This window comes from Actinomadura violacea, assembly GCF_017573465.1.
Taxonomy (GTDB): domain Bacteria; phylum Actinomycetota; class Actinomycetes; order Streptosporangiales; family Streptosporangiaceae; genus Spirillospora; species Spirillospora violacea.
The window spans coordinates 1-53,648 of the sequence record NZ_JAGEPF010000016.1 but is presented as its reverse complement, the minus strand read 5'-3'; the positions used below and the strand labels follow the sequence as shown (position 1 = coordinate 53,648).

The window sequence follows — 53,648 nt, the reverse complement described above, 5'->3', positions numbered from 1 at the left end:
CACCGCGCTGGTGTTCGGCCTGCTCGCGCTCGCGTTCCGGTGGCTGCTGCTGCGCGGATTCCCCGTCACCGCGGCGCTGACCGTCCCGGCGGGGTGGGCCTCGCTGGAGTACGCGCTGTCGCTGGCGGCGCCGCACGGCGCGTGGCTGAGCCTGGCCTACACGCAGGCCGACGTCCCGCCCGTCGTGCAGACCGCGTCGCTCACCGGCCCGTGGGGGATCACGTTCCTCGTCATGGCCGTCCCCGCCGCCGTCGCGGCGGCCGCCGCGCCCGGCGCCGCGGGCCGGTGGCGGGTGCTGCTCGCCGGCGCCCTGGTCCTCGCCCTCCCGCTGGCCTACGGCGGCTGGCGGCTCCGGCAGCCGCACGACCTCTCGCGGGCGACCGTGACGCTGCTCGACACCGACCGTCCGAACGACACGATCGACCTCGCCACGCCGCAGGGCCGCGACCTGCTGCGCCGCTACACCGCCGCGATCCGCGCGACGGCGCCCGCCGGGACGGTCGTCCTGCCGGAGAAGACGTTCGCCGCCGACGACCGGACGCTTCCCGCGCTCACCGGGCCGCTGGCGCGGCTCGCCGCCGAACGCCACGAGGACATCGTCGTCGGGCTCGTCCTGACCACGGGCGGGAAGGCGCGCAACACCGCGCTCGGGATCCGCGCGGACGGCGGCGCGCCCGTCCGGTACTACAAGCACCACATGATCCCCGGGCTCGAGGAGGACCTGGAGCCGGGCTCCGCGCTCGCGTTCCTCTCCCCCGGCCGCGGCCTCATCATCTGCAAGGACATGGACTTCCCGGGCCTCGTCCGCGACTACCGCGCCCGCGGCGCGAGCGTGCTCTACGCGCCGGCGTGGGACTTCACCGGCGACGGCCGGCTGCACGGCCGGATGGCGCTCGTCCGGGGCGTGGAGAGCGGCCTGACCGTCGCGCGCGCGGCCCGCGCGGGGACGCTCGTCGTCAGCGACCCCTATGGCCGGGTCCTCGCCGGGCGCTCCACCGGCGGCCCGGGGTTCACCTCCGTCACGGCGGCCGTCCCCGCGCACGGCGTCCGGACGGTCTACTCCCGCTTCGGCGACTGGTTCGCCTGGCTGTCCGCGCTGCTGCTCGTCGCCGGGCTGTCCGGGACGAGCCTCATATATCGCAGGTGCGCGGCGGACGCGGCGACGGCGACCGCCGAACCGATCACGGCGTAGCCCGCGAGCACGCCCAGGGCCTGCGCCGTCGCGTGGCCGGAGAAGTAGACGGTGTTGCGGACCGCGGTGGTCCCCGCGCCCGTCGGCAGCCAGTCCCCGATGGCCCGCCAGAACGCCGGCAGGAGGGTCATCGGGTAGGCGCCGCCCGCGCTCGGGTTGCCGAGGACGACGAACACCAGGATCGCCACCCCGATGCCGATCATCCCGAGCAGGATCTGGAACGCGACGGTCGTCGCGGCGGCGGCCATGACGACCAGCGCGCCGATCCCCCACAGCGCCCAGAAATGCCCGTTCAGGGCGCCGAGGATCGGCCCGGCGATGATCGCGCCGCCGAGCCCGGACACGATCGAGTACAGCGCGAGCGCGCCCAGCCGGATGAGCGTGCGGCGCAGGTTCGCCGGGCGCGCGCCGCCGGCGACGCCGAGGATCGCCGCCGCCAGGTAGCCGCCCACGATCCAGCCGATGACCAGGTAGAACGACGACAGGCCGCGGCCGTCCCCGGCGGCCGGCGGGCGGATGTCGACGGTCCGCACCTGCCGGTGCCGGGACTGTTCGATCCCGGCCGCGATCTGCTGGGTGGTGCTGGAGACGGCGGGGCCGCTCGCGGACGCCACCAGCAGGGTGTCGGTGCCGCCGGCGTCGACGATGATCGCCGCGTCGACCGTCCGGTCCAGGATCAGCCGCCGGGCGCGCTGCTCGCTCGGGGCCGTGCGGGCCTTGAGCGGCGCGCCCTTCAGCGCGTTCAGCTGCGCGGCGACGCCGCCCGCCGCCTGCCCGGGCGCGACGACCGCGACCGGGATGCGGTGCGGCGTCGGCGAGTGGAACGCGCCGATGTAGGACAGGATGAACGCCAGCTGCAGGATCAGCACGCCCGCGACCAGGGTGAAGGAGCGCAGCGTCACCGCGTCGCGCAGTTCACCGGCGAAGCCGCGGTCTGGCTCGGCGCCGGGCCGCCGGTTCGCGGGTGTGCTCATGCGGGTGACGTACCCGCTGAGCGGCCGCTACTCCCGGGGGAAGCGCGACGCGCCGCACCGCGCGCGGCTCTCCGATCTCGGCGGTCACCCTCCGCTTTGAGCGGACACGGGCGGGGGTAGCGTCGGAGAAATGACCAGTGCGCAATTGCTCACCGACGCCTTCGACCGGATCCAGGAGACCGTCCGGCAGGCCGTCGACGGCCTCACCCCGGACCAGCTCGCGCTCCGCCCCGACGCGGAGGCCAACTCGATCGCCTGGCTCGTCTGGCACCTCACCCGCGTGCAGGACGACCACGTCGCCGACGCCGCCGGCACCGGGCAGGTCTGGACGTCCGGCGGCTGGGCGGACCGGTTCGCGCTGCCGCTCGACCCGTCCGAGACCGGCTACGGGCACGACCCCAAGCAGGTCGCGGCCGTCCGCGTCGGCTCCGCGGACCTGCTCACCGGCTACCACGACGCGGTGCACGACCGGACCGTCGAGTACGTCGGCACGCTGACCGACAAGGACCTCGAACGGGTCGTCGACGCCGCCTGGGACCCGCCCGTCACGCTCGCGGTGCGGCTGGTCAGCGTGATCTCCGACGACCTCCAGCACGCCGGGCAGGCCTCCTACGTCCGCGGCCTGATCGAACGCGCCTGAAACGCGCGGGCGGCGCCCCCCGTGGAACGGGGAGCGCCGCCGCGGCGCGTTCGTCGGGGCGCCGTCAGCCCGTGGTGACGGTGCGGTCCAGGGCGCTGCCCTTGACCCACTTCTTCCAGGACATCTGGTAGAAGCCCCAGCCGTTCAGCGCCTCCAGCTTGCGGCTGGTGCCGGTGATGATCACCGGGTCGCCGCGGTAGGAGAAGTTGTAGAACCAGCGCGCGGCGGCGGGCGGGGAGTTGACGCAGCCGTGGCTGACGTTCTGGTGGCCCTGCGCCCACACCGTCGAGGCCATCGAGTGGATGTACTCGCCGCTGTTGGAGATCCGCACCGCGAACGGGATGACCTCCTTGTAGCCGCCCGGCTCGTCCGGCTTCACACCCATCCACTCCGACGTCATGATCGCCGGATTCTCCTTGCCCATGGTCAGGTGGATGCCGCTGGTGGTGGCGTAGGTGTCCACGCCGTTCACCACGCGGCCGCCGCGGCCGGCGCTGATCGGCCAGCTCTTGACCTTCCTGCCGTTCTTGGTGACGGTCAGGTGGTGGGTCTTGGTGCTCGCCTTGATGATGTGCGCGTCACCGACGCTGAACCTGCGGGTGAAGTCGCTCGTCCCGTAGGTCCGCTTGCCCGACTTCACGCCGGCGAGCTTGGCGGTGAAGGTGACCTTCTGGTTGGGCTCCCAGTAGTGCCCGTTCTCCGTGCGGAAGATCGCCTGGGTGTCACTGGCCCAGTACCAGGCGCCCGTGGCGGGCTTGGTCGACTTGACCTCCAGCGCCCGCTCCACGGCCTTCCGGTCGCCGACCGCGCGGTTGAAGGTGACGATGATCGGCATCCCGACGCCGACCTTCTCCCCCTTGGTCGGCGTGACGTCGCTGATCCCCAGCTCGCTGGCCGCCTTCAGCGTGGTGAAGGTCGAGTTCACCGTGGCCGACTTGCCCTTGGGGCTGACCGCGACCGCCGCCACCTGGTACTTCGCGCCCGGGACCAGCGTGCGCGACTTCCAGCTCTTCTTGTCGGCCGCCATCGCGCCGTCCACCCGCTTGCCCTTGCGGGTGACGGTGACCTGCTGTAGCGTGCCGCCCGCCGCCGTGACCGTGACGCCGTGCTCCGGCGCCGCCTTCCCGCTGCCGTTGCCGGGGTCGATCGTCACCTGCGGAAGGGCGGAGTCGCCCTTCTCGCCGACCGGGACGCCGTGCTCCTTCTCGCCTCCCGAGCAGGCGGTCGTGAGGAGCAGCACGGCCCCCGCCATCCCCGCACCGGCCCGGACACCCGCGGACACCCTCCGCTGCACCTAAACCTCCAGAACCCCGCCGTCTACCACAGCGACATTAGCGACAAATTCGGGTTACCACGCCATGACCCGGGGTTTTAACCGCAGTCCGAGATCAAAGCGTTGCAACCGGACACGGTCCGTAGCACATGCGCGATCCGCTCAGCCAAGCGCGCCGCCCTCCTTCCACTTGGCGAAGGGCAGCTGCCAGAAGCTCCAGCCGTTGTCCCATTCGACCTCGCGGGTCGAGCCGGTGAGCTTGAGCACGTCGCCGCGCTGGGCGATGCCGTAGAACCACGCGGCGTCGGACGGGCTCACGTTCAGGCAGCCGTGGCTGACGTTCGCCGACCCCTGCGAGCCGACCGACCACGGCGCCGAGTGGACGTACTCGCCGCTGTCGGAGAAGCGGACCGCGTAGTTGACGACCTGCTGGTAGTAGCCCGCGTCGCCCGGCCGCCGGCCCGGCGAGGTCATCGTCACGGGGTTGCCCTTGTCCATCAGCAGGTGGACGCCGCTGGTCGTGGTGAACTCGCGCGTCTCGCCGTTGCCCGCGCTGAACGGGACCGTCCGCAGCCTGCGGCCGTCCCGCGTCACCGTCATCCGGTGCGCGCCGATGTCGCCGGTGGTGACCTGCGCGGCGCCGATGCTGATCGTCTCGGCGACGTCCGCGGCCCCGTAGACGCCGCCTCCGGCGTTCACGCCCGCGAGGTCCGCCCGGAACTGGACGGTCTGGTGCGGCTGCCAGTAGGTCTTCGTCCGGTACACGACCTCCTGCGACCCGATCCAGCGCCAGGCGCCCTCGACCGGCTTGTCCGGGGTGACGTGCAGGACCTTCTCCACCGCGGCCTTGTCGGCGACCGGGCGGTCGAACCGCAGGATGATCGGCATGCCGACGCCGACCTCCTCCCCCCGCAGGTTCGGCGTGACGTCGCTGATCGACAGCGTCCGGGCCGGGGTCAGCGCGGTGAACGCGCTGGTGACGGTGCGGAGCTTGCCTCCGCTCTTCGCCTGTGCGGTCACGGTGTAGGACGCGCCGGGCGTCATCGTCCGGGTGGAGTGCCACGTCTTCTTGTCCCCGGCGAGCTCACCGGTGACGGCCGAGCCCTTGCTGCCCTGGACGGTGACCTTCGCCAGCTTCCCCCCGGACGCCTTCACCTTGATCACCGCGTCCGGCGCGACCCCGCGCGTCCCGGTCGCCGGCGTGATCGTCACCGTGGCGTCGGACTCGCCCGCCGACAGCACTCCCGTCCCGCCGATGCCGCATCCGGCCGCGAGCAGCGCCACCGCGCCCGCTCCCCCCGCCGCCGCGAGTGCCGGCCGCCCGTTGATCGCCACGAGTCTCCCCCCAGTGCCAAGACTCACCCGTCTGCGGTGAATGCCTGTGCAAAGAGAGATGACCCGCGAGCACGAAAAGTTCGCGCCGGTATCGGAGAATCGCAGCTCAGGGCGTGCGGCGGCCGGGCGGTGCGGCGGTCAGGCCGCGGCGGCCGGCTCGCGGTTCACGTGCCGGAGGAGCCGTTTGAAGCCCAGCACCGAGACGCCGACGCCCAGCGCGCCGAGCCCGGCGACCATGCTGGTGCGCAGCCACAGGTAGGTGCCGATCGACTCGTTGAACAGCATCCAGAGGCTGATGCCGACGTTGACGAACAGCACCATCGACCACAGCAGCGAGATGCGCAGGAAGAACTGGTGCACCTTGTCGTGGCGGAAGAACGCCTCCGGGATCGGCACCATGTCGCGGGCGAGCTTCATCGCCAGCGGCCGCCGGAGCGGGACGGAGGCCAGGAAGGCCATGCTGACCATCAGCGTGCCGAGCGTCGGCTGCAGGAAGTAGATGACGGCGCTGTGCGTGGCGGCGGCCAGGGCCGCCCGCACGGTCACCCCGACGGCGGCCAGCATCAGCATCCCGGAGACGGGGTGCCCGCGCAGGTAGCGGAAGACGATGCCGCCGTACACCCACGCGACGGCCGCGGCGAGCGCGCCGTTCAGCCCGAGTAGCGCCAGCGCGGCGTAGAAGACCGCCACGGGCGCGATCACCCCCTCGGCGAAGCGCGGCAGCGCGTGCAGCAGCAGCGCCCGGATCCGCGGCAGTTCGAAGTGGTGCCCGCCGCCCTCGGCGACGCCGGCCGCGGCCGTCGCGCCGGAGGGCCCGGCCGTCGCGACGGCCGGCGTTGTCGCTGGTGGTTCCATCGGGTGCTGCGCTCCCCGCTCGGTTCGCATGGACAGGTGCATGGATCGATGCATGGCCTGATGCACGGCCTGGGACGGCGTCACGAGTCGCACCACCGTACGTGATGATCCGCGCGCATCTTCCCGTTTTGACGAACCTGGGGGCGTCCGTGTTCCGACCGTCTGTCGGTTTGTTCCGTCATCATCGCCTTCCCCGAGCGGAGCGATCTATTGAGCCGATTTGTCCCTTAGTTCGGATTTCTTCCGTCTCGGGTGCGGGCGAAGGCCGGAAGCGGCCACCCGCAAGGGCCCCGGACGGTCTTGGGGGCTCGGCTGGGGCTCAGGAGTCCGGCGAGGCGGGCTGGACGTCGGCTGCGGCGGCATAGATCGCGCGCAGCGTCACCGCCACCGACGGCCGGCGCACGCTCGCCCGCCGCGTCACCGCGTACACCTCCCTGGCCAGCGTGCATTCGGGGATCCGGCGGACCGCCACGCCCTGGTCGCCGGCGGCGAGGGCCAGCGCGGGCACCGCGGTGATGCCGATGCCCCGCGCCACCAGGCTGAGGATGGTGTGCAGGCCCTCGAACTCCCACGGGACCGGGCGGGCGCCGCCGACGGTGTCCAGCAGCCGCTCGACGGCCTGCCGGGACGGCTCGCCGGGCGGCGCCGCCATCCACGGCTCCTCCCGCAACTGCTGCAGGTCCACGGGGCGGTCCGGGTCCGACATCGGGTGCCCGTCCGGCACCACCAGGACCAGCGGGTCGCGGCGCAGGTGGAAGAACTCCAGCACCGCCGGGGACTGGTCGGGGACCTTGCCGGTCCAGTCGTCGATCAGCGCGATGTCGACCTCGCCGTTCTGCACCAGGCGGACGCCGTCGCCGGGGCGGGTCTGGCGCAGCACGAACGTCAGGCCCGGATGGTCGCCGAGGCTGTTGGCCAGCGCGGGCGCGAAGGCGACGGCGGCGGTCGGGAAGGCCGTGACCACCACCCGGCCCATGGGGGTGTCGGCCTGCGCGGACAGCTCCGCCTCCGCGGTCTCGACCAGGCCGAGGATCTCCTCGGCGCGGGCGGCGAGGCGGCGCCCGGCGTCGGTCAGCTCCGCGCTGCGGGCCGTCCGGTCCAGCAGCGGGATGCGCGCCTCCCGCTCCAGCGCGGCCAGCTGCTGGGAGACGGCCGACGGCGTGTAGCCGAGGGCGGCGGCGGTCGCGGCGATGCTGCCGCGGCGGGCGAATTCGGCGAGCAGCCGCAGGCGGCGCAGCTCCAGCATCACTCCAGCTTACGGTCACCATCGCCGAGACTCGCTTGTGATGATGCTGAATGCGGGAAAGCATGAAGCGAACCCGGCCGGTTCGCTCAGGGGGATCCTCTCGTCACCCACCGTTATTTCGTCATGCCTTTTGGAGCGTCGATGCATGCCCAGAACCTGCCCGCGCACGATCGCCCGGCCGGCCGCCCCTCCCGTCCCTCTACTCCCTCTAACCCCTCCAGCCCTTCCAACTCCTCTGGCCTCTCAGCCTCCGCCGGCCCCTCCCGGCCGGTGTCGTTCGCGCCGCGCCGCGTCCCGCTGTCGCCGACGCTCGCGGTGAACGAGGCCCTCGCCCGCAAGCGCCGCGAGGGCGTGCGGGTCCTGCCGCTCGGTTTCGGCGAGGCCGGCATCCCGATCCATCCGGCGCTGACCCGCGAGCTCGCCGCCGCCGCGGGCCGCGGCGGGTACGGCCCGGTCGCCGGGTCGTCCGCCCTGCGCGCCGCGGCGGCCGGGTACTGGGCCCGGCGCGGGCTGCCCACCGACCCGTCCGCGGTGGTGTGCGGGCCGGGCAGCAAGCCGCTGCTGTTCGCGCTGCTGATGGCGATCGGCGGTGACGTGGCGGTCGCCGCGCCGAGCTGGGTGAGCTACGCCGCGCAGGCGCCGCTGGCCGGGGTGCGCCCGATCCGGGTGGCGACGCCGCCGGGCGAGGGCGGGGTGCCGAGCCCGGCGCTGCTCGCCGACGCGGTGGTGCGCGCGCGGGCCGCGGGACGCACCGTCCGCGCGGTGATCGTGACGCTGCCGGACAACCCGACCGGGACGCTCGCCTCCGAGGAGACCGTCCGCCGGCTCTGCGCGGCCGCCCGCGACCTCGACCTCGTGATCGTCTCCGACGAGATCTACCGCGACCTGGTGCACGACCGCGGCCGCGCGGTGCCGAGCCCCGCCCGGTACGCGCCGGAGCGGACGGTGGTGACGACCGCGCTGAGCAAGAGCCTGGCGGCCGGCGGCTGGCGGCTCGGGGTCGCGCGGCTGCCCGAGGGCCCGTTCGGCGCCGCGCTGCGCGCCGCCGTGCTCGGGATCGCCAGCGAGATCTGGTCCAGCGCGCCGGCGCCGATGCAGCACGCCGCCGCGTACGCCTTCGCCGAGCCGCCGGAGCTGGTCGAGCACGTCGACCGCAGCCGCCGGCTGCATGCGGCGGTCACCCGCGCGGTCGCGGACCGGTTCGCCCGCGCGGGCGCCCGGGTGCCGCGCCCGCAGGGCGCGTTCTACGTCTACCCGGACCTCGGCCCACTGCGGGACGTGCTGCGCCGCGGCCACGGGGTGCGGACGTCCGCGGACCTGTCCGGGCTCCTCCTGGACCGCTACGGGGTGGGGGTGCTGCCCGGCAGCTCGTTCGGCGAGCCGCCCGAGGCGCTGCGGCTGCGGGTCGCGCCGAGCCTGCTGTACGGGGAGACCGACGAGCAGCGGCTCGCGGCGCTCGCCTCCCCCGACCCGGCGTCGCTGCCCTGGATCGCCGGCGGCCTGGACCGCCTTTCCGAGGTGCTCGCCGATCTGCGGGAGAGCGCGCGGGCGGGGCAGGCGGCGCTCGCCTGACGCCGTCCGCGGCCGTCCCGAGGAAGGGACGGGCGCACAAAGGAGAGTGCGCGGCGGGCGGGATGGCCGAGCCTGGCCATCCCGCCCGCCGCTTTCCCGGTGAATGGCGGAGGGTAAGGGAGTCGAACCCCTTCGAGTTTCACCTCGACGTCAGTTTTCGAAACTGCTGCCTTACCGTTCGGCCAACCCTCCTCGCGCGGGCGGGGGAGCGCCCGGCGGCGGCCGGGACCGCGTGGACCGGCAGGGAGTCGAACCCTGGTCGCTTCCTTGCAAGAGAAGCGTGCTTCCGTTGCACCACAGGCCCATCGAACGTGCTCAGCAGGGGCGGTAGGAGTCGAACCCACTTTCCGCCGGTTTTGGAGACCGGCCGCCGAACCGGTGGCTCGCCCCTTCGCGTCCACTTCCGACGCGTTCGATGATGCGCCTTTTCGCGGCCCCGCGGCAAAGCATTTATCGGTGGGAGCGCGACCGCCCGGCGGCGATGCCTGCGGGCGCGGTAAGTGGCGGCCCGGGCACGGAGAGAAACGATCATTATGCGCCCGTACGGCACGTATAAGCGTGGTGTAAGGTCCAACGACGCACGGGGCGAACACCGCGAACCCGCCCGTTGGCGGCGGCAGGCACGTCGAGGACTTCCCTGCAGCGCGCACCCGTGGTGAAACCCAGGACAAGCGTGACGTCACGCATGTCATGAAAGAAGAAGGCGAGGGGGCCCGCCATGAGGCACGCACGGGACGGGGCTGCCGCCGCGATGAGCGCGGCCTCGAGGATTCTCGTCGCCCGGGGCAAGAACGAGCCCCAGGAGATGGAGAACCCGGACGTCGCCTGGGGGCAGCGCGCGCGTGACGGCGTATGGGTGCCGACCAAGGACGGGCAGCGGATCCACCTCGGCATCGACGTGGCGGCGGCCGACACGGTCGCCCAGGTGCTGCGGCCCAGCCTGCGGGTGTTCGTCGGCGTGGACGTCGACACCGACATCGTCGCGCAGACCACCGACAACGGTGTGCGGTTGCTCACGGTCGTGCACGGCCCGGACGCCCCCTCGGAGTTCCGCTTCCCGATCTCCCTCGCCGACGGCCTGGCGCTCGAGGCGATGCCGTCCGGCGGCTACGACGTCGTCCACCTGCGCTACGGCGCGACCGTGGGGCGGCTGTACAACCCGTGGGCCAGCGACTCGATGTTCCGCCAGGTGAAGGCGGACTACACGCTGGAGGGGTCGGCCGTCACCATGCGCGTGCAGCACACCGACGCCTACTACCCGGTCGTGGCCGACCCCCACTACGCCCGCTAGGAGCGGCTGCGCCGGATGACGACCGGATCCTCGAAGTCGAGTTCCCGGCTGATCTGGCGGAGCGTGCCCGCGCCGATCCTGCCCTTGCGGTAGAGGGCGGTCAGCTTCGCGCGCTGCGCCCTGACCAGCTCGGCGCGCACCTTGCGGCTGTTGGGCGGCGGGGCCTCGGTCTCGGCGTCCTCCTCGTCCAGGAAGTAGCGGACGCGCTCCAGCCGCAGTTCGAGCATCTGCCGGAACGCCTCGGCCGTCTGGTCGTCGACCTGCTCGTCCTCGGTGAGCTCGTCCAGCCGGGCCAGGGCGGCCTGCAGCCCGGCGCGGCGCGCCGTCATCACCTCCAGCCGGCGCTGGTCGGACTCGATCAGCCCGAGGCCGCGCAGCAGCGGCGGCAGCAGCGGCGCCTGCCCGACCAGGGTGATCAGCACCACGAGGGCGGTGAGCAGCACGAGCACGCCCCGGTCGGGGCCGACCGCGGTCGGCAGCGACAGCGCGATCGCCAGCGAGATCGCCCCGCGCATCCCGCCGAGGCCGATCACCAGCCGCTGCCGCCAGCCGAGGCCCTCCTGGCTGCGGCGGCCGCCGGGCAGCAGCCCGGCAAGCGGGCCGTTGCCGAGCTCCCAGGCGAGCCGGACGCCGATGACGACGGCCGACACCGCGAGCGTGGTCAGCAGCACCGCGTGCCAGGTGTGCCCGCCGGGCTGCCGGATGATCTCCCGGATCTCCAGGCCGAGCAGCACGAACAGCGTCGACTCGAGCAGGAACGTCAGGATCCGCCAGAACGCGTCGCCGGCCAGCCGGGACGCGGGCTGCAGCACGCCCTCGCCGTGGGTGCCGATCGAGAAGCCCGCCACGACCGTCGCGAGCACCCCGGACGCGCCGAAGTTCTCCGCGGGGATGAACGCCGCGTACGGGGTGACGAGCGACACGATCACCTGGCTGATGGGGTCCTGGATGCGGCGCCGGATCCGGCGGATCACGATGCCGAGCACCAGCCCGTAGGCGATGCCGCCGAGCACCACCTGGGCGAGCCGGACGGCGCCGTGCGCGGGCGCGAACCCGACGCCGATCGCCTCGATGGCGAGGCCGAAGATCGTCAGCGCGACGCCGTCGTTGATCAGGCTCTCGCCCTCCAGGATGGTGACGAGCCGGGCGGGCGCGCCGAGCCGCTGCATCACCGCGGTGGCGGCGACGGCGTCGGTGGGCGCGACCGCGGCGCCGAAGGCCAGCGCGGCGGCCCAGCCGAGGCCGGGCAGCAGCGCGTGCACGGTGGCGGCGACGGCCCCGGTGGTGACGGCGGTCAGCCCGAACGCCAGCGTGACGATCGGCACGGCGTCGGCGCGCGCCTCGCGCGGGGCGGTGAAGAACGCGGCGTGGTAGACCAGCGGCGGCAGGAACCCCATCAGCACCAGGTCGGGCGGCGCGACGACGGCGGGCAGGCCCGGTACGAACCCGGCCGCCATCCCGAGCAGCACCAGGAGGATCGCGTCCGGCAGCCGCAGCCGCCCGGCCAGCGCCCGGGCGGCGAGCACCACGACGGCGACGACCAGGAAGACGATGAACAGCCGGTCCCCCTCCACGCCGTGATCCTCTCCGGATCGCGGCGGGGTACGCGCGCGGCGGCCGCCCGGCGGCGGAGCCGGCCCGATTATGGAACGTTCCCGCAGGCAGCGGGGCCGGAACCGGCTGCGGCGCGGCGGCAGGGTCGGCGCGGACGGCGCCCTCCGGCGTCGTAGGGTGGGGGCTTGGGCCGCGTTCCGGCCCCGGCGGCGCGGCCGGGCGCACGGCCGTCCCGCCCTCGCCGGGACGGTCTGGGGGTTCGCCCTCCAGGAGCAGTACGACCCCGGTCCCCCGAGACTGGAGCGACAGTGATCTTCACCCATGACACCGAGCACGCGCTCGCCGTCGTCGTCGACCTGATCAACACCGGTGCCGCCGCGTCCGGCGGCGAGGAGCTCGGCGGGCTGCCGGGGCTGCGCGCGTTCGTCGGCCGCAGCGCGTTCAGCGACGTGGGCGAGCTGACCGAGGCCGACCTCGGGCGGGTGCTGGCGCTGCGCGACCGGTTCCACGCGGTGTTCCGGACCGGCGACGTGCCCACCGCGGTCCGGCTGATCAACGAGATCGTCGGCGAGGTCCGCGCCACCCCGCACCTGACCGACCACGACGGCTACGACTGGCACGTGCACTTCTTCGCGCCGGGCGCCCCGGTGGGCGAGCACCTCGCCGCCGACTGCGGGATGGCGCTGGCCTACGTCGTGGCGGCCGGCGAGCTGGACCGGCTGCGCACCTGCGAGGCGCCCGACTGCTCGCGCGTGCTGGTGGACCTGTCGCGCAACCGCTGCCGCCGCTACTGCGACAGCCGCACGTGCGGGAACCGCATGCACGTCGCCGCCTACCGCGCCCGCCAGCGCGAAGCCGCGCTGTAATCCCGCGATCCCGGCCCAAGTGCCTCGCCTGGCGGCTCGGGTCGCCGCTCCCCTGACCCGGCCTTACCCGGAGGCGAGGGTCGCGACGGCGTCCAGGGCGCGGCGGGCGGCGGCGACGTCGTGGACGCGGAAGACGCGGGCGCCGAGCAGCGCCGAGACGCCGAGCACCGCCATGGTGCCGACGCCGCGCTTGTCGACGGGCCGGCCGAGGGTCTCCCCGATGAAGTCCTTGTTGGACACCGCGACCAGTACCGGCCAGCCGGTGGCGGTGAGCTCGCCGAGCCGCCGGGTGATCTCCAGCGAGTGCCGGGTGCTCTTGCCGAAGTCGTGCGCGGGGTCGATCAGGATCGCCTCCCGCGCCACCCCGAGCGCGAGCGCCCGCTCGGCCTCGGCGGTGACGTGCCCGACCACGTCCGCGACCACGTCGCCGTAGCCGGTCCGGTGCGGCCGGGTGCGCGGGTCCAGGCCGCCCGCGTGCGCGCAGACCAGGCCGATGCCGTGCGCGGCGGCGACCTCCGCCAGCTCCGGGTCGGGGCCGCCCCAGGTGTCGTTCAGCAGGTCGGCGCCCGCCGCCGCGACGGCCTCGCCGACCTCCGCGCGCCAGGTGTCGACGCTGATCATCACGCCGGGATGCCGGTCCCGGACGGCGGCGACCAGGTCCACCACCCGGCGCAGCTCCTCGGCGACCCCGACGTCCTCGCCCGGGCCGGCCTTCACGCCGCCGATGTCGATGATGTCGGCGCCGTCCGCGACGGCGCGGTCCACCGCGTCCAGCGCCGCGCCGAAGCCGAAGGTGGCGCCCTTGTCGAAGAAGGAGTCGGGCGTGCGGTTCACCACGGCCATGATCGCGTGGCGGCCGAGGTCGCGCCCGTGCAGCCGCAGCGGCGCGGCGTCCGGAGAGGTCATGATGCCCACACCGTCGCACACGCGGGCGCTCGCCCGCCACGCGGCACGGCGCTCCGGCGGGCCCGGACGGGCGGCCGGCAGGGCGGGTGCGGCGAACCTGAAGCAAATTCGGTTCAAACGGCGCCCTCCCTCGTCAGCATCCCCGCGGGGTCGCTAACCTCATATTTCACGCTCGCCCGGGTTCGCCCCGCGGTGGGTCCCGCGTCGCACCGATCAGCCCATGGAGGATCCGCTGTCCAGGCGTCCTCTGTAAGGAACTCGCTGACCTGCGGTTTTACCCTCAACATGGTGTGCTTCGAGCCCCCAGGATGCCACAGGCGACGTCTGTTTCCCAGGTTTGTTGGGGAACCAATCGACTCCCCCGACGATCACGCTCCGTACTTCCCTGGGGAAGATCAAAAGCGATCGCTCAGCGCGTCTTCCGGACGTGGAACGTCCCGCACCTCATGCAGAAGACCGGCTCCATCTCGCCCGGCAGGATCTTGCCTTCGTCCTCCAGCCACTGGATGAGCTTCCAGGCGCTGGACTTGGTCGGGCGCTCCTTCAGCCCCGTGGGACAGCTCATGCCGCCACCGCCAGCTCGCTGGGCATCGGATGCTCAGCCAGGTGGAGCCCGACCCGGACGCGGACGAAGTCCCGGACGCCCTCAGGCGTGGTCAGGTCCGTCTTCACCAGGTGGGGGTATTCGGCGGCGTCCGCCCACAGGGCGGGGGCGGTCTGCCAGGCGTGGTCGTTGCGGTAGTAGCGGGCCCTGCGGATCTTGACGATGCGGCCCGCCGCCTCCAGCTCCAGCAGCGCCTCCGCGTACTGGGAGGCCGACATGGGCTTACGACCGTCCCTCAGGTGCCGGTTGACGTAGGAGACACCGTCGTACCGGCTCGGGCGGTCCTCGGGCTCCTCAGAGCCTCCCCAGGCCCTCTGACGGGCCAGGGAGGTCAGGTGCATGTGGGCCTTGAAGACGGTGTCCATGGTGTCCTCCTTGGCCCAGCGGGGGCCGACGTGGACGCACCGGTCAGGGTCGGCCCCGCCGAAGTTGCGCCTCACGACCTTGGTCCCGCACACGCAGACCTCGGCCTTGCTCTTCGGCAGGGGGCGGTCCCTCAGCACCTCATAGACGCCGTCCACCTCGGCCATCACCCACTCGGCGTTGGACAGGTACTCCCGGATCTCTCCCGTGGGGTCCTGGGCCTTCAGCCACTCGGCGTGCGGGCTGGTCGTGACGCCATCGGCCCGCAGGGACGCGATGCGCGTGAAGACGGCCTGTGCTCCCTCGGGGACGCCCTTCCTCCTCCAGTCCCTAGACCAGCGGTCGGGGTCGTTCTCACCCTTGATCTTCTTGGCGATGGCCTCGGCGTCGGCCAGGACTTCGCACCGGGGGATCAACAGACCCCGAGTGAGGGCATCCAGCCTGGTCAGGAGACTTTCCGACAGCCTTTCTCGGAGGACCACCGAGTCATCGGACTCGGAGATGTTGCTGTCGGAAACCGCTGTGACCTGCGAGGACTCGTACTTGCGGCGGGCTCCCCTCAGGTGGCGGCGGTAGTCGCCCTCCCGGAACGGCCAGGAGGGGGCCTCGATCTCGTCGGCCAGCTCCCGCCACAGGGTGAAGATCTCCCCGTCCTCCAGCCCCTGGAACACCCACCCGTAGACCGCGCGGGCCAGGGTGTCATCGTCCCCGTGGCCGTCCCCCCGGTACGCCCCGGGACGGGAGGAGCCGGTGCTCTCCCGCTTGGCCTCCAGGAGCGCCTCCACCTCCTGCTCGTTGGCCACCAGGACGGGCTTGCCCGTCCGCTCGTACCGGTCGCCGGAGTAGTGCAGGGACCCGGCGGCGGCCACGTAGCCCGCGCTCTTGATGTCCCCGCCCCGGATGGGTCCCTGGGTCGGCCACCGGTCCGTGGGGACGTGCCGCATGTCCAGGTAGATGTGGCCGCCCGCTCCCCGCCGGGTGTAGGCGTACTCCTCCAGCGGGAGCAGCTCCCCCAGGTCGGTCTCGGCGTACGCCTCGGGGTCGTCCACGTCGATGACGAGCAGGCCCGAGCGGGGCGAGCAGATGACGCCCACCTGGACGGCCTCCACGTCCGTGTCGGTCGGGTACCCGATGACCTCGTGACCCTGCGGGTCGTCCACGGTGTGGACCGAGCCGTACTCGTACTCGGTGAAGGCCCCCTTGATCGAGGGCTTCTTGGACCACTTCCCGGTCCCCCGCCGCAGGCCGTACTCCTCGTACCCGGGGAGCGGCTCGGTCTCTTCGACGTTCTGGAACGGGATGGTGGTGAAAGTCAGGGGCTGAGGGTTCGCCTTGAAAGCGTCGTTGGTCACCGCTAGCCTTTCTCGCAGGTGAATGTCTTTTCGGAGCCCCGTCGTGTCAGAGCGGCGGGGCTCCACCCTTTCTACAGGGCGCGTGATCACCTGTCATCCCAGGTCAGAGGTCACAGAATGGTCACGGAGACGCGTTCCCCAGTTAACTAATGAATGCCTTCCCCACTTATCTGGGGAACCGCGGGACAGGTGCATCTTCACTCTCTTGGGAATGCCCGAACGCGTGCTACAACGGCCCCATGGATGAATCGATGAACGGCGACTACTTCGAGTCGCAGCGAGTGAAGAGCGCCACCGCGCTGGCCGAACTCCGGATGGAGTCGGCCCGCCTGTCGCGTCAGCTCTCCCGGGTGCGCACCCTGGCCACCCCGGACACCCTGCGGGCCCTCCTGGACGTGCCGGAGGTGACCCGGTGAGGATCATCAAGGCCGACGTCCGGCCGGACGGCTACGTGGCCCTGTACGCCCAGCACCCGGACCACCCCTCGGTGGGCTACTGGGTGTACGCCTGCGCCGCCGACCGCACCTGGACCTTCACCTACGACAGCTTCGACGCCACCGCCTACGCCGAGGAGAAGTACCGGGGCTATCCCGGTATCCCCCGCCCCGAGGGCCTGGCCATCACCCCGGCGGCCCTGATCGTCCCCGGGGGTCAGTCCGCCGAGCCCTCGGGCTCCTGAGGGGCCACGAACGTCCCGCGCCCCTTGAAGCCCCGGACCAGGCCCTCCTCCTTCAGCAGGCGGAGGGCCTTCTGGACGGTCGTGTTGGTCAGCCCGCTCTCCTCGCACAGCTCGGCGATGGAGGGCAGCCGGGAGCCCGCCGGGTAGGTGCCGTCCTCGATGCGGGCGCGCAGGACGGCGGCCAACTGCTGGTGCAGGGGCTCGATGCCATCCAGTTCGATCATGTATCGAACGCTATCTGACCAGCACTAATGCCATCGATGTGCGTCTATCTATGGCTAGGTGTATCGAGGTGCGTCTAAGTTCGGAGCCATGGACACACCGATCGCCAAGGCCCAGGGCAGACTGGGCGCGCTCAAGATCCGGCTGGAGACCTACAACGGGCTGGACGTCCAGCTCCTGACCCACGGCGTCCGGGTCACCAACCCGTTCAGGGACGGATGCTGCGATGACGCCCCCGAGCCCTCGGACCTGGTCACCTGCAAGGCCCGCTCGGAGGACGGCGGGCGGCTCTGGTTCTTCCACTCCTGGGGAGAGCCCATCGCCGAGGCCGACAAGGTCGTGGACGCCTCGGTGGCCATCGCCTCCCGGCTCGGGGCGAAGTAGGGGTGGCCGTCCACAGGAGGGACCACCACCCCCGGGGGACCCTGGTCGTCCTGTCGGCCCTCATCGGCGTGGCCCTGGTGGGGCTCATGGCCCTGATCGCCGCTTCCCGCCCTCACGGCGTGCCTGTGGCGGCCCAGGAGTCCCCGACCCCTACCGAGCCCACCACCCCCGCCCGAGCGTGCGAGCGGGACGCCGTCCAGGCCCTGACGCGCACGGCCCTGGAGATGGCCGCAGGGGGCTCCTCGGACGCCTCGGTGGCGCAGGAGTACCAGCGCCTGGACGGCAGGGCCTACGCCGCCTACTCGGCCAGCCTGAACGACTTCCTGGAGGCCGCCCCGATCGGGGACCAGCAGGGCCTGGCCGCCCGGCTCCAGGTCGTCATGCCCACCGTCCGCAGGATGTGCGCTCAGTAGGTGAGCGCGTCCAGCTCAGCAGCGATACGCCCCGCCTCCAGGTCCGCCGGACGCCAGACAGCGAAGTCCTGTCCGGCGGCCTGGAGGGCGTACCCCACCCGTCGCTGCTCGGGTGTGAGGTGGCCGTAGTCGCTCTTCAGCTCCCGGAAGAGCACCCGCCGGCACCCCAGGATCACCCAGTCCGGCCAGCCCGGTGCCGAGCCCTTGGAGTTCCGGACGTGGAAGCCCCACAGCCCCCGCTCGTCCAGCAGCTCCCGTAGGGCCTGCTCCAGCTCCCCCTCGGACATCAGTGGCTCACCAGGGGGATGACCGCCGCCGCCAGAGCGCCCACCGACAGCAGGACCGCCACCGAGGGCAGCGGCCATCGGCCCCGCTCCAGCAGCCGGATCCTCGTCTCGTGGTCGGCGTGCTGCGTCAGGGCCTGGTCGAGCTTGATCTCGATCCGGACCAGCCGGTCGTTGGTGCTCGGCGACTCAGGCGTCATGACACCCCGTCCCTGAACACCATCGTGACGGTGCCGTCCTGCTCGATGGACCAGGACTCAACCTCCTGGTCCAGCTCCGGCAGGACGACCGTGCCGTCTTCGTAGATCTCCATGGTCTCTCCCTCGCGTACGTGCGCACGCGCGTGGCGGAATGGGTAAGTTACTGGCCGCAAGTTGCGCCATTCGATCTTGGGGACCCCCCTAAAAGGGCAGGTCAGAAGGCGATTTAGCCGAACCAGCTCCGGTTCTTCTTCTTGGCGGGGACCTTCTGCTCGGCGGGCTCGGGGGCGGGGGCCTCGGGCTCGGTCTCCACCGGGGCGGGCGGGGCCTCCACGATCACCGGGGCGGCCTCGGGAACGGGCTCGGGCTCCGGCGGGGCCAGGGTCTCCAGGATCGCCTCCATGGCCTGCACACGTCCCCGCAGGGCGGCCAGCTCCTCGTTGGCGTAGACCTCGGCGGCCTTGGTCGACTCCCGGGCCAGGTCCACGTCCCGCTTGGCCTCGATCTTGGCCACCTCCACCTGGGCGTCGGCCACCTCCGCCACGGCCTCGGCAGCCTCGGCGGGGGCGTCGTCCACGAGGATGATCTCCCCGTTCGGCCCGTGCGTGTGGGCTTCCATCAGTTGTCTCCTCGTCGGTACGGGTTGTACGGAAGTTCGTGCTCGCGCCCCTTGTACTTGGCCGCGATATAGGCACGGGCCTTGGCCTTGTCGATGGCCCTGAAACGAACCTGGTAGCCCTGGCCCGTCCCCTCGATCTCGGCCTTCATGGAGTAGCCCAGATACGTGGCACACCGGTGCAAGGAACGCTTGATCTCCACGGCTCGGTCGTGGGTGCTCAGGCCGCCATAGACCAGCTCCCGGTAATGCCCGCTGTCCGGATCCATTCCACCGTCCACGCTCGCCTGGATCAGGTGATCAGTGAGCGGCGGCTTTCGTGGACGCAAAGGCGAACCAGGTCCCCTGGGCATCTCCACCTCCGGCTAGTAAACGCTGTTAACGAGAGTGTAGGCTGTAAACGTGTTCGGATTGAAGACTGCGAAAGCATCGGTGGAGGACGCGAAGCGGACCGTCTCCACCGCCGCCGTCCTATCGGTGGTCGCTCTCGCCATCGCCGTGGTCGCCCTCGGCATCGCCGTCTCCAAGTAAGGATCGAAAATGACCGAGGGACTCATGACCTCCGATGGAAAGCCGGTCGACTCCGAGCCGGTGGGCTCGGAGGACCAGGACTTCGCGCAGATGATGGTGGGCGCGGCCAAGGCCGCCGATTCCGACGCCGCCAAGGAGGCCCCCGCCCCGCCGAAGAAGAGCGCCGAGGCCCCCTACGGCTACAAGCCGGACGGCACGCCGAAGAAGGCCGCCGGGCGTCCGCGCAAGGACCGCGCCTCTCAGCCGCGCGTACAGGCCCCCAAGAAGACCGAGGCGAAGAAGGACTACACCGAGGAGCTGACGGGCCTCGTACAGACGCTCTGGATGGCCACAGCGGCATTCGCGCCCGCCGACGCCGGAGCCATTCAGGTGCACGGCTCCAACGTCGTGAAGGCGTGGAACGACCTGGCCCAGGAGAACAGCCAGGTGGCCAAGGGCATCGAGTTCCTGACCACCGGCTCGATGTACGGCGCGGTGGTGGCGACCACGGCCCCGCTGGTGATGCAGCTCCTGGTCAACCACAACGTCCTCCCGCACGAGCGCCTGGCCCCGCTCGGCGTCCAGTCCCCCGAGGCCCTGGCCGGACTCACCGAGCAGACCGTTGCGGGAATGGCCTCTCAGGCGGCCTGAGATGCTCATCAAGCGCATACCGCGCCTGGCCTTCCTCCAGGAGTACTGGGACTACAAGCCGGGCGAACATGTGTCCCTCATCGCGCCTACCCAGAACGGGAAGACGACGATGATCTGGGACCTGCTGAAGCACACCGACACGTCCTGGTGCTCGGTCCCTCCCGTCATGCTCGTGGCCAAGCCCAAGGACCCGGTGGTCTACAACGCCCTGGACCAGATGGACTACTCGGTCCTGAAGGACTGGCCGCCCCGCAAGAAGTGGTTCTCTCAGGAGGTGCCGGCGGGCTACGGCCTATGGCCTCCACACCTGATGGATGTTCCTTCAGAGGTGAACAACGCGCACCTGGCCGAGCGCTTCAAGCCCGCCATTAGCGACCTGTTCTGGAGGGGCGACAGCATCCTGATCGCGGACGAGATCTACTTTCTCTGCGCAGAGCTGAGCCTGTCCAAGGAGATGACCCGCTACTGGACTCAGGGCCACGGAATGGGAGCCGGTCTCTGGACGGCGGGCCAGAAGCCCTCGGGGACCCAGCAGGGCACCGTTCCGTCCTTCATCTACAACTCCCCGACCCACACATTCCTGGGGCGTGACCCGGACGAGAAGAACCGGAAGCGCTTCGGGGAGATCGGCGGCATCTCGCCCCGGCTGGTCGAAGAAGCGGTAGCTGGATTGGCCAAGTACGAGTGGCTGTACATCCACCGGGACGGGCCCACCTACTGCATCGTCCAGGCGTAGCGCAGAACAGTTAACGCCGTTTACTATGTAGGCGTGGAACACGACTCGGGATGCCCGCTCTCAGGGACGCCGGAACTGCACAGCGATGCGGCCAGGCGGTGCTCTGACGCGGTCAATCTTCACGTCTCGGCCCTCGGCTGGGGCTCGGTCAAGAAGTGGGTGGCCGTCCGCCTTTCCGATGGGGGCTCCGATGGCGTCCTGTACGACACTCGCGCGGACGCCATTCGGCACCAGCTCCACGAGCGTCAGTGCGCGTACATCTGCGTTCCCCCCGGCGGCATGAATGCCTGCCAGGCCGAGTCGTTCATGCGCATGACGCGTAACGCCTACGACGCCGGAGCGCACCTGACCGACCCCGAAGCGCCCGAGATCATCCGCCGACTGACCCGGCGGGACCAGGCCGCGCAAATGCGCCGGATCAAGATTTCGCGATAGGAGCACCAATGCCGACTCAGGCACCCCCGCAGCAGGCTCAGGCGGCGGCCCCGGTCGCCCCGCCGCCGTTCCGGCGTGGCGTCTACGAGGTCGAGGGCACCGACTACGACCAGACCAAGACGATGGCCACGGGGACCGTTCAGTTCCCCACGTACACGCCCCGCGTGAACGACTGGCTCACCGGCATCTGGTTCCTCATCGAGTGCACCACGGCGTCGAATGCGGCCACCGTCGCCTTCAAGGCCGACGCGCCGTTCTCGGCCATCGACCACGTCACCTTCTACGACACCGGCAACCAGCCGGTCTTCGGCCCGATCACGGGCTACGACTGGCTGACCATCATGAAGTTCGGCGGCTACTTCCTGGTCGGCGACCCGCGTAGCGACATCTCCTACTCGGCCACCGCCGGATCGGGTTCCACGGGCGGCTCCTTCTCGATGGTGATGTACCTCCCGCTGGAATTCGTGAAGCGCGATTCCCTCGGCGCGGTCGAGAACAAGTCCACCGCCACCAGCTACACCGTGGAAATCGTCCTGGCGAAGTCCACCGACGTCTACTCCACCGCCCCCACCACCCTCGGCAACGTGCGGATCCGCACCACCCTGGACGGCTACACCAGCCCCCAGCCCGCCGACCCGCGCTCGGGCGTCGCGCACGCCGACTCCCCGCCGGTCCCGGGCACCTTCCAGTACTGGCGTTCGGAGAACGTCCAGCTCACGGCGGGCTCGATGTCCAACGTCCAGCGCAACGGCCTGGGCTTCCCGATCCGCAACATCCTCTACAAGCTGGTGGACTCCACCGGCTCCCGCTCCCAGGGCGACGCCGACTGGCCGGACCCCGTCACGGTGAACTTCGGGCGCATCACGCTGTTCCAGCGCCAGACCAAGCTGTGGCTTTCCCGGATGGGCAAGAACTACGGGCTCACCTCCACTTCCACGGACGTCTCCCTCGGCCGCGAGAACGGCGTCTACCCCGTCTGGTTCACCGACGACTTCGGATTCCAGCCGGGCGCGGAACTGCGCAACGGCTACCTGGTGACCCAGGTCGGAAACGAGCTTCAGTGGCAGGGCACCGTGGGCGGCTCGGGCACGCACACGCTCTACACCCTGACCAACTGGATCGCCACCCCGGGCAACAACTACGGCGCGCTCACGGGCCGGTAAGGAGAACCGAGCAATGGGCAACAAGAAGTCGCTCCTGATCGCGGCGGCGTTCCTGGCCGGTGTCGTTCTGGCACCCCGGGTCCGCGCCCTCCCGGTCCTGAACAAGCTGCCCTCGGTCTGAGCGATGGCGCGCAGCACGGGAATCATCCTCGTCGTCGGCGGTATCTCGCTGGCGAATGAGGCCGTGTTCGCGCCCATCGCCTCGGGCGGGGCCATCAAGGTCGATTTCAACTGGCGCATCATCCCCGCCACCCTGGTGGCGGCGGCGCTGGTCGGTGGCCTTGAGCAGATCTCGGCGAAGATGGCGGTCGGAGTGGCCTACATTTCGCTGATCACCGTGCTATTCGCCCGGCTGGGAAATGCACCGGCACCGGTGGAGAACCTGGCCAAGGCATTGGGCTATAAGAAGTAGGAGGACGCCGTGAACAACGCGCTCCAGACCCTTATCGCGGGGGCGGTGGCCATCGGCATGGCCACCGCAGTCCTGCTGCCGGGTCGCCAGACGCCGCAGGTCATCAAGGCCGCCAGCGGCCTGATCAGCGGCACCCTGAAGACCTCGATCACCGGGAAGTGACATGGCTACCGCGCTGCCCGGCATGTACGGGACCCTCAGCCAGGACGAGCAGATCGCGGCGTCCAAGGCGGGCCCCGTGCACGCTGGGCACGGGGTGGAGCAGGACCCCTCGATCACGCGGGGGATCCGGGGCAAGGACGCCGCGCTGTACCCCTCCCCGCTCCCCGTGGCGGGCTCCCTGCCGGGCTTCCAGGCGGGGGCCAACCCCGACCTGACCCCGATCACCCACGCGGCCCCCACGGCTGCCTGGGCGCAGATGGACGCCGGTACGGCCCAGGCGATCTCGTCGGGCTTCCACGCGGTCAAGTTCGTGGAGCCGGGGGCGGTCCGCTACGTCCCGCCCAACGTCATGGACACCTCCCCGGTGTTCGACGTGACCCCCGGGGAGAACCGTCTGGCCAAGGACGTCCCCCGCCAGATCCGGGGCCAGTCCGACGACATCAGCCAGGGCGGCGGCGTCGGCAACGACTACGGCTACGACTCCGCCCACGTCATCCGGTACCGCTCGCACGGCTGGGTGCCGACGTGGTTCGTGGGCTCGGCCGAGCGTGCCATCCGCCAGAACCCCCTCCAGGGACGCAACGCCCGGGTCAACGTCGACTCGCGCTACGCCTCGGGCGGGGACCTGGCCAACCTGAACGCCCCGAACGCCTCGGCCCCGAGCGCGTACGTGGCCCCCTCCAACCCCGACACGCTCCCAGGCCCGGGAGCCTCGGCCGGATTCGCGTGGTGAGGCATGGCTGACACGATCAAGATCCCCGGCGTCGGGACCGTCCCCAAGAAGTACGCCCTGATGGGCGGCGGTGTCGTCGTGGTCATCGTCGGGGTGGCCTACTACCGGCACCGCAACGCCCCGCAGGTGCCGGCGGCCTCCACCGCGCCCAGCGACGGCACCTACACCGACCCCACCGCGGGCTCCACCCTCCCCTCGGGCTACCTGGGCGACTCGGGCTACTACCCCTCGGGCGGGACGCCGTACGCGCCCTACGGCTACGACGTCTACGGCAACCCGCTGCCCGCCTCCACCGGGCTGGGCTCCGGCGGCGTCTACACCACGAACCTGGACTGGGCCAACGCCGCCGAGTCCCAGTTGGAGTTGTCGGGGGTCTCCCAGTCGGTCTCGGGGACGGCCATCTCCAAGGTGCTGGCGGGCCTGGCGGTCACCTCCGACCAGAAGAACATCTTCCTGGAGGCCGTGGGCCTGCTCGGTCAGCCCCCGCAGGGCTACCCGACGCCCATCAAGGTGAGCGACCCCACCGGCACCCCGGGAGGCACCACCGCCCCGTCCGGCTCCAGCCTCCCCGCCCCCAGCGGCCTGCACGCGGCCTCGGTCGGCAAGACCACGGTGCGCATCGAGTGGAAGGCCGTCCCGGGTGCCAAGGGCTACGCGGTCTACGACGTGGCCGACCCGGCGGGCGGCGGCACCCCCACGGGCGTCCGCCAGCAGTCGGTTGTGTACACGAACTACAACAAGGCCGGACTGAAGCCGAACACCCGCTACCGCTTCGACGTCCACGCGCTGGGCGCTGACAACAAGCTCGGCGCGCGGGCCCGCATCTACGTCACGACTCACAAGTGAGGGCAGCATGTCCATCCTGAAGCCCGAGGGCTCCCTGACCCTGGGTGCGGCCACGGCGGCGGTGGTCTACGCCGCCTACACCTTCAACCTGCCCAACGTCGCCACCATGACGGCGACCCTGCCGCACGACTCCAACATCGACTCGGCCCGCAAGCGTGCGGCCTGGACGAGCGCGGGGGCGGTCATCGTCGTCTCGGCCCTGGCCAAGGACAAGACCATCTTCGTCCTGGGCGGCCTGACCCTGGTGGCGCTGGACTGGCACGCCCGGCACGCCAACGGCATCCACCCCGAGACCGGCAAGACGGTGGCGGCCACGCCCAAGTCCTACATGCCCGCTCAGCAGGTGGCGGAGGCTCCGGCCACGCCGTCCTACGCGGGCTTCGCGATGTAGGCGGCCATGGCGACCGGCGGTAAGGACGTCAGCGCCCTCGGCGTCGGCACCATGGCGGCGGGGGCGCTGCTGGTGTGGTCGGGCCTGCGGGGTTCCAGCGTCCTGTCCGCCCTCCAGGACGTCATCAAGGGCAACAAGCCCTCGGGGGCCAACGTCCACCAGATCCAGGCCCAGGCGGGGGCCGCCGACCTCACCTCGGTCGGTGCGGGGGCGTCCGGCTCGGTGCTCAACATGGCCGTCCAGGTGGCGAACTCCCCGGCGGGCAAGCGGAACTACTGCTGGGGCGGCGGTCACTCGGGGAGCCCGTGCTCGGCGTCGTGCTTCGACTGCTCGGGCTACGTGAGCTGTGTCTTGAACCGGCTGGGCCTGCTGAAGGGCTCGATGGTCACCACGGGCTTCATGACCTGGAGCGGGGCCACCACCGTCCCCTACAGCCAGCGCCAGCCGGGCGACCTGTACGTCTCGGCCACCCACATCGGGATCATCGCCAGCTCCACCCAGATGTGGAACGCCGCGTGCACGGCCTGTGGCCCGGTGAAGCTGTCCAACTACGTCGGGCGCTCGGGCTACATCGTCCGGCGCGTGAAGAACGCTCAGGGGGCCTGATGTGCGGGTGCGAGAAGCGCAAGGAGTGGCTGAACGACCTGGCCCCGTCGCTGGGGCTGGGCAACCGGGTGGCGGTCGTCGCCGAGCCCGTGAAGGAGGAGCTGGAGCAGATGAACAAGGGCGTCGTCTTCATCGTCGGGGTGGCCGTGGGCTTCTGGGCCGTCCCCTGGGCGCTGCGCTTCTACGCCGAGCGTCTGGTCTGACCGCCATGGCCCAGCCGAAGCAGATCAACGCCATCGCCGTGGGCGCGGTCGGCGCTGGCCTGGTCTTCATCTGGTCGGGCCTGCGCGGTTCCAGCGTCCTGTCGGCGCTCCAGGACATCATCCGGGGCAACCGCCCCTCGGGCAGCCAGGTGCACGGCATCAGCGCCCAGTCGGGGCCCACCGGTGACGCCTCCACGGGCGTCACGGGACCCGGCAAGCAGTACTGCGCCAGCGTGTTCGGCGGTCCCTCGGACCCGGGCACCGGCAGCCGTGGCTACCACGGCGACAACCTGAACGGAACGATGAGCTATGCGGAGCTGGGGATGGGCAAGGCCATGGGCAATCTGCCCTACCGCCAGAAGCTCCGCATCACCTACAAGGGCAAGTCGGTGGTGGCCGAGAAGCTGGACATCGGCGCTGGTGGTGCTGGCTGCGGTGGCCACGCTCGCGGCATTGACCTGTGGTACCAGACCGCCCAGGCCCTCGGCTTCGACGGCCTCGGCGTCGTCTCCGTCGAGCCGGTCTCGTGAGGAGCTGACGATGGCACCGACTCCCCCGCCCACCTCGGCGGCGGCCAAGTCCAAGTACAACGCGGTGGCCGCCGCGCTGACCCGGGTGAAGGCCAAGAACCCCGCCCTGGCCCAGCGCACCGTCCAGGACTGGGTCAGCGGCGGCTTCAAGCTGTCCACCCAGCTCCAGGCCGACATCGCGATGATCGCGGCCATCAGCCCCTCCGACGCCACGACCATCCGCAACGGCATGAACGACCCCGGCGTCCAGGCCCTGGCCATCTCGGGCTTCGTCAGCCCCGCGATGAACGCCATCGGCAACACCGTGGGCAACGTCGCCGAGCGGGTGGGCAACCTCCCCCAGAACACCCTGAAGGCCGTGGGGGACGGCCTGCACAACACCCTGGACGTGGCGGGGGTCCTGTCGACCCTGCTGGACCCCGACACCTGGCTGAGGGTCGCCGAGGTCGTCCTGGGCGGCGCGCTCATCGTCGTCGGCCTCATCAAGCTCACCAACGTGGCGTCCCTCGTCGGGAGCGCCACCCCTGCCGGACGGATTGTGAGGGCCCTGAAGTGACCGACCACATCGACCCCGACGCCGTGCTGATCCAGCACGAGACCGAGCACCCCGCCGACATCGAGGTGCCCTCGGTGGACCCCATCCCGGTGGTCACGGTGGGCTCGGTCGCGGTGGAGGAGATCCTCCCCCAGCACGTGGCCCTGCGGACCTTCGTGCTGACCACCGACAACCCCTACAAGCAGCTCCTGGCGCTGGACCCGCTGCGCGTCCGGGCCACCCTGCTGGCCCTGGACGACGACGTGGTCCTGACCTCCAGCCGGGCTCAGGCGATGTCCCCCGCCAACCTGGAGGCGACGCTGGCGGCCCCGGACGGCGCGGTCCTGCCCAAGTCCTTCCCGGTGTCGCTGGACACCGTGGGGGAGGTCTGGGCGACGGCCCCCACCGGCACCTACCCCGCCCGGGTGGCGGTCTACATGACCCGGAGGACGCTGTGAGCACGCGCTCCCGCAGGTTCCTCACGGCGGTGGTCGTAAGTGCCGGCCCCCCGCTGGTGGCCCTGGCCGTCCAGCGCTACCTGGCCGACCCCGACGCCCTCCGGCTGCTCGGCATGCGGGGCTCCCTGGCGGTCAAGCGGGTGGCCGACGCCCAGGTGAGCGTCTGGCAGCGGGTCTCGGCCACCGCCGCCACCTCCTACCAGCGGGCACGGCTATGACCCAGGTGCAGCTACGCGCGGTCGGGAGCGGCACCCTGGACGGCTCCGGCTCGGGAACCGTGCGCGTCGGCCCGCTGGGGCACGGGGTGACGTGGCTGCCCAAGGTCGCCTCCATCCGGATGGCGGGCGACCCGCCGCCCACGGCGGCCACCTGCTACGTCTACGCCGGGGTGATGGCCACCGACGCCTACTTCTGCGACGCGACCTACGACGTGAACAACGACAGCACCGACCGTGTCTCGGGCTCGGAGCTGAGGCTGGGCCAGTACGTGTTCGCGGTCTGGTCCGGCGGCACCCCCGGCGCGGACGTCACGCTGATCGTCACCGGAGACCAGGAGGTCCCCTAATGAGCGGCTTCAACAACCCGGTCGTCGGCGGGAACGACACCCTGGTCCGCGAGGCGATCCAGTCCGATGGCTTCCAGTCCGGAGTGAGCGGGTGGCGGATCGAGCGGTCCGGGGACGCCGAGTTCAATGACGTCGTGGTGCGCGGCACCGTCCGGACGGGCGACTCGGGCCAGTACATCCTGATCGAGAGCGGCCCGGACGGGAACCGCATCCAGTTCTTCTCGGGGGCCGTCCAGGAGGTCGCCCCCGGCGTCGTGGAGGTCGACCAGCCGGTCTCGGGCCAGTCCACGCTGACCGTGGCGGCCCCCGATCTCGGCTACGGCAACCCGCCCGCGCTGACGCTCACCTCCGGCCCGCTGGTGAGCGACAACAACGCCGACCTGTCCTCCCCGTACTCGATCACGATGAACGCCGAGATCCTGTCGCTGGCCTTCAGCCAGCTCTTCGACCTGATCTCCGCGCGCATCAACCTGACCGCCACCGGGGCGAACGGCATCAACCTGGACGGCGGCCCCGGCGGCATCAACGCCTCCAGCCTCATCACGGCCAGCGGCGGGATCCTGCTCCCGGTCGGGGAGTACATCAAGCGCGGGGGCCTGGGCACGCCCACCTTCGGCACCGGCTGGAGCGCGTTCGGCGGGGGCTTTCAGGCCCCCCGCTACATCGAGTACCCCGACCACACGGCGGGCCTGATCGGCGTCGCCACGGGCACCCCGGCCACCGGCGGGACGACGATCCTGTCCTTCCCCGCCGGGCTGGCCCCCGCCGCCTCCCACACCTTCGACGCCCCCTGCAACAACGGCAAGCACACCCAGCTCCTGGTGACCAGCGCGGGCAACGTCGTCCTCCAGAACCCTGACACCGGCATCACCTGGGTCAGCCTCGGCAACATCTCCTGGCCGATGGTCGGCTTCTAGACGACCCGGCAGCGCTCGCCACCACGAGACTGGCACCCACGCCAGAGGGGCCGAGCACCGATTCCCCCCGGTGCTCGGCCCCGCCCTCTCAGCGGCCCTGTGAGGGCCTCAGAGCCTGTCCCCCAGGGCCAGCCGGTGGCCCGCCGCCCTGGCCCGCTCGTCGGCCAGCGACGCCCCGTAGCGCTGGAGCATGGTGGGGCTCCTCCAGCCCGCCAGGCGCATCAGGTCGCGCTCCTGGCCGCCCGCCGCCAGGTAGTGGTGGGCGAAGCTGTGCCGGAGCTGGTGGGGGTACAGCATGTAGATCCCGGCGTCCTCGCCCCGCCGCTGGACCATCTGGTAGATCCCCGAGGCGGTCAGGACGGTGCCGTTCTTGGCCGACAGCCACAGCTCCGGCCGCCGGGCCTGGGGCCGCTTGGCCCTGGCCTTCAGGTAGCGGTCCAGGCTCAGGGCGGTCTTGTGGCCGAACGGGACGGCCCTGGGACGGCGGCCCTTGCCCACGACGTAGACCACCCGGTCGTCCAGGTCGACGTCATCGACCACGAGCTTGGCCAGCTCGTCCTTGCGGATCCCGCAGTCCATGAACAGCGAGATGATCGCGTGGTCGCGCCGGTCGATGAAGTCGCGTCCGCTGGCCCCCTTCAGCAGCGCCTGGAGCTGCTCCTTGGACAGCACCGGGACGGGCTTGTCGGGCACGATGACGGCCTTCATGCCCAGCATGACGTTGGGGGCCTGCTCCTCGGCGGCCCACCACTTGAAGAACTGCTGGAGGGCCCGGTGGAGGTTGGAGGCGTACCCGGCCGAGCGGGACTCCAGGATCCCGATCGTCCAGCCCTCGATGTCGCGGGGCTCCACGTCCATCCAGCCCCGGCAGTCGGTGTGCTCGGTCAGCCAGGTGGCGAACTTCTCGGCGGCACCGACGTAGATCTTGATCGTGCGGGGCGACTTGTTGGTCGCTGCCAGGTGCCTCCGGAAAGAGGTGATGTCCTGGCTGTAGGGGTCGAACGCCATTCCAGTAACCTTCTGTCTCTGGTCACCCTCATTCGACTGGTTGTAGGCGTTCTCTCGGGTAGAGGCCCCCATGGTACGTCTCCTCCGTTCGGGAGGGTGTTCCCGCAGCTCAGAACACGTTTCGCGTCCTCAGGAGGGCCACCTTGGCTCAGTCATCGCTGTCCAGGCGAGCACTCATCACCGGCATCACCGGACAGGACGGCTCGTACCTGGCCGAGCATCTGCTTGACCTGGGGTACGAGGTGTGGGGCCTGGTCCGGGGGCAGGCGAATCCGCACGTGTCGCGGCTGCGCAAGCACATCGGCGACGTCCAGATCACCACCGGCGATCTGCTGGACCAGGGCAGCCTGATCTCCGCGGTCGAGCGGGTCCAGCCCGACGAGGTCTACAACCTCGGCGCGATCTCCTACGTCCCGATGTCGTGGCAGCAGGCGGAGCTCACCGCCGAGGTGACCGGCATGGGCGTGCTGCGGATGCTGGAGGCGATCCGGGTGGTGTCGGGCATCAGCCCGTCCCGTACCCCCGGCCGCGAGCAGATCCGCTTCTACCAGGCGTCGTCCTCGGAGATGTTCGGGATGGTCCGGGAGACGCCGCAGAACGAGAAGACGCCGTTCCACCCCCGCAGCCCCTACGGCGTCGCCAAGAGCTACGGGCACTACATCACGCAGAACTACCGCGAGTCGTACGGGATGTTCGCGGTCAGCGGGATCCTGTTCAACCACGAGTCGCCGCGCCGCGGCGCCGAGTTCGTCACCCGCAAGGTGTCGCTCGGCGCGGCCCGCATCAAGCTGGGCCTGGCCAAGGAGCTGCGGCTCGGGAACCTGGACGCCCGCCGCGACTGGGGCTACGCCGGCGACTACGCCCGCGCGATGCGGATGATGCTCGCCCAGGACTCCCCCGAGGACTATGTGATCGGGACGGGGCAGACCCAGTCGGTGCGCGAGCTGGTCGAGTTCGCGTTCCGCACCGCCGGGCTGAACTGGGAGGACCACGTCGTCCTGGACGCCAAGTACACCCGGCCCGCCGAGGTCGACCTGCTCTGCGCCGACCCGAAGCGCGCCCGCGAGCAGCTCGGCTGGGAGCCCGAGGTGACCTTCGAGGGCCTGGTGACGATGATGGTCGAGTCGGACCTGCGGCTGCTCGCCGAGTCGGCCCGTCCCGAGGACGAGCCGTTCAGCCCCGACCACTGGTGATCCCTTGACCGCGGGCGTGGCACGATGCCCGTATGGCCACTTGTGAGCACGTTCGGTCCGTTCCGGTGGAGGACCCGGCGCCGGGCACCCCGCAGGGCTGCCAGGAGTGCCTTGAGCAGGGCACCCGATGGGTGCACCTGCGGCTCTGCCTGAGCTGCGGGCACGTCGGCTGCTGCGACTCCTCCCCCATGCGGCACGCCACCGCGCACTACCAGAAGGAAGGGCACCCGATCGTCCGGTCGTTCGAGCCGGGCGAGGACTGGCGCTGGTGCTTCGCCGACGAACTGATCGTCTGATGGGACCGGCGGGCCCGGGCCGGAGGGCGCGCACCGCCGGGAGGCCCTGATGCCGGACGTCCGGCTGGGCACGGCGCCGGGGCGCTGGATCCTGCTGGCGACCGTCCTCGGGTCGAGCGTGGCGATGCTCGACTCGACCGTGGTGAACGTGGCACTACCGCGGCTCGCGCGCGACCTGCACGCCGACATGGCGGGGCTGCAGTGGACGGTCAACGCCTACACCCTCACCCTCGCCGGGTTCATCCTGCTCGGCGGGTCGCTCGGCGACCGGTACGGCCGCCGCCGGATCTTCCTGATCGGCGTGGTCTGGTTCGCGGTGGCGTCGGTGCTGTGCGGGATGGCGCTGAACGTCGAGATGCTGGTGCTCTCGCGGGCGCTGCAGGGCATGGGCGGCGCGCTGCTCACCCCCGGCTCGCTGGCGATCATCCAGGCGTCGTTCGCGGCCGACGACCGGCCGCGCGCGGTCGGCGCCTGGTCGGGGCTCGGCGGCGTCGCCGGGGCCGTCGGCCCGTTCGCGGGCGGCTGGCTGGTGGAGGCGGCGGGCTGGCGGTGGGTGTTCCTGCTCAACGTGCCGCTCGCGGTGGTCGTGGTGCTCGTCGCCGCCCGGCACGTCCCGGAGAGCGTCGACCCGGACGCCCGCGGCCGCTTCGACGTGCCCGGCGCCGCGCTGGCCGCGCTGGCGCTGGCGGGCACGACGTACGCGCTGACCGAGGCGCCGGGCGGCCGGACCCCGGCGGTCGTGATCGGCGTCGCGGCCGTGGTCGGCGTCGCGGCGGCCGTCGGGTTCGTGCTGCTGGAGCGGGCGCGCGGGCGGCGCCGGCGGCTGTTCGGCGGGCGGCCGGGGCCGGGCGGGCGCGAGGTGCCGCAGCCGATGCTGCCGCTGGACGTGTTCGCCTCCCGGCAGTTCTCCGCCGTCAACGTCGTCACGTTCATCATGTACGGCGGGATGGGCGTGCTGTTCTTCCTGTTCGTGCTCAACCTGCAGGTCGTCGGCGGGTTCTCGCCGATCGCGGCGGGCACCGCGCTGCTGCCCGTCACGGCGCTGATGCTGCTGCTGTCGGCGCGGGCGGGCGCGTTCGCGCAGAAGGTCGGCCCGCGGCTGCCGATGACCGCCGGGCTGGCGGTCGCCGCGCTGGGCATGCTGCTGGTCGGCCGGATCGACAAGAACTCCTCCTACGTCCAGGACGTGCTGCCCGCCGTGGTGGTGTTCGGGCTCGGGCTGTCCGCGGTCGTCGCGCCGCTGACCGCCACGGTGCTGGCGACGGCGGACGTCCGGCACGCGGGCGTCGCCAGCGGCGTCAACAACGCCGTCGCGCGGGCCGCCGGGCTGCTCGCGGTCGCCGCGATCCCGCCGCTGGCCGGGCTGACCGGCGACGCCTACAACGACCCCGCCCTCTTCTCGCACGGCTTCCGCATCGCCATGACGGCCTGCGCGGCGCTGCTGGCCGCCGGCGCCGTGCTGACGTTCTTCACCGTGTCCCGCGACGCGCTGCGCGCGCCGACCGGCGAGCAGGTCGAACCGGAGTGCCGCAGCCACTGCTCCGTCGGCGCCCCGCAGCTGCAGCCCGAACCGGAGGCCGTCCCCGCCGGGCCCCCGGGTCACGACGGCACGAAGGCGGCGCCGCCGCGGCCGTGACCGCCCGGCCCGTTCTCGGTCCGATTCCGGCTATGTCCAGGACCGGAGCGGTTCGTTGTCATACGGTCGTGACATGAATCTGCGGCAGCTGCGCTATGTCGTGGCGACCGCCGACCACGGCACGATGACGTCGGCGGCCCAGGCTCTCTATGTCGCGCAGCCCGCGCTGTCGCGCGCCGTCCGCGAGCTGGAGCGCGAGCTCGGCGTGGAGCTGTTCGCCCGCTCCGGCCGCGGCGTGGTCCTCACCCCGGTCGGCGAGAAGGTGGTCCGGGAGGCGCGGGCGGCGCTGGACGCCGTCGACGCGATCGAGGGGATGTCGGCGGCCCGCTCGGACGGGCGCGGCGCCGAGCTGCGCGTCGCCACCACCCCGTCGCTGGAGCCGGAGCTGACCGGCCGGCTGCTGCCGCGGTTCGCCCGCGACCAGCCGGCGGTGCGGGTCCGCGTGGTGCGCTGCGCGGGCCGCGACGAGGCCGCCGCCGCGCTGCGGGCGGGCCGCGCCGACCTCGCCCTCACCGACCTGCCGGTGCCCGGCGACCTGACCGCGCACCCGATCGAGCAGCGCGAGATGGTGCTGGTCTCGCCGCCGGCGCTGCGGCTCCGCGAGCCGGTGCCGCCCGCCGCGCTGGACGGGATGCGGCTGGTGCTGCCCGCCCGGGGCGGGGCCCGGCGCGCGGAGGTCGACGCGGTGCTGCGGCGGGCCGGCGCGAGGCCGGTGCCGGTGGCGGAGTCCGACGAGCGGGGCGCCTGGCTGGGCTGGGTGCGCGCCGGGCTCGGCTCGCTGCTGTGGTACCGCAACCAGCTGGAGGCCACCGAGGGCCTGGCCGTCCGGTCGTTCATGCCGCCGATCACCCGGCTGGTCGGGCTGGTGCACGCGCACCGCCGGCTCTCGCCGTCCGCCCGCGACTTCCTGGCCTTCGCCAAGGACGACGCCCGGGACGTCCGCGGCCGCGAGCCGCGCTGACCCCCGCACCGCCGGGCAATGCCGCCGGGCCGCACCGTCGTCCGCCGGGTTCGGGGTCGCCGGCCGGCCGTGCCATGATCTGCGCGTGGAGACGACGCACGCACTCTGGCTGCTGGCCGTTCCGGTCGTCGCGCTGGCGGTGGCCGCGGCGGCGCGCCGCGGCGGGGCGCCCGCGCCGCTGGTCCTGGTGATCGCGGGGCTGGCGCTCTCGTTCGTGCCGGGCGTCCCGGAGTTCGAGCTGAACCCGGAGTTCGTCCTGTTCGTCTTCCTGCCGCCGCTGCTGTTCTCGGCGGCGTGGCAGAGCTCCGCCGCCAACCTGCGGGAGAACGCCTGGTCGATCGGGCTGCTGTCGATCGGGCTGGTGCTGTTCACCACGTTCGCCGTCGGGTACGCGGCGCACCTGATCGTCCCGGGGCTGCCGCCGGCGGCCGCGTGCGTGCTCGGCGCGATCGTCGCGCCGCCGGACGCGGTCGCGGCGGTCAGCGTGGCGCAGCGGCTCGGGCTGCCGCGCCGGACGGTGACGGTGCTGGTCGGCGAGAGCCTGTTCAACGACGCGACGGCGCTGACCGCGTTCCGCGTCGCGGTGATCGCGGCGGCGGGCGCGGGCTTCACCCTGGCGGACGGGATGTGGCGGTTCCTGTTCGCGGCGGGCGTCGGCGCGGTGGTGGGGCTGCTGCTCGGGCCGCCGCTGCACTGGCTGCGGACCCGGCTGGACGACCCGCTGGTGGAGAACGGCGTCGCGGTGCTGGCGCCGTTCGCCGCGTACCTGATCGCCGAGAGCGTGCACGCCTCCGGGGTGATCGCGGTGGTGATCAGCGGCCTGTACCTCGGGCACCGGTTCACCGAGTCGGCGGCGGTGACGCGGCTGATCGGGCACTCGTTCTGGAAGGTCGTCGTCTTCGTCCTGGAGTCGGTGGTGTTCCTGCTGATCGGGCTGCAGCTGCCGCCGGTGGTGGACGGGCTGTCCGGGCACGGCTGGCCGGAGCTGGCCGGGTGGGCCGCGGCGATCTTCGCGGTGACGGTCGTGGCCCGGTTCGTCTGGGTGTTCCCCGCCTCGCGGCTGCCGCGGCTGCTGTCGCGCCGCGAGCGCGCCCGCGAGGACCTCGGGTGGCGCGGCGCGACGGTCGTGTCGTGGGCGGGGATGCGCGGGGTGGTGTCGCTCGCGGCGGCGTTCGCGATCCCGTTCCAGGCGTCGGGCGCCCCCTTCCCCGGCCGCGACCTGATCATCTTCTTCACGTTCACGACGGTGCTCGCGACGCTGCTGGTGCAGGGGCTGACGTTCCCGGCGCTGATCCGGGTGCTCGGCGTCGGCAGCGAGCGGGAGCGCTACACCGACACGGTCGCCGAGGCGGGCGCGCAGCACGCGGCGGCGAACGCGGCGCTGGCGCGGCTGGAGGAGCTGACCGCCGCCGAGGAGCTGGACGAGGCGGTCGTGGAGCGGCTGCGGCAGCTGGCCGAGCACCGGCAGCTGCGGGCGTGGGAGCGGCTCGGCGGCGGGACGGGCCCGCAGGGCGAGGAGGTGCCGACGGCCACCTACCGGCGGCTGCGGCGGGAGATGCTGTCGGCGGAGCGGGAGGTGTTCGTGCAGATGCGCAACGACCGCCGGATCGACGACGAGGTGCTGAACCGGGTCCTGCACGAGCTGGACCTGGAGGAGGTCGCGCTCAGCCGCGACTGACCCCGCGGCACCGGCGGCCCCGCGGCACGGCCGCGCCCGCGGCACGGCTGTCGCCGCCGGGGCGCCGGAGTCGGCGCCCGCGGCGGCTGCCCCTCACGCCCCGTTCAGCGGCCGTTCGGGGAGTTCGACGGCGTAGGACTCCTTCACCACGTCCAGGTGGTGCCAGGACTCCCGGACCGTCACGCCGGGCACGGACCTGATCGCGTCCAGGACGGCGACCAGCTCCGCGCGGGAGGCGGCCTCGGCCTGGCCGACGATGTCGTAGCGGCCGAAGCCCGTCGCCAGGTAGCGGACGCCGTCCTGCGCGGCGACCGCCTCGGCGACCTTGCGGAGCCCGCCGGTCACCACGAGCCCGAACCCGCCGAGCTCGGCGGCGCCGAGCGCGAGGGGGTCGGCCAGGCCGGTGACCTGGATGACGCCGGTGCGCATCAGCCGGACGACGCGGGCGCGGGTGGCGGCCTGCGACAGCCCGATGATGTGGGCGAGCCGGGTGTAGGGGGCGCGCCCGTCGCGCTGCAGCTCCTGGAGCAGCCGCCAGTCGATGTCGTCGAGGGTGACCTCGCCGAGCTCCCGCACGACCGCGTGGGTGTCGCGGACGGTGCAGACCGAGCGGAAGACCTCCGCCGAGCGCACGCCGTGGACGGACCGCAGCCCGTCCACCTCGGCGGCGAGCGCGGCGTCGTCGCGGGTGCGCACCTGGACGACCAGGTCGTGCGGGCCCGCGGTCAGCGCGGCGAAGCTGACCGCCGGGCGGCCGGCGACGGCGTCCGCGACCTCCCGGGCCGAGCCCTCCACCGTGACCGAGACGTGCCCGATCGCCTCCGCGCCGACGACGGCGGCGTGCACGATCCCGACGACGCGCACGACGCCGGTCTCGAGAAGGCTCTGCACCCGTGCCCGCACGGCCGTGCGGGAAAGCCCGACGCGGTCGGCGAGCGCCTGGAACGTCGCCCTGCCATCCCGCTGGAGCTCGCGGACGAGCACGGCGTCGACCGCATCCAGCACGGCTGTCCTCCTCGACATGTGGTGAATCGTTCTGCTGGGAACTGCAAGATCATTCCATTTCCGGACGGTATGGCGTCAAATATTGATCTTGCTCGTGTTCGTCCCGCCCGGCGACCGTCGAAGCGTCGGCGCCGGGTTGCGGGCGGCGCCGTTTCCGACGCCGCGCCGGCCGGTCCGGGAGCGCAACGCGGCCGGGGCCGGGCCCGCGCGCGGACGCGTGCGCGGGCGGGCGGCGGGCGCGCGGGGTGGCGATGGTCACTCCCGGGGGGACGGTGCGGGCGGGGCGGCCCGCGGTGCGGACGGTCGCTGCCGACCGGGCTCGAGTGCGTGACCTGCATTGCCTCTTCTCCCGGTCTTCTGATGTGCGCGCCCCTACGGCGGGTCGGCCGTCCGCGTGACGCACATGTAAGAAAAGTGCATCGGGGGCGCAGTTACGTCAAGAGGTAACTTTACAGAGAGCCAAGCCCCACGTTGCACCCTTTTCAACCTCGTCCGCGAAGACACTTCCGTTGCGGCGGGAAGGGGGCGGACGCAGCGCGCGAGATCACCCGGCCGATCCCCGCGGACACACGACCATCACCCCCGGTCACGGGCCTGCGGGAGGGCCGGAGGGGCTCGCCGGGCGGGCCGGGCGGGCGCTTGGCCGGAGCACCCGCGGGTATGGATCACAATGTACGGTGGCCCAGCCACTCTGATCCGCGATTGGTGTGTAGTACAGCCGTGCACCTGCTGAACGGTGAGCGATCCGCTCACGATCTCACCTACAACGACGTCTTCATGGTCCCGCGCCGGTCCTCGGTCGGGTCCCGCCTGGAGGTGGACCTGTCCACGGTCGACGGCAGCGGGACGACCGTGCCGCTCGTCGTGGCGAACATGACGGCGGTGTCGGGCCGCCGGATGGCCGAGACGATCGCCCGCCGCGGCGGCCTCGCGGTGATCCCGCAGGACATTCCGGTCGAGGTCGTCTCGGAGGTCATCGGCTGGGTGAAGGGCCGCGACCTGGTGGTGGACACCGCGATCCGGCTGGACCCGGGCAGCACCGCGGGCGAGGCGCTGGCGCTGCTGCCCAAGCGCGCGCACGGCGCCGTGATCGTGGTGGAGGACGACCGGCCGGTCGGCGTGGTGACCGAGGCCGACTGCCAGAGCGTCGACCGGTTCGCGCAGCTGCGCGACATCATGTCGCGCGACCTGGTGACGCTGCCGCACGGCGTCGACCCGCGCGAGGCGTTCAACCGGCTGCACGAGCGCGGGCACCGGCTCGCGCCGGTGGTGGACGCCGAGGGCCGGCTCACCGGCGTGCTCACCCGCACCGGCGCGCTGCGCGCCACCCTCTACAAGCCCGCGGTCGACGGGGCGGGGCGGCTGCGCATCGCCGCGGCCGTCGGGGTGAACGGCGACGTGGCGGGCAAGGCCAAGGCCCTGCTGGAGGCGGGCGCCGACCTGCTCGTGGTCGACACCGCGCACGGCCACCAGGAGAAGATGATCGCCGCGCTGGCCGCCGTCCGCGGGCTGGACCCGGCGGTGCCGGTGGTGGCGGGGAACGTGGTGACCGCCGAGGGCACCCGCGACCTGATCGAGGCGGGCGCCGACATCGTCAAGGTCGGCGTCGGGCCGGGCGCGATGTGCACCACCCGGATGATGACCGGGGTCGGGCGGCCGCAGTTCTCCGCGGTGCTGGAGTGCTCCGCCGAGGCCCGCCGGCTCGGCCGGCACGTGTGGGCGGACGGCGGCGTCCGGCACCCCCGCGACGTCGCGCTGGCGCTCGCGGCGGGGGCCGCGAACGTGATGGTGGGCTCCTGGTTCGCCGGCACCTTCGAGTCGCCGGGCGACCTGCAGCACGCCGCCGACGGCCGGATGTACAAGGAGAGCTTCGGCATGGCCTCGGCGCGGGCCGTCCGGCTGCGCACCGCCGAGGACTCGCCGTTCGACCGGGCCCGCAAGGCGCTGTTCGAGGAGGGCATCTCCACCTCGCGGATGTTCCTGGACCCGCAGCGCCCCGGCGTGGAGGACCTGGTCGACTCGATCGTGGCGGGGCTGCGCAGCTCGTGCACCTACGCGGGCGCGCGCACCCTGGAGGAGTTCCACGAGCGGGCGACGGTCGGGATCCAGAGCTCGTCGGGCTACGCCGAGGGCATGCCGCTGTCCACCAGCTGGTGACCCGCCCCTGACCCGGCCCGGGCGCCGGATTTACGCGACACGGCCCCGGATCCGCCTCTCGATCATGACCCTGGCCTGCACGCTCTTGGTGCGGGGCGGGGATGCGGGGTCCGCCGCCCCGGAGGGGGCGACAGCATGGTCGACGGGGATCCGGCCGCGGCGGGAGGCGGGCCCGGCGGGCGGGCCGGCGCCGGGAGGGCCGCCGGCGGGCGCTTGGCGGCGCCCCGGCGGCTGGCGGAGGCGCTGCTGATCGCGGCCGTGTCGCCGGTGGTGCCGGGGATCGCGCATCTGCGGGCCGGGCGCGTCGGGGTGGGCGCGGCGCTGCTCGGCGTACAGGCGGCGGCGCTGACCGCGGCGGCGCTCGCCGGCGGGCGGTACCGGGCGCTGTTCCTGGAGCTGTCGGTGCGGCCGTCCTGGCTGATGACGCTGACCGCGGCCTGCGTGGTGGTGGCGGGGCTGTGGGCGCTGCTGATCGCCCACTCCTACGCGGTGCTGGCGCCGGACGGGCTCGCCCCGCTGTGGCGGCTGGCCGGCGGCACCACCGTCTCGGTGCTGTGCCTGCTGGTGATCGTGCCGCCGCTGAGCCTGGCCCAGTACGGCTACGTGCAGCGGCACCTGATCCGGACGGTCTTCGCGGACGGGCCGGTGCCGGCGCCCGCCGTGCAGGTCGCCGCCAGGCGGGGCGGCGCGGACCGGGGGCCGGGCGGGCCGCGCCTCAACGTCCTGCTCATCGGCGCCGGCCCGGACGCGCCGCGCGATCCCGGCCGCGTCGGCGGCATCACCGTGGCCGGGGTCGACACCCGGTCCGGCGCCACGACGCTGCTGGGCCTGCCGGACGGCCTGCGCCGCGTCCCGGTGTGGTCGGGCGCGGGGCCGGTGCCGTTCGCGGCGGGGCGACCGCTGTCCGAGGTCTACCGGGAGGGCGCCGAGCATCCGGAGCTGCTCGCGGGCGGCGGCCGCGTCCGCGACCCGGGCGCGGAGCTGCTGAAGCGGACGGTCGCCCACATGCTGGGGCAGGACATCCCGTACTACGTGAAGGTGGACGAGCGCGGCGTCCGCGAACTCGCCGGAACGGCCTCGCGCGCCGCATCTGCCAAGAAAGGCTGCCCTTTTTGGGCAAATCTTCGGGAAACCGGGCCAATGGCGGTCCTGAAGCGCTACCGGCGACTCGCCCGGGTTCTCATCAATTCGGTAAACACCGACGTGCCCCGCCGGCTGCTCCCGCCGCTCGCCGGACTGGCCGCCAAGATCGAGAACGCCGAGATCACGAGCCTGCGGCCGGCGGCAGGCCGGGCGTCCGCGCCGCCCGCCGACCACCCCGCGCTGCGGGCCCTGGCGGCCCGTGCGCCCGGCGAACGGGTCCCGGCCGCCCGCCCCGTGATCGGATTGCCTATCCTGAGCGTGAGCTGCAACTGATCACGTCGCGCTCGCATGCGGTCGACTCCCACGCAACCTTTGTCCGGTTCTGCGCGTCCATAATGTGAGCCAGGGGCTTAATTCACCATGGGTGGGGGACGGAGCGTTACATGTCGAGTCCATCGGCGGGCCAGCGCGTCCCGGAAGAGGACGCGGACCGTTCCCCAGACGGCGAGGGGGGCCTCCCCCGCGCGCTTGCACTGACCCTCGCGTCGGCGCTCGTCTGGGGCGTCGCGCACCTGGTCGCGGGCAAACGGATCATCGGCGGCCTGCTGCTCGCCCTGTGGGCCGTGGTGGTGGCGACCGTGGCGGTCACCGTCACCGTCTACCGCTCCAGCCTCGTCCACCTCGCCGTCCGGCCGGACGAGCTGCAGCGGCTGGCGGCCGGGATCGTCGTCCTCGGGATCGTGTGGGTCGCCGTGCTGATCCGCTCCTACCTGGTGCTGCGGCCCGCCCGGCAGTCGATCAGCGCCCGGACGCTCGGCGCCGCCGCCGTCGCGGTGATGTGCTTCGCCGTCGCGGTGCCCGTGGCGTGGGGCGCGCACAGCACCTACGTCTACCGGGACGCGCTGACCAGCATCTTCCGCACCGGCAGCCAGAACGGCCGGCCGATCGACGCCTCGGACCCGTGGGACGGGCAGCCGCGGGTGAACATCCTGCTGCTCGGCGGCGATTCGGCCGCCGACCGGACCGGGGTCCGCACCGACAGCATGACGCTCGCCAGCGTCGACACCAAGACCGGCGACACGGTGCTGCTGAGCCTGCCGCGCAACCTGGAGAAGTTCCAGATGCCGCCCGGCCCGGCCCGCGACCGCTTCCCCTACGGCTTCACCGGCGACGGCCCGGCGAACCCGGGGCTGCTGAACGAGGTGTACGAGTACGCCGACAACCACCCGGACGTGGTGCCCGGCGTGCCGAAGAACCGCCGCGGCCCCGAGCTGCTGAAGGCCACCATCGCCGGGATCCTCGGGCTCCGCGTCGACTACTACATCCTGGTCGACATGTTCGGCTTCGCCGACATCGTCGACGCGATGGGCGGCGTGAAGATCCGGGTCACCCAGGCCATCCCGTACGGCCTGGACGGCCAGGTGCTGCAGCCCGGCTACCGGACGCTGAAGGGCAAGGAGGCGCTCTGGTACGGGCGCTCCCGCACCGACAGCGACGACTACGTGCGGATGGGCCGGCAGAAGTGCCTGATGCGGGCGATCGCGCAGCAGGCCGACCCGCAGACCGTGCTGACCAGCTTCGACAAGCTCGCCGCGGCGGCCAAGCGGACGCTGTCCACCGACATCCCGCAGGAGCTGCTGCCGGCGCTGATCAAGCTGTCGAGCAAGGTGAAGGACGGCGCGCAGATCAACAGCCTGCAGTTCGTCCCGCCGCTGATCAACTCCGGGAACCCCGACTTCGGGCTGATCCGGCGGCTGGCGGCCAAGGCGGTCAGCCCGGAGCAGGCGCACGCGTCCGGCTCGCCGAGCCCGTCGCCGACCGGCTCGTCGGACCTCGCGGCGCACGGCTCGCCGAGCGCGAAGCCGAGCACGGGCGCGCCGGACGGCGCGTCCCCCTCGGCGACGGACGTGCCGAAGCCGGAGAGCAAGCCGACATCCCTCGCGGCGACCTGCCCGTCCTGACCTCTCGCGCCGGGCCGCCGCCCGCGGCCGCCCGCGGGGCGGTCGCGCGGCGGCGGCCGCGGCGCGACACTGGCGTGGTGAAGCCCGCATACCGCGTCCGCTCGGTCGTCAACGCCGTCAACCTGTCGACGCCGCTCGGCCTGCTGCTGGCGGTGGCGGCGACGCGCCGCTCCGGCGGTGGCCCGCGCCTGCGCGGCGCCGGGGACGGCCTGCTGGTGGCGGGCGGCTACCGGCCGCCGGTGCCGATCGCGTCGGCGTTCACGGTCGGCAACGTGATCCTCGTCCGCGGCGACGCGTCCATGCTGCTGTCGAACCCGCGACTGCTGCAGCACGAGGCCCGGCATTCCACCCAGTACGCGTGGTGCCTCGGCGTCGTCATGATCCCCCTGTACCTGGCGTGCGCGGGCATCTCGATGGCGCTGTGCGGCGACTGGGCGTCCTTCAACCCCTTCGAGCGCCTCGCGGGCCTCGAGGACGGCGGCTACGAGGGGCGCCCGCTGCGCCCCATCCTGAGGCGCCGCTGAGGCTTCCGCCCCGCCGGTGTTCTGCCAGGTCCCGGGAGGGGGGATCATTGAGGGGAGAACACTTCCGACCACGAGAGGGCGGGTGCGGGTGCCCCGGATCCTTGGCTGCGACGCCTTCCGCGTCGCGATGCCGCGCGGGCGGCGGCCCGAGAGCATTCTCGTCCGGCTCTCCGGCGGGGACGGCGCGGCGGGCTGGGGCGAGATGGCCGTCCCGACCGGGACGGCGAACCCCGGCCCCGGCTGGGCCGACATCGAGACGCGGATGGCGCCGGCGCTGATCGGGCTGGACTGGGACCGTCCCGAGGACGTGTCCGCCGCCGCCGACCTCGGCGCGAACGAGGCCGCCGCGGCGATCGACGTCGCCTGCTGGGACCTGTGGTGCCGCGAGCGGGGCCTGCCGCTCGCGCACGCGCTCGGCGGGACGCGGACGTCCATCGTCACCGGCGCGCGGCTCAGCGCCGAGCCGCTGCTGGACGCGGTCGCGTCCCGCGCGAACAGGGCGGTCGGCGCGGGCCACACCCGCGTCACCCTCCCGATCCGGCCGGGCTGGGACGTCGAGCCCGTCCGGGCGCTGCGGGAGGCGTATCCGGCGCTGGCGCTCGTCGCGGACGCCGGCCACGCCTACACCGGATCCGCCGAGCACATGGCGGTGCTGGAGGCCCTGGACGCCTACGGGCCGGTCGCGATCGAGCGTCCGTTCGCCGCGGACGACCTCGCCGCGCACGCCCGCCTGCAGCTGCTGGTCAGTGCGGCGGTCGCGCCGGCCGTCGGCGATCTGGAGACGCTGGACGCGGCGATCGCGCTGGAGGCGGGCCGCGCCCTGCACCTGCGGCTGGACCGGCTCGGCGGGCTGACGGCGGCGCGCAGCGCGCACGACCTGGCGTACGCGGCGGGCTGGGACGTGTGGTGCAGCGGGTCCGGCGCGTTCGGCGTCGGGCAGGCGGCGGCGGTGGCGCTGGCGGCGCTGCCGGGCTGCACGCTGCCGAGCGAGGTGTCGGACCCGGCGGGCGGCCCGGTGTTCGTGACGCCGCCGGTCCGCTCGTCCGGCGGGGTCGTCGGGGTGCCGCTGACCCAGCCGGGGCTCGGCCACGAGATCGACGAGGCCCGCATCGAGCGGCTGGCGACCCGCCGGATGCGGCTGCCGGCCTGATGCCGGCGGACGTCTGGATCGTGGCGGGTCCGCCCGGCGGCGGCAAGTCGACGGTGTGCGACCTGCTGCTCGCGCGGCTGCGCCCCGTCCCGGCGCTGCTCGACAAGGACACGCTGTTCGGCCCGTTCGTCGCGGCGACGCTCGCGGCGCACGGCCGCGACCCGGGCGAGCGCGAGGGCCCCTGGTACGACGAGCACGTGAAGCGGCACGAGTACGCCGGGCTCACCGCGGCGGCGCGGGAGGTCCGCGGGCACGGCTGCCCGGTGCTGCTGAGCGCGCCGTTCACCGGTCAGATCCGCTCCCCCGCCCGCTGGGCGGAGTGGGTGGACGCGCTCGGCGGCCCCGCCGTGCGGCTGCTGTGGATCCGCACGGACGCGGCGACGCTCAGGCACCGGCTGGAGGAGCGCGGCCTGCCCCGCGACGCGGGCAAGCTCGCGGAGTTCGGCGCGTTCGTCGCGCGGATGCGCCCGGACGAGCCGCCGCCCGTCCCGCATGAGGCGGTCGACAACCGGCTGGCGGCACCGCGGTCGCTGGAGTCGCAGCTGGACGCGCTGCTCGCCTGACGGGCCGCACCGGGCCCCGGGCCGGCCGTGGCCGCCGCGCCCGGGACGGACGGGCACGGCGGCCGCGGCGGGCGTCAGCCGTTGATGTTGATGTTCACGTTCGTGTTGTGGTCACCGCAGCAGTGGTGGCAGCCCCAGGAGACCGCGGCGGGCGCGGCGGCGGACGTGGTCGAGGCCGACGCGGACGTGGTGAGCCCGAAGAAGCCGGCGAGCAGTGCGGCGGCGGTCAGGACCAGGGCAGAGACAAACTTCCGCATGATCATCCCTTTCATTCGCTATGCGGCGGTTGCCCCGCGATGGTCCCCCTCTAGACACTCTCTGTAACGTTCACATCGCCATAAGTAGGCAAAGGCGGGCGGGCCGGGTCAGTACGACTTGGGCAGGCCCAGCGAGTGCTGCGCGACGAAGTTGAGGATCATCTCGCGGCTGACCGGCGCGATCCGCATCAGCCGGACGACCCCGGCGAGCATCCCGACGCCGTACTCGGTGGTCAGGCCGTTGCCGCCGTGGGTCTGGATGGCCTGGTCGACGCAGTGGATCGCGGCCTCCGCGGTCGCGTACTTGGCCATGTTCGCGGCCTCACCGGCGCCCATGTCGTCGCCCTCGTCGTACAGCCAGGCGGCCTTCTGCCCCATCAGCCGGGCCAGCTCCAGCTCGATCTTGGCGGCGGCGAGCGGGTGCGCGAGGCCCTGGTGCGCGCCGATCGGCGTCTTGAACACCTGCCGGTCCTTGGCGTAGGAGATCGCCTTGCCGAGCGCGAGCCGGCCGATCCCGGCGCCCATCGCGGCCGCCATGATCCGCTCGGGGTTGAGGCCGGCGAACAGCTGCAGCAGCCCGCCGTCCTCGTCGCCGACGAGCGCGTCGTAGGGCAGCCGGACGTCGTCGAGGTGGCAGATGAACTGCTTCTCCGGCGACACGATCTCCATGTCGATGGGGGTGAAGGTGAAGCCGTCGGTGCCGGTCGGGACGATGAACAGCGAGGGCCGCAGGTTGCCCTTCTGGTCCTCGGTGCGGCTGACGAACAGCACCGCGTCGGCCTCGTCCACGCCGGAGATGAACGTCTTCTGGCCGTTCAGGAGCCAGCCGTCGCCGTCGCGGCGCGCGGTGGTGGTGATGCGGTGCGCGTTGGACCCGGCGTCCGGCTCGGTGATCGCGAACGCCATCTTCACCGACCCGTCGGCGAACCTCGGCAGCCAGTGCTTCTTCTGCGCCTCGGTGCCGGACCGGGCGATGATCGTCGCGCAGATCGCCGGGGAGACGACCATCAGCAGAAGCGGGCAGCCCGCCGCGGCGAGCTCCTCGCAGACGGCGGCGAGGTCGCCGATGCCGCCGCCTCCGCCACCGTACTCCTCCGGCACGTTGACGCCGAGGTAGCCGAGCCGCCCGGCCTCGGCCCACAGCTCGTCGGTCTTCTCGCCCGCCCTGGCCTTCTCCACGTAGTACGACGAGCCGTACTTGGCGCCCAGTTCGGCGACGGCCGCGCGCAGCGCCTGCCGTTCCTCGGTCTCGACGAAGCTCATTCGGGGGTTCCTTCCACGGAGATGACGGCGAGGACGGCGCCGGACTCGACCTGCCGTCCGGCCTCGACGTTCAGTTCGGCGACGGTCCCGGCGGCGGGGGCGGCGATGCGGTGCTCCATCTTCATCGCCTCCAGGACGACGAGGGTCTGCCCCTCGGCGACGGCCGCGCCGGGCTCGGTCTCGACCCGGACGACCGTCCCGGGCATGGGGGCGAGCAGGGAGCCGGGCGCGACCTGCGCGCTCGGGTCGGTGAAGCGCGGAACGGCCCGCAGCGCGACGGGCCCGAGCCGGGAGTCGACGAACACCTCGTCTCCGGCGGCGGCGACGGTGAACGTCTCGCGCAGCCCGTCCCGGTCGAGGACGACGCGGTCCGGTTCGGCGCCGACCAGCGCCGTGCCGGGGCACAGTTCGCTGGCCAGGCCGTCGCGGCCGAGGCGGTAGTCGACGTCGACCGTGCCGTGCGGGCCGTCGAACGACCGGCGCTGCGGCTGCGACCGGACGTTGCGCCATCCGGACGGCAGCCCGCCGAGCACCCCGGCGGACGCGCGGGCGCCCGCCGCCGCGGCGAGCGCGGCGGCCAGCGCGGACAGGTCGGCGGCCGCCGCGTCGGCGAGGGGCGCGGCGAGCGCGTCGAGGCCGATGCGGTCGAGGTAGCCGGTGTCGGTGTCGCCGGCCAGGAACGCCGGCTCCTCCAGGATCCGCACCAGCAGGTCGCGGTTGGTGGTCAGGCCGTGGACGCGGGCGCCGCGCAGCGCGGCCGCCAGCCGGCGCGCGGCGGCGGCGCGGGTCGGCCCCCAGGCGATCACCTTGGCGAGCATCGGGTCGTAGTGGACGCCGACCTCGCTGCCGCTCTCCACGCCGCTGTCGAGCCGCAGCCCGAACGACGACGGGACGGCGAACTCGGCGTCCACGCCGGGCACCTCGAAGCCGTGGAGGGTGCCGCTCGCGGGGCGCCAGTCGTGCGCGGGGTCCTCGGCGTACAGGCGGACCTCGATGGCGTGCCCGCGCGGCTCCGTCGCCTCGTCCGGGAGGGCGGCGCCTTCGGCGCACTCGATCTGCATGCGGACGAGGTCCACCCCGTACACGCATTCGGTGACCGGGTGCTCGACCTGCAGCCGGGTGTTGACCTCCAGGAAGTAGAACCGGCCGTCCGGCGCGAGCATGAACTCGACCGTTCCGGCGCCGACGTAGTCGATGGCACGGGCCGCGTCCTCCGCCGCGGTGCACAGCGCGGCGCGCAGGTCGGCGCCGACCGCCGGCGACGGAGCCTCCTCGATGATCTTCTGGTGGCGGCGCTGGATGGAGCATTCGCGCTCGCCGAGGGCCCGGACGCGACCGTGCGCGTCCGCGATGATCTGCACCTCGATGTGGCGGGCGTTCTCCAGCAGCGGCTCGCAGAACACGGTCGGGTCGCCGAACGCCGACTCGGCCTCGCGGCGGGCGCCGGCGACGGCGTCCGCCAACTCCTCCGGGGCGCGGACGATCCGCATGCCGCGCCCGCCGCCGCCCGCGGACGCCTTCACCAGCAGCGGCAGGTCCGCGGCGGCGACCTGCGCGGGGTCCAGTTCGGGCAGCACCGGGACCCCGGCCGCCGCCATCAGCTTCTTCGCCTCGATCTTCGAGCCCATCGCGGCGATCGCGGCGGGCGGCGGCCCGATCCAGGTCAGGCCCGCGTCGACGACGGCCTGCGCGAACGCGGCGTTCTCCGACAGGAACCCGTAGCCGGGGTGGACGGCGTCGGCGCCGGCCCGGCGCGCCGCGTCCACCACCTTCGCCGCCGCGAGGTACGTCTCGGCCGGGGACGCCCCGGGCAGCCGCACCGCCGCGTCCGCCTCCCGCACATAGGGGGCGGACGCGTCGGGGTCGGAGTGGACGGCGACGGTCCCGATGCCGAGGTCCCGGCAGGCCCGGAACACCCGGCGGGCGATCTCGCCGCGGTTGGCGACCAGCACTCTGTTGATCATCAGCTCACATCCGGAAGACGCCGAAGCCGTCGGCTCCGCGCACGGGCGCGTTGTGGACAACGGACAGGCACAGGCCGAGGACGGTGCGGGTGTCGCGCGGGTCGATCACCCCGTCGTCGTAGAGCCGGCCGGACAGGAAGAACGGCAGCGACTCCGCCTCGATCTGCGCCTCGACGAGCTCGCGCATCGCGCGGTCCTGATCCTCGTCGTAGGCCTGGCCGCGGGCCTCCGCGGCCTGCCGCGCCACGATCGACAGCACGCCCGCGAGCTGCTGCGGCCCCATCACCGCCGACTTCGCGCTCGGCCACGCGAACAGGAACCTGGGGTCGTACGCCCGGCCGCACATGCCGTAGTTGCCCGCCCCGTACGAGGCGCCCATCACGATCGAGATGTGCGGCACCCTGCTGTTCGCCACCGCGTTGATCATCAACGCACCGTGCTTGATGATCCCGGCCTGCTCGTACTCCTTGCCGACCATGTAGCCGGTGGTGTTGTGCAGGAACAGCAGCGGCGTGTCCGCCTGGTTCGCGAGCTGGATGAACTGGGCGGCCTTCTGCGCCTCCGCGCCGAACAGCACGCCCTGCGCGTTGGCGAGGACCCCGATGGGGTAGCCGTGGATCCGGGTCCAGCCGGTGACCAGGCTCGTCCCGTACAGCGGTTTGAACTCGTCGAACTCCGAGCCGTCCGCGATCCGGGCGATGACGTCGCGCGGGTCGAACGGTATCTTCAGGTCCTCCGGGACGATCCCGGCGAGCTCCTCCGCGTCGTACAGCGGCTCCTCGACGGGGCCGGGCGCGGGGCCGAGCTTGCGGTGGTTCAGGTTCTTGACGATCTGCCGCCCGATGCGCAGCGCGTCCGCCTCGTCGGCGGCCATGTAATCGGCGAGGCCGGACGTTCGGGCGTGCATCTCCGCGCCGCCCAGCTCCTCGTCGTCGGCCTCCTCACCGGTCGCCATCTTCACCAGCGGCGGCCCGCCGAGGAACACCTTCGCGCGCTCCTTCACCATGACGACGTGGTCGCACATGCCGGGGATGTACGCGCCGCCGGCGGTGGAGTTGCCGAACACCAGCGCGATCGTCGGGATCCCGGCGGCCGACAGCCGGGTCAGGTCCCGGAACATCCGGCCGCCCGGGATGAAGATCTCCTTCTGCGTCGGCAGGTCCGCGCCGCCCGACTCGACCAGGTTGATGACCGGGAGCCGGTTCTCCAGCGCGATGTCGGACGCGCGGAAGCTCTTCTTCACCGTCCACGGGTTGCTGGACCCGCCGCGCACCGTCGGGTCGTTCGCCACGATCATGCATTCGACGCCCTCGACGACGCCGATGCCGGTGACGACGCTCGCGCCGACCGGGAAGTCGCTGCCCCAGGCGGCGAGGGGGCTCAGCTCCAGGAACGGCGAGTCGGGGTCGAGCAGCAGCTCGATGCGCTCGCGGGCCAGCAGCTTCCCGCGCTTGCGGTGCCGTGCGACGTACTTCTCGCCGCCTCCCTCCAGCGCCTTGGCGTGCTCGGCGTCCAGCGCCGCCAGCTTCTCCAGCATGGCGGCGCGCCGCTCCCGGTACTCCGGGCCGCCGGTGTCGAGCGTGCTCTTGAGGGTCAACGGACTCCTTCCGGGTTCTGGATGGTCTCCGCCGCCGGGCCCGGCGGGCCGAGGACGGACTCGGGGATGTCGGCGAGGCGGGACCGCAGCCACTCCCCCAGCGCCTTCCCCTGCGGGTCGAACCGGGTCGATGCGGACACGCCCTCCTGCAGCAGTCCCTCGACGACGAAGTTGACCGCGCGCAGGTTCGGCAGGACGTACCGCCGCACGGTGTGCTCGCGGGTCTCGGGCAGCAGCTCGTTCAGCCGCTCGGCGGTGAGGAAGGGCTCGAGCCACCGCCATTGCGCGTCCGTCCGGGCCCACACGCCGATGTTGGCGTCCCCGCCCTTGTCCCCGCTCCGCGCCCCCGCGACCCGCCCCAAGGGAACCCGCACCGTCTTCGCGGCCTCGCCGGCGGGCGGGGGCGGGTTGTCCACAGAATGCCGTTCCACTTCCGCGCCCTGACCTGCGGGTTGGACACTGGAAGTGGGGTCGCCCCCCTGGGCGGGCGGGGGCCGTCTTCCAGGCGTCTCGGCTTCGGGCTCCGCGACGGCCGGTGCGCCGGGGATCGGTGCGGCGACGACCGGTGCGGCGGGGATCGCCACCCGCCGCCCATCGGGCAGGACGGCGACGTGCTCGACCTCCCCGTTAGGCACGAACGCCGGCTCGTACACCCCGTACGGGCCGCCCTTGCCTGGCGGCGACGTCATCGTGAAGCCGGGGTACCCGGCCAGCGCCAGCTCCACGACGGCCCCGCTGAACCTGCGCCCCACCTTCTCCGGATCCGGGTCGAGGACGGCGCATCGCAGCAGCGACGTCGCCTCGCCCTGCGTCGCGGGATCGGGTGCGGCGCCGCCGATGAGCGTCCATTCGACCCGCGCGGGCGGGGTGTCGCCGAACGCGGCCTCGAGCTGGGCCCGCGCGAGCGCGGCCTTCGCCTCGATGCCGAGCCCGGTGAGGACGAACGTCATCTCGTTGCGGTGGCCGCCGAGGTGGTTCAGGCAGACCTTCGTCGTGGCGGGCGGCGGCGAGCCCCGGGCCCCGCCGATCCGCACCCGGTCGGGCCCGTCCGGCGCCAGTTCGACGGCGTCGAAGTGCGCGGTCACGTCCGGGCCGGCGTAGGCGGGCGCGCCGATCTCGTACAGCAGCTGGGCCGTGACGGTCTCGACGGTCACGGCACCGCCGGTCCCCGGATGCTTGGTGATCACGCTGGAACCATCGGCATGCACCTCGGCCAGCGGAAAGCCCAGTGGCTTTACATTGTAGATTTCTTCGAAGAAGGCGTAGTTGCCGCCGGTCGCCTGCGCGCCGCACTCCAGGACGTGCCCGGCGACCGTCGCCCCGGCCAGCGCGTCCCAGTCATCGCGCTTCCACCCGAAATGCGCGGCCGCCGGCCCCGCGACCAGCGACGCGTCCGTCACCCGTCCGGTGACCACGACGTCCGCGCCGGCCCGCAGGCATTCGGCGATGCCCCAGGCGCCCAGGTAGGCGTTGGCGGTGAGCGGGTCGCCGTAGCGCGAGTCGGCCAGCCCCAGCTCGCCGGCGCGCGGCAGCAGGTCGTCGCCCTCGACGTGGGCGATCCGCACGTCCACACCGACCCGTCCGGCCAGCTCGCGCAGCCGCTCGGCGAGCCCGCGCGGGTTGAGCCCGCCGGCATTGGTGACGATCTTGACGCCGCGCTCGGCGGCGAGCCCCAGGGACTCCTCCATCTGCCGCAGGAAGGTGGACGCGTACCCGCCTCCGGGGTCCTTCATCCGGCTCCGGCCCAGGATCAGCATCGTCAACTCGGCCAGGTAGTCGCCGGTGAGGACGTCCAGGGGACCACCCTCCAGCATCTCCCGCACCGCGCTGAAGCGGTCGCCGTAGAAGCCCGAGGCGTTACCGATCCGCAAGGGTCGACTCATGGCAGCACCCTGCCAGCCCGCCCCGAAAAAATCAATCGCGCTTGATTGTTTTTCCGCGGCCCGGTTTGGTTGACTGGAGGGCCACCCGAGCCGAGGAAGAGATGACCACGCAGGCGATCCCCCGCGAACCGCAGCAGGACCGCAGCCGCGCGACCCGGCGGCGCCTCCTGGAGGCGGCCGTCGACCGCCTGGCGTCCGTGGGCTGGGCCGGCACCACGGTCGCCACCGTCGCCGAACGCGCCGGGGTGTCGCGCGGCGCGGCGCAGCACCACTTCCGCACCCGGGAAGAGCTGGTCACCGCGGCCGTCGAGTACGGCTCCGAGGTGCGGATGGCGCAGATGCGCGAGCACCTGGACGCCCTCGCCGACCGCCGGCCGTCCACCCTCGACGTCGTCACGCTGCTCGGCGAGATGTACACCACCCCGCTGTTCCGCGCCGCGCTCCAGCTGTGGGTCGCCGCCAGCTCCGACGAGCAGTTGCGCGCCCAGGTCCTGCCGCTCGAGGCCCGGGTCGGACGCGAGGCGCACCGCCTCACCGTCGAGGCCCTCGGCGCGGACGAGTCCGTGCCCGGCGTCCGCGAGACCGTGCAGGCCACCCTCGACCTCGTCCGCGGCCTCGGCCTCGCCGACCTGCTCACCGACGACTCGGCCCGCCGCACCCGGCTGCTGCGCCAGTGGGCGACGACGCTCGACCTCGCCCTGTCCCGGCGCTGACCCCGGGGAGCCCGTGGCACCGGCCGCCGCGAATGTCGGAGCCCGCTGGAAGACTGGCCCGACCGTCCCGGTTCATGGAGGTCGACAAGGGATGCTGCACCTGCTGCGCCTGGAGTACACCGGCTCGGAGGAGGCCGCCGCGCCGCACGTCCGCGACCACGTGGCGTTCCTCGACCGGCATCATGCCGCCGACACGTTCCTGGTCTCCGGGCAGACGGTCCCGTCCGGGCAGGGCGGGCTCATCATCGCCGCGGGCGTCGACCGCGCCACCGTCGAGAAGATCGCAGCCGAGGACCCGTTCGTCCGCGCCGGCGTCGGCCGCCACACGATCACCACGATCGTCCCCGGCCGCACCCACGCCGACCTCGCAGGCCTCCTGGACTCGGACGCCCCGTGATCGGCGAACCTCCCGGCGGCTTCCGGCCCGGTGACGTCCTCCGGATCTCCTGCCCGTTCACCGACGCGGTCGTCAGCGCCGTCCATCTCTACGACGTGGCGATCCGCTGGCCCTGGTGGCAGATCGACCCCGAGAGCGACTTCATCCAGTGGAACGGCGACGTAGCCCTCCCCCTCGGTTCCTCCTTGGACGACGACCGCGGGTTCTTCACCACGATCCCCGACGCGGACGCACTCGCCGCCGGCGACCGCTGCCGGGTCGGGATCCGGCCGGCGATCGTCCACGTCATGTCCGTCGACCATTTCGACCCGCCGCTGGAAACCGGTCGGCTGCCCCGCTCACGCCGGAACCTCGTCCTCCTCCGGCACGGCGAGTCCGAAGATCCCGACGCGGAATACCAGGGCTACTGCATCGACCCCGACGACGACCAGCCCATCACCGCGGAACTCCTCTTCCGCCCATACGCGTTCCTGTGCCTTGACGACGAGCTGGCCGACTCCGCCGGACGCGCCTGGCGCTTCATCGCCCCCTGGAACTGGACTCCCTTCGACGGCGGGACCGGCACCCCCGCCTGGCCGCTGACCCTCCTCCACCGCGAAGGCGCCGAGCCGGCCGACGACTCGATCGGCGCCGTCACCGCCGCGACCTCCACGGGATCGCATGCGGACGAGCTCGCCCACTGGGAGCACCTCACCGGAGCGAGCCCACCCGCACGGTCCCGCGTCAGCTCCGCGTCACGCTGATCGCCGAGCTCAGCGTGAAGGACGACGCGAACGTGATGGTGTCGAGATCGTTGAGCAGCCCGACGCACGTCGGTTTGCCGTCATTCGTGCCGCCGACCCTGACATGCCCGGACGTGGTCGCGAGCGTCGACGTCGCGTTGGTATAGGTCCCGCTGAAGGTGCCGATGACCCGCCGGCCTGGTCGCTGCACGCGGGCGGGGCTGCTGGAGACGAGACGCCCGAGAAAACCGGACATGTTCGGCCCACTCGGCATCACACCAATGAGAGCGACGACCGGGAAGCGGCGGTGTCGGACGGCGTCGAGCGCGCCCTCGGACGGCCGGCCAGGCCGTTCGAGGACTATGTCGCCGAAGCCGCCGCCGCGGGCCACTGGGCCTGACCCCGGAAATGCGGAAGGCCCCGCCGTGAACGGCGGGGCCTTCCTAATATGAGTCCGGCGGTGTCCTACTCTCCCACACAGTCTCCCATGCAGTACCATCGGCGCTGGAGGGCTTAACTTCCGGGTTCGGAATGGGACCGGGTGTTTCCCCTCCGCCAAAACCACCGAACGACCAACCCCAACACCCCAATCACGCCAGGGTGCGGGAAGACTCGTCCGAGCAACCAAGGCTCGACCATCTTCACTTATAGCGGGTTCCCGGATTGTTTCCTGGGAACCGCACAGGGACGCGAACACTCACAGCGATTCGAATTGAACGTTCAGTGTGTTCAAGCCACTCGGCCTATTAGTACCGGTCAACTCCACACGTTACCGCGCTTCCATACCCGGCCTATCAACCCAATCGTCTATTGGGAGCCTTACCCCCTCCGAAGAGGGGAGGGAGAACTCATCTCGAGGAAGGCTTCCCGCTTAGATGCTTTCAGCGGTTATCCCGACCGAACGTAGCCAACCAGCCGTGCCCCTGGCGGGACAACTGGCACACCAGAGGTTCGTCCGTCCCG

General features: G+C 72.4%; 62 protein-coding genes, 3 tRNA genes and 2 rRNA genes (1 of these 67 running past the window's edge). 41 read left to right on the top strand and 26 right to left on the bottom strand.

Going from position 1 to position 53,648, the window contains the following annotated elements:
- Positions 1-1,192, top strand: the 3' portion of a protein-coding gene (locus tag J4709_RS25795; protein WP_208244384.1) for a nitrilase-related carbon-nitrogen hydrolase. It extends 245 nt beyond the left edge of the window; only the last 1,192 of its 1,437 coding nucleotides appear in the window; the start codon falls outside the window, past its left edge; it ends in the stop codon at positions 1,190-1,192.
- A 1,104-nt stretch (positions 1,193-2,296) separates the two neighbouring features.
- Positions 2,297-2,806, top strand: coding sequence for a mycothiol transferase (locus tag J4709_RS25790; RefSeq protein WP_208244383.1), 510 nt, complete (start codon positions 2,297-2,299; stop codon positions 2,804-2,806).
- Positions 2,807-2,870: 64 nt separating this feature from the next.
- Here the strand turns inward: J4709_RS25790 and J4709_RS25785 are convergent, their stop codons facing one another.
- The 4 genes from J4709_RS25785 to J4709_RS25770 form a co-directional block, all read right to left on the bottom strand.
- Positions 2,871-4,088 carry a L,D-transpeptidase gene (locus tag J4709_RS25785; protein ID WP_307801552.1) on the bottom strand — a complete coding sequence of 406 codons (1,218 nt, stop codon included), beginning with the start codon at positions 4,086-4,088 and terminating at the stop codon, positions 2,871-2,873.
- Positions 4,089-4,241: 153 nt separating this feature from the next.
- The gene (locus J4709_RS25780; RefSeq protein ID WP_208244382.1) at positions 4,242-5,414 is read right to left on the bottom strand and encodes a L,D-transpeptidase; all 1,173 of its coding nucleotides are present in this window, start codon (positions 5,412-5,414) and stop codon (positions 4,242-4,244) included.
- Positions 5,415-5,552: 138 nt separating this feature from the next.
- Positions 5,553-6,269, bottom strand: a complete 717-nt coding sequence (locus tag J4709_RS25775; protein ID WP_232384071.1) for a VC0807 family protein — start codon at positions 6,267-6,269, stop codon at positions 5,553-5,555.
- A gap of 319 nt (positions 6,270-6,588) precedes the next feature.
- The gene (locus J4709_RS25770; protein WP_208244381.1) at positions 6,589-7,515 is read right to left on the bottom strand and encodes a LysR family transcriptional regulator; all 927 of its coding nucleotides are present in this window, start codon (positions 7,513-7,515) and stop codon (positions 6,589-6,591) included.
- A 270-nt stretch (positions 7,516-7,785) separates the two neighbouring features.
- On the opposite strand from J4709_RS25770, the gene J4709_RS25765 reads away from it, so the two are divergent.
- Entirely contained in the window at positions 7,786-9,087 is a 1,302-nt protein-coding gene (locus J4709_RS25765) for a pyridoxal phosphate-dependent aminotransferase (protein ID WP_307801551.1), read from the top strand.
- Positions 9,088-9,191: 104 nt separating this feature from the next.
- Here J4709_RS25765 and J4709_RS25760 read toward each other — a convergent pair.
- From J4709_RS25760 to J4709_RS25750, 3 genes are all read right to left on the bottom strand, one after another.
- Positions 9,192-9,279, bottom strand: a tRNA-Ser gene (locus J4709_RS25760).
- 41 nt (positions 9,280-9,320) lie between these two features.
- Positions 9,321-9,391, bottom strand: a tRNA-Ala gene (locus J4709_RS25755).
- A gap of 15 nt (positions 9,392-9,406) precedes the next feature.
- Positions 9,407-9,478, bottom strand: a tRNA-Trp gene (locus tag J4709_RS25750).
- 327 nt (positions 9,479-9,805) lie between these two features.
- On the opposite strand from J4709_RS25750, the gene J4709_RS25745 reads away from it, so the two are divergent.
- Positions 9,806-10,378 (top strand): hypothetical protein, encoded by a 573-nt coding sequence (locus tag J4709_RS25745; RefSeq protein WP_173091575.1) that lies wholly within the window; start codon positions 9,806-9,808, stop codon positions 10,376-10,378.
- Here J4709_RS25745 and J4709_RS25740 read toward each other — a convergent pair.
- Positions 10,375-11,952: a Na+/H+ antiporter gene (locus tag J4709_RS25740; RefSeq protein ID WP_307801549.1), complete on the bottom strand. Its 1,578-nt coding sequence runs from the start codon at positions 11,950-11,952 to the stop codon at positions 10,375-10,377. The two genes, J4709_RS25745 and J4709_RS25740, sit on opposite strands and share 4 nt — an antisense overlap.
- A gap of 288 nt (positions 11,953-12,240) precedes the next feature.
- Here J4709_RS25740 and J4709_RS25735 point away from each other — a divergent pair, with 288 nt between their 5' ends.
- The gene (locus J4709_RS25735) at positions 12,241-12,798 is read left to right on the top strand and encodes a CGNR zinc finger domain-containing protein (RefSeq protein ID WP_208244378.1); all 558 of its coding nucleotides are present in this window, start codon (positions 12,241-12,243) and stop codon (positions 12,796-12,798) included.
- A gap of 63 nt (positions 12,799-12,861) precedes the next feature.
- On the opposite strand, the gene folP is transcribed toward J4709_RS25735, so the two are convergent.
- From folP to J4709_RS25720, 3 genes are all read right to left on the bottom strand, one after another.
- Positions 12,862-13,704, bottom strand: a complete 843-nt coding sequence (gene folP, locus J4709_RS25730; RefSeq protein ID WP_208244377.1) for a dihydropteroate synthase — start codon at positions 13,702-13,704, stop codon at positions 12,862-12,864.
- Between the two features lie 409 nt (positions 13,705-14,113).
- On the bottom strand, positions 14,114-14,269 hold the full coding sequence (locus tag J4709_RS25725) for a hypothetical protein (RefSeq protein ID WP_208244376.1): 156 nt from the start codon (positions 14,267-14,269) through the stop codon (positions 14,114-14,116).
- Positions 14,266-16,023 carry a bifunctional DNA primase/polymerase gene (locus J4709_RS25720; RefSeq protein ID WP_208244375.1) on the bottom strand — a complete coding sequence of 586 codons (1,758 nt, stop codon included), beginning with the start codon at positions 16,021-16,023 and terminating at the stop codon, positions 14,266-14,268. Before J4709_RS25720 ends, J4709_RS25725 begins: the two co-directional genes overlap by 4 nt.
- A 239-nt stretch (positions 16,024-16,262) precedes the next feature.
- Here J4709_RS25720 and J4709_RS25715 point away from each other — a divergent pair, with 239 nt between their 5' ends.
- Together J4709_RS25715 and J4709_RS25710 are read left to right on the top strand one after the other, a co-directional pair.
- Positions 16,263-16,439 (top strand): hypothetical protein, encoded by a 177-nt coding sequence (locus tag J4709_RS25715; protein WP_208244374.1) that lies wholly within the window; start codon positions 16,263-16,265, stop codon positions 16,437-16,439.
- Entirely contained in the window at positions 16,436-16,702 is a 267-nt protein-coding gene (locus J4709_RS25710) for a hypothetical protein (RefSeq protein WP_208244373.1), read from the top strand. The genes J4709_RS25715 and J4709_RS25710 overlap by 4 nt, the downstream gene beginning before the upstream one ends.
- On the opposite strand, the gene J4709_RS25705 is transcribed toward J4709_RS25710, so the two are convergent.
- Positions 16,675-16,926, bottom strand: a complete 252-nt coding sequence (locus tag J4709_RS25705) for a GntR family transcriptional regulator (protein ID WP_208244372.1) — start codon at positions 16,924-16,926, stop codon at positions 16,675-16,677. The two genes, J4709_RS25710 and J4709_RS25705, sit on opposite strands and share 28 nt — an antisense overlap.
- Before the next feature lie 88 nt (positions 16,927-17,014).
- Between J4709_RS25705 and J4709_RS25700 the strand changes: the two genes are divergently transcribed.
- On the top strand, positions 17,015-17,308 hold the full coding sequence (locus tag J4709_RS25700; RefSeq protein WP_208244371.1) for a hypothetical protein: 294 nt from the start codon (positions 17,015-17,017) through the stop codon (positions 17,306-17,308).
- A 2-nt stretch (positions 17,309-17,310) separates the two neighbouring features.
- Complete coding sequence (locus J4709_RS25695) at positions 17,311-17,721, top strand: hypothetical protein (protein WP_208244370.1); 411 nt, start codon at positions 17,311-17,313, stop codon at positions 17,719-17,721.
- Here J4709_RS25695 and J4709_RS25690 read toward each other — a convergent pair.
- The 4 genes from J4709_RS25690 to J4709_RS25675 all read right to left on the bottom strand — a co-directional run bounded on the left by J4709_RS25690 (position 17,715) and on the right by J4709_RS25675 (position 19,090).
- The gene (locus tag J4709_RS25690; RefSeq protein WP_208244369.1) at positions 17,715-18,008 is read right to left on the bottom strand and encodes a hypothetical protein; all 294 of its coding nucleotides are present in this window, start codon (positions 18,006-18,008) and stop codon (positions 17,715-17,717) included. The two genes, J4709_RS25695 and J4709_RS25690, sit on opposite strands and share 7 nt — an antisense overlap.
- Positions 18,008-18,205, bottom strand: coding sequence for a hypothetical protein (locus J4709_RS25685; RefSeq protein WP_208244368.1), 198 nt, complete (start codon positions 18,203-18,205; stop codon positions 18,008-18,010). The genes J4709_RS25690 and J4709_RS25685 overlap by 1 nt, the downstream gene beginning before the upstream one ends.
- A 226-nt stretch (positions 18,206-18,431) precedes the next feature.
- Positions 18,432-18,824 carry a hypothetical protein gene (locus J4709_RS25680; protein ID WP_208244367.1) on the bottom strand — a complete coding sequence of 131 codons (393 nt, stop codon included), beginning with the start codon at positions 18,822-18,824 and terminating at the stop codon, positions 18,432-18,434.
- Complete coding sequence (locus tag J4709_RS25675) at positions 18,824-19,090, bottom strand: hypothetical protein (RefSeq protein ID WP_208244366.1); 267 nt, start codon at positions 19,088-19,090, stop codon at positions 18,824-18,826. Before J4709_RS25675 ends, J4709_RS25680 begins: the two co-directional genes overlap by 1 nt.
- A 133-nt stretch (positions 19,091-19,223) precedes the next feature.
- On the opposite strand from J4709_RS25675, the gene J4709_RS54900 reads away from it, so the two are divergent.
- The 18 genes from J4709_RS54900 (at position 19,224) to J4709_RS25590 (ending at position 28,674) form a co-directional block, all read left to right on the top strand.
- Positions 19,224-19,352 carry a hypothetical protein gene (locus tag J4709_RS54900; protein ID WP_269757409.1) on the top strand — a complete coding sequence of 43 codons (129 nt, stop codon included), beginning with the start codon at positions 19,224-19,226 and terminating at the stop codon, positions 19,350-19,352.
- A gap of 9 nt (positions 19,353-19,361) precedes the next feature.
- Positions 19,362-19,982 (top strand): hypothetical protein, encoded by a 621-nt coding sequence (locus J4709_RS25670; protein ID WP_208244365.1) that lies wholly within the window; start codon positions 19,362-19,364, stop codon positions 19,980-19,982.
- 1 nt (position 19,983) lies between these two features.
- Entirely contained in the window at positions 19,984-20,718 is a 735-nt protein-coding gene (locus J4709_RS25665) for a hypothetical protein (RefSeq protein WP_208244364.1), read from the top strand.
- A gap of 33 nt (positions 20,719-20,751) precedes the next feature.
- The gene (locus J4709_RS25660; RefSeq protein WP_208244363.1) at positions 20,752-21,153 is read left to right on the top strand and encodes a hypothetical protein; all 402 of its coding nucleotides are present in this window, start codon (positions 20,752-20,754) and stop codon (positions 21,151-21,153) included.
- Between the two features lie 8 nt (positions 21,154-21,161).
- Complete coding sequence (locus tag J4709_RS25655; RefSeq protein WP_208244362.1) at positions 21,162-22,316, top strand: hypothetical protein; 1,155 nt, start codon at positions 21,162-21,164, stop codon at positions 22,314-22,316.
- A gap of 124 nt (positions 22,317-22,440) precedes the next feature.
- On the top strand, positions 22,441-22,728 hold the full coding sequence (locus J4709_RS25650) for a hypothetical protein (protein WP_208244361.1): 288 nt from the start codon (positions 22,441-22,443) through the stop codon (positions 22,726-22,728).
- A gap of 9 nt (positions 22,729-22,737) precedes the next feature.
- Positions 22,738-22,890: a hypothetical protein gene (locus J4709_RS25645; RefSeq protein ID WP_208244360.1), complete on the top strand. Its 153-nt coding sequence runs from the start codon at positions 22,738-22,740 to the stop codon at positions 22,888-22,890.
- A gap of 1 nt (position 22,891) precedes the next feature.
- Positions 22,892-23,623 (top strand): hypothetical protein, encoded by a 732-nt coding sequence (locus J4709_RS25640; protein WP_208244359.1) that lies wholly within the window; start codon positions 22,892-22,894, stop codon positions 23,621-23,623.
- A gap of 3 nt (positions 23,624-23,626) precedes the next feature.
- The gene (locus tag J4709_RS25635; RefSeq protein ID WP_208244358.1) at positions 23,627-24,469 is read left to right on the top strand and encodes a fibronectin type III domain-containing protein; all 843 of its coding nucleotides are present in this window, start codon (positions 23,627-23,629) and stop codon (positions 24,467-24,469) included.
- 7 nt (positions 24,470-24,476) lie between these two features.
- Positions 24,477-24,860 (top strand): hypothetical protein, encoded by a 384-nt coding sequence (locus J4709_RS25630; RefSeq protein WP_208244357.1) that lies wholly within the window; start codon positions 24,477-24,479, stop codon positions 24,858-24,860.
- Between the two features lie 6 nt (positions 24,861-24,866).
- A complete protein-coding gene (locus J4709_RS25625; protein ID WP_208244356.1) occupies positions 24,867-25,466 on the top strand; it encodes an NlpC/P60 family protein in 600 nt (199 codons plus the stop codon).
- Positions 25,466-25,669 carry a hypothetical protein gene (locus J4709_RS25620; RefSeq protein WP_208244355.1) on the top strand — a complete coding sequence of 68 codons (204 nt, stop codon included), beginning with the start codon at positions 25,466-25,468 and terminating at the stop codon, positions 25,667-25,669. Before J4709_RS25625 ends, J4709_RS25620 begins: the two co-directional genes overlap by 1 nt.
- Positions 25,670-25,674: 5 nt before the next feature.
- Positions 25,675-26,199 (top strand): hypothetical protein, encoded by a 525-nt coding sequence (locus J4709_RS25615; protein WP_208244354.1) that lies wholly within the window; start codon positions 25,675-25,677, stop codon positions 26,197-26,199.
- A gap of 10 nt (positions 26,200-26,209) precedes the next feature.
- A complete protein-coding gene (locus J4709_RS25610; RefSeq protein ID WP_208244353.1) occupies positions 26,210-26,755 on the top strand; it encodes a hypothetical protein in 546 nt (181 codons plus the stop codon).
- A complete protein-coding gene (locus J4709_RS25605; RefSeq protein ID WP_208244352.1) occupies positions 26,752-27,192 on the top strand; it encodes a hypothetical protein in 441 nt (146 codons plus the stop codon). The genes J4709_RS25610 and J4709_RS25605 overlap by 4 nt, the downstream gene beginning before the upstream one ends.
- Positions 27,189-27,410 carry a hypothetical protein gene (locus J4709_RS25600; protein WP_208244351.1) on the top strand — a complete coding sequence of 74 codons (222 nt, stop codon included), beginning with the start codon at positions 27,189-27,191 and terminating at the stop codon, positions 27,408-27,410. Before J4709_RS25605 ends, J4709_RS25600 begins: the two co-directional genes overlap by 4 nt.
- The gene (locus J4709_RS25595; RefSeq protein WP_208244350.1) at positions 27,407-27,757 is read left to right on the top strand and encodes a hypothetical protein; all 351 of its coding nucleotides are present in this window, start codon (positions 27,407-27,409) and stop codon (positions 27,755-27,757) included. The genes J4709_RS25600 and J4709_RS25595 overlap by 4 nt, the downstream gene beginning before the upstream one ends.
- Complete coding sequence (locus J4709_RS25590; RefSeq protein WP_208244349.1) at positions 27,757-28,674, top strand: hypothetical protein; 918 nt, start codon at positions 27,757-27,759, stop codon at positions 28,672-28,674. The genes J4709_RS25595 and J4709_RS25590 overlap by 1 nt, the downstream gene beginning before the upstream one ends.
- A 108-nt stretch (positions 28,675-28,782) precedes the next feature.
- On the opposite strand, the gene J4709_RS25585 is transcribed toward J4709_RS25590, so the two are convergent.
- Positions 28,783-29,682 (bottom strand): tyrosine-type recombinase/integrase, encoded by a 900-nt coding sequence (locus J4709_RS25585; RefSeq protein ID WP_208244348.1) that lies wholly within the window; start codon positions 29,680-29,682, stop codon positions 28,783-28,785.
- 158 nt (positions 29,683-29,840) lie between these two features.
- On the opposite strand from J4709_RS25585, the gene J4709_RS25580 reads away from it, so the two are divergent.
- From J4709_RS25580 to J4709_RS25560, 5 genes are all read left to right on the top strand, one after another.
- Entirely contained in the window at positions 29,841-30,875 is a 1,035-nt protein-coding gene (locus tag J4709_RS25580) for a GDP-mannose 4,6-dehydratase (RefSeq protein WP_208244574.1), read from the top strand.
- Between the two features lie 32 nt (positions 30,876-30,907).
- A complete protein-coding gene (locus J4709_RS25575; protein WP_208244347.1) occupies positions 30,908-31,171 on the top strand; it encodes a ubiquitin carboxyl-terminal hydrolase 14 in 264 nt (87 codons plus the stop codon).
- A gap of 49 nt (positions 31,172-31,220) precedes the next feature.
- Positions 31,221-32,807 (top strand): MFS transporter, encoded by a 1,587-nt coding sequence (locus tag J4709_RS25570; RefSeq protein WP_208244346.1) that lies wholly within the window; start codon positions 31,221-31,223, stop codon positions 32,805-32,807.
- Positions 32,808-32,880: 73 nt separating this feature from the next.
- On the top strand, positions 32,881-33,768 hold the full coding sequence (locus J4709_RS25565; protein WP_208244345.1) for a LysR family transcriptional regulator: 888 nt from the start codon (positions 32,881-32,883) through the stop codon (positions 33,766-33,768).
- 85 nt (positions 33,769-33,853) lie between these two features.
- Positions 33,854-35,446, top strand: a complete 1,593-nt coding sequence (locus tag J4709_RS25560) for a Na+/H+ antiporter (RefSeq protein WP_208244344.1) — start codon at positions 33,854-33,856, stop codon at positions 35,444-35,446.
- A gap of 93 nt (positions 35,447-35,539) precedes the next feature.
- On the opposite strand, the gene J4709_RS25555 is transcribed toward J4709_RS25560, so the two are convergent.
- Complete coding sequence (locus J4709_RS25555; RefSeq protein ID WP_208244343.1) at positions 35,540-36,451, bottom strand: Lrp/AsnC family transcriptional regulator; 912 nt, start codon at positions 36,449-36,451, stop codon at positions 35,540-35,542.
- A gap of 720 nt (positions 36,452-37,171) precedes the next feature.
- On the opposite strand from J4709_RS25555, the gene J4709_RS25550 reads away from it, so the two are divergent.
- From J4709_RS25550 to J4709_RS25525, 6 genes are all read left to right on the top strand, one after another.
- Positions 37,172-38,608: a GuaB1 family IMP dehydrogenase-related protein gene (locus J4709_RS25550; protein WP_307801544.1), complete on the top strand. Its 1,437-nt coding sequence runs from the start codon at positions 37,172-37,174 to the stop codon at positions 38,606-38,608.
- Between the two features lie 135 nt (positions 38,609-38,743).
- The gene (locus J4709_RS25545; RefSeq protein ID WP_208244341.1) at positions 38,744-40,024 is read left to right on the top strand and encodes an LCP family protein; all 1,281 of its coding nucleotides are present in this window, start codon (positions 38,744-38,746) and stop codon (positions 40,022-40,024) included.
- A 110-nt stretch (positions 40,025-40,134) separates the two neighbouring features.
- Positions 40,135-41,652, top strand: coding sequence for an LCP family protein (locus J4709_RS25540; RefSeq protein ID WP_208244340.1), 1,518 nt, complete (start codon positions 40,135-40,137; stop codon positions 41,650-41,652).
- Between the two features lie 77 nt (positions 41,653-41,729).
- On the top strand, positions 41,730-42,176 hold the full coding sequence (locus J4709_RS25535) for a hypothetical protein (RefSeq protein WP_208244339.1): 447 nt from the start codon (positions 41,730-41,732) through the stop codon (positions 42,174-42,176).
- An 88-nt stretch (positions 42,177-42,264) separates the two neighbouring features.
- Positions 42,265-43,326: an enolase C-terminal domain-like protein gene (locus tag J4709_RS25530; RefSeq protein ID WP_208244338.1), complete on the top strand. Its 1,062-nt coding sequence runs from the start codon at positions 42,265-42,267 to the stop codon at positions 43,324-43,326.
- Positions 43,326-43,889 (top strand): P-loop nucleotide/nucleoside kinase family protein, encoded by a 564-nt coding sequence (locus J4709_RS25525; protein WP_208244337.1) that lies wholly within the window; start codon positions 43,326-43,328, stop codon positions 43,887-43,889. Before J4709_RS25530 ends, J4709_RS25525 begins: the two co-directional genes overlap by 1 nt.
- A 74-nt stretch (positions 43,890-43,963) precedes the next feature.
- Here the strand turns inward: J4709_RS25525 and J4709_RS25520 are convergent, their stop codons facing one another.
- From J4709_RS25520 to J4709_RS25500, 5 genes are all read right to left on the bottom strand, one after another.
- A complete protein-coding gene (locus J4709_RS25520) occupies positions 43,964-44,146 on the bottom strand; it encodes a hypothetical protein (protein ID WP_208244336.1) in 183 nt (60 codons plus the stop codon).
- A gap of 108 nt (positions 44,147-44,254) precedes the next feature.
- The gene (locus J4709_RS25515; protein ID WP_208244335.1) at positions 44,255-45,409 is read right to left on the bottom strand and encodes an acyl-CoA dehydrogenase family protein; all 1,155 of its coding nucleotides are present in this window, start codon (positions 45,407-45,409) and stop codon (positions 44,255-44,257) included.
- Positions 45,406-47,373: an acetyl/propionyl/methylcrotonyl-CoA carboxylase subunit alpha gene (locus J4709_RS25510; protein WP_208244334.1), complete on the bottom strand. Its 1,968-nt coding sequence runs from the start codon at positions 47,371-47,373 to the stop codon at positions 45,406-45,408. Before J4709_RS25510 ends, J4709_RS25515 begins: the two co-directional genes overlap by 4 nt.
- Positions 47,374-47,377: 4 nt before the next feature.
- Positions 47,378-48,970 carry an acyl-CoA carboxylase subunit beta gene (locus J4709_RS25505; protein WP_208244333.1) on the bottom strand — a complete coding sequence of 531 codons (1,593 nt, stop codon included), beginning with the start codon at positions 48,968-48,970 and terminating at the stop codon, positions 47,378-47,380.
- Positions 48,967-50,853, bottom strand: a complete 1,887-nt coding sequence (locus J4709_RS25500) for an acyclic terpene utilization AtuA family protein (protein WP_208244332.1) — start codon at positions 50,851-50,853, stop codon at positions 48,967-48,969. The genes J4709_RS25505 and J4709_RS25500 overlap by 4 nt, the downstream gene beginning before the upstream one ends.
- A gap of 101 nt (positions 50,854-50,954) precedes the next feature.
- On the opposite strand from J4709_RS25500, the gene J4709_RS25495 reads away from it, so the two are divergent.
- From J4709_RS25495 to J4709_RS25485, 3 genes are all read left to right on the top strand, one after another.
- Complete coding sequence (locus tag J4709_RS25495) at positions 50,955-51,566, top strand: TetR/AcrR family transcriptional regulator (RefSeq protein ID WP_208244331.1); 612 nt, start codon at positions 50,955-50,957, stop codon at positions 51,564-51,566.
- A gap of 91 nt (positions 51,567-51,657) precedes the next feature.
- The gene (locus J4709_RS25490; protein ID WP_208244330.1) at positions 51,658-51,963 is read left to right on the top strand and encodes a YciI family protein; all 306 of its coding nucleotides are present in this window, start codon (positions 51,658-51,660) and stop codon (positions 51,961-51,963) included.
- Positions 51,960-52,706, top strand: a complete 747-nt coding sequence (locus J4709_RS25485; RefSeq protein ID WP_208244329.1) for a hypothetical protein — start codon at positions 51,960-51,962, stop codon at positions 52,704-52,706. The genes J4709_RS25490 and J4709_RS25485 overlap by 4 nt, the downstream gene beginning before the upstream one ends.
- Here J4709_RS25485 and J4709_RS25480 read toward each other — a convergent pair.
- The 3 genes from J4709_RS25480 to J4709_RS25470 all read right to left on the bottom strand — a co-directional run.
- The gene (locus J4709_RS25480) at positions 52,687-53,076 is read right to left on the bottom strand and encodes a hypothetical protein (protein ID WP_208244328.1); all 390 of its coding nucleotides are present in this window, start codon (positions 53,074-53,076) and stop codon (positions 52,687-52,689) included. The genes J4709_RS25485 and J4709_RS25480 overlap by 20 nt on opposite strands.
- Positions 53,077-53,137: 61 nt before the next feature.
- Positions 53,138-53,254, bottom strand: a 5S ribosomal RNA gene (rrf, locus tag J4709_RS25475).
- A 156-nt stretch (positions 53,255-53,410) separates the two neighbouring features.
- A 23S ribosomal RNA gene (locus J4709_RS25470) occupies positions 53,411-53,648 on the bottom strand; the annotation flags it as partial.

Excerpts from the sequence above, each read along its gene's own strand:
- J4709_RS25515 (WP_208244335.1), bottom strand. The coding sequence starts at position 45,409 with ATGAGCTTCGTCGAGACCGAGGAACGGCAGGCGCTGCGCGCGGCCGTC.
- J4709_RS25640 (WP_208244359.1), top strand. The coding sequence starts at position 22,892 with ATGGCTACCGCGCTGCCCGGCATGTACGGGACCCTCAGCCAGGACGAG.
- J4709_RS25610 (WP_208244353.1), top strand. The coding sequence starts at position 26,210 with ATGGCACCGACTCCCCCGCCCACCTCGGCGGCGGCCAAGTCCAAGTAC.
- J4709_RS25715 (WP_208244374.1), top strand. The coding sequence starts at position 16,263 with ATGGATGAATCGATGAACGGCGACTACTTCGAGTCGCAGCGAGTGAAG.
- J4709_RS25525 (WP_208244337.1), top strand. The coding sequence starts at position 43,326 with ATGCCGGCGGACGTCTGGATCGTGGCGGGTCCGCCCGGCGGCGGCAAG.
- J4709_RS25745 (WP_173091575.1), top strand. The coding sequence starts at position 9,806 with ATGAGGCACGCACGGGACGGGGCTGCCGCCGCGATGAGCGCGGCCTCG.
- folP (WP_208244377.1), bottom strand. The coding sequence starts at position 13,704 with ATGACCTCTCCGGACGCCGCGCCGCTGCGGCTGCACGGGCGCGACCTC.
- J4709_RS25705 (WP_208244372.1), bottom strand. The coding sequence starts at position 16,926 with ATGATCGAACTGGATGGCATCGAGCCCCTGCACCAGCAGTTGGCCGCC.
- J4709_RS25675 (WP_208244366.1), bottom strand. The coding sequence starts at position 19,090 with ATGGATCCGGACAGCGGGCATTACCGGGAGCTGGTCTATGGCGGCCTG.
- J4709_RS25570 (WP_208244346.1), top strand. The coding sequence starts at position 31,221 with ATGCCGGACGTCCGGCTGGGCACGGCGCCGGGGCGCTGGATCCTGCTG.
- J4709_RS25630 (WP_208244357.1), top strand. The coding sequence starts at position 24,477 with ATGTCCATCCTGAAGCCCGAGGGCTCCCTGACCCTGGGTGCGGCCACG.
- J4709_RS25545 (WP_208244341.1), top strand. The coding sequence starts at position 38,744 with ATGGTCGACGGGGATCCGGCCGCGGCGGGAGGCGGGCCCGGCGGGCGG.
- J4709_RS25700 (WP_208244371.1), top strand. The coding sequence starts at position 17,015 with ATGGACACACCGATCGCCAAGGCCCAGGGCAGACTGGGCGCGCTCAAG.
- J4709_RS25635 (WP_208244358.1), top strand. The coding sequence starts at position 23,627 with ATGGCTGACACGATCAAGATCCCCGGCGTCGGGACCGTCCCCAAGAAG.
- J4709_RS25680 (WP_208244367.1), bottom strand. The coding sequence starts at position 18,824 with ATGGAAGCCCACACGCACGGGCCGAACGGGGAGATCATCCTCGTGGAC.
- J4709_RS25520 (WP_208244336.1), bottom strand. The coding sequence starts at position 44,146 with ATGCGGAAGTTTGTCTCTGCCCTGGTCCTGACCGCCGCCGCACTGCTC.
- J4709_RS25770 (WP_208244381.1), bottom strand. The coding sequence starts at position 7,515 with ATGCTGGAGCTGCGCCGCCTGCGGCTGCTCGCCGAATTCGCCCGCCGC.
- J4709_RS25620 (WP_208244355.1), top strand. The coding sequence starts at position 25,466 with ATGTGCGGGTGCGAGAAGCGCAAGGAGTGGCTGAACGACCTGGCCCCG.
- J4709_RS25585 (WP_208244348.1), bottom strand. The coding sequence starts at position 29,682 with ATGGCGTTCGACCCCTACAGCCAGGACATCACCTCTTTCCGGAGGCAC.
- J4709_RS25490 (WP_208244330.1), top strand. The coding sequence starts at position 51,658 with ATGCTGCACCTGCTGCGCCTGGAGTACACCGGCTCGGAGGAGGCCGCC.
- J4709_RS25685 (WP_208244368.1), bottom strand. The coding sequence starts at position 18,205 with ATGACGCCTGAGTCGCCGAGCACCAACGACCGGCTGGTCCGGATCGAG.
- J4709_RS25655 (WP_208244362.1), top strand. The coding sequence starts at position 21,162 with ATGCCGACTCAGGCACCCCCGCAGCAGGCTCAGGCGGCGGCCCCGGTC.
- J4709_RS25790 (WP_208244383.1), top strand. The coding sequence starts at position 2,297 with ATGACCAGTGCGCAATTGCTCACCGACGCCTTCGACCGGATCCAGGAG.
- J4709_RS25565 (WP_208244345.1), top strand. The coding sequence starts at position 32,881 with ATGAATCTGCGGCAGCTGCGCTATGTCGTGGCGACCGCCGACCACGGC.
- J4709_RS25650 (WP_208244361.1), top strand. The coding sequence starts at position 22,441 with ATGGCGCGCAGCACGGGAATCATCCTCGTCGTCGGCGGTATCTCGCTG.
- J4709_RS25500 (WP_208244332.1), bottom strand. The coding sequence starts at position 50,853 with ATGAGTCGACCCTTGCGGATCGGTAACGCCTCGGGCTTCTACGGCGAC.
- J4709_RS25595 (WP_208244350.1), top strand. The coding sequence starts at position 27,407 with ATGACCCAGGTGCAGCTACGCGCGGTCGGGAGCGGCACCCTGGACGGC.
- J4709_RS25670 (WP_208244365.1), top strand. The coding sequence starts at position 19,362 with ATGACCGAGGGACTCATGACCTCCGATGGAAAGCCGGTCGACTCCGAG.
- J4709_RS25510 (WP_208244334.1), bottom strand. The coding sequence starts at position 47,373 with ATGATCAACAGAGTGCTGGTCGCCAACCGCGGCGAGATCGCCCGCCGG.
- J4709_RS25590 (WP_208244349.1), top strand. The coding sequence starts at position 27,757 with ATGAGCGGCTTCAACAACCCGGTCGTCGGCGGGAACGACACCCTGGTC.
- J4709_RS25725 (WP_208244376.1), bottom strand. The coding sequence starts at position 14,269 with ATGAGCTGTCCCACGGGGCTGAAGGAGCGCCCGACCAAGTCCAGCGCC.
- J4709_RS25495 (WP_208244331.1), top strand. The coding sequence starts at position 50,955 with ATGACCACGCAGGCGATCCCCCGCGAACCGCAGCAGGACCGCAGCCGC.
- J4709_RS25625 (WP_208244356.1), top strand. The coding sequence starts at position 24,867 with ATGGCGACCGGCGGTAAGGACGTCAGCGCCCTCGGCGTCGGCACCATG.
- J4709_RS25575 (WP_208244347.1), top strand. The coding sequence starts at position 30,908 with ATGGCCACTTGTGAGCACGTTCGGTCCGTTCCGGTGGAGGACCCGGCG.
- J4709_RS25665 (WP_208244364.1), top strand. The coding sequence starts at position 19,984 with ATGCTCATCAAGCGCATACCGCGCCTGGCCTTCCTCCAGGAGTACTGG.
- J4709_RS25540 (WP_208244340.1), top strand. The coding sequence starts at position 40,135 with ATGTCGAGTCCATCGGCGGGCCAGCGCGTCCCGGAAGAGGACGCGGAC.
- J4709_RS25690 (WP_208244369.1), bottom strand. The coding sequence starts at position 18,008 with ATGTCCGAGGGGGAGCTGGAGCAGGCCCTACGGGAGCTGCTGGACGAG.
- J4709_RS25615 (WP_208244354.1), top strand. The coding sequence starts at position 25,675 with ATGGCCCAGCCGAAGCAGATCAACGCCATCGCCGTGGGCGCGGTCGGC.
- J4709_RS25775 (WP_232384071.1), bottom strand. The coding sequence starts at position 6,269 with ATGGAACCACCAGCGACAACGCCGGCCGTCGCGACGGCCGGGCCCTCC.